61 protein-coding genes, 4 pseudogenes and 1 riboswitch (1 of these 66 running past the window's edge) are annotated in these 57,671 nt (G+C 42.7%); of the genes and pseudogenes, 18 read left to right on the top strand and 47 right to left on the bottom strand.

The genetic code is table 11. From position 1 onward, the window contains the following. Window positions 1–138: 138 nt before the first annotated feature. On the bottom strand, window positions 139–306 hold the full coding sequence (locus tag CVD19_RS24825) for a hypothetical protein (RefSeq protein ID WP_180953647.1): 168 nt from the start codon (window positions 304–306) through the stop codon (window positions 139–141). Between the two features lie 185 nt (window positions 307–491). On the opposite strand from CVD19_RS24825, the gene CVD19_RS15255 reads away from it, so the two are divergent. The 3 genes from CVD19_RS15255 (at window position 492) to CVD19_RS24830 (ending at window position 2,797) form a co-directional block, all read left to right on the top strand. Continuing rightward, window positions 492–1,448 carry a S8 family peptidase gene (locus CVD19_RS15255; RefSeq protein WP_101582895.1) on the top strand — a complete coding sequence of 319 codons (957 nt, stop codon included), beginning with the start codon at window positions 492–494 and terminating at the stop codon, window positions 1,446–1,448. Between the two features lie 383 nt (window positions 1,449–1,831). Then, window positions 1,832–2,371 carry a hypothetical protein gene (locus CVD19_RS15260; RefSeq protein ID WP_101582897.1) on the top strand — a complete coding sequence of 180 codons (540 nt, stop codon included), beginning with the start codon at window positions 1,832–1,834 and terminating at the stop codon, window positions 2,369–2,371. Window positions 2,372–2,623: 252 nt separating this feature from the next. Continuing rightward, on the top strand, window positions 2,624–2,797 hold the full coding sequence (locus CVD19_RS24830; protein ID WP_180953648.1) for a hypothetical protein: 174 nt from the start codon (window positions 2,624–2,626) through the stop codon (window positions 2,795–2,797). A 205-nt stretch (window positions 2,798–3,002) separates the two neighbouring features. On the opposite strand, the gene CVD19_RS15265 is transcribed toward CVD19_RS24830, so the two are convergent. After that, complete coding sequence (locus CVD19_RS15265; protein ID WP_101582900.1) at window positions 3,003–3,650, bottom strand: superoxide dismutase family protein; 648 nt, start codon at window positions 3,648–3,650, stop codon at window positions 3,003–3,005. 143 nt (window positions 3,651–3,793) lie between these two features. Beyond that, window positions 3,794–4,120 (bottom strand): four-helix bundle copper-binding protein, encoded by a 327-nt coding sequence (locus CVD19_RS15270; protein WP_101582902.1) that lies wholly within the window; start codon window positions 4,118–4,120, stop codon window positions 3,794–3,796. A 553-nt stretch (window positions 4,121–4,673) separates the two neighbouring features. On the opposite strand from CVD19_RS15270, the gene CVD19_RS15275 reads away from it, so the two are divergent. The 4 genes from CVD19_RS15275 (at window position 4,674) to CVD19_RS15290 (ending at window position 9,324) form a co-directional block, all read left to right on the top strand. Then, the gene (locus CVD19_RS15275) at window positions 4,674–5,975 is read left to right on the top strand and encodes an alkaline phosphatase family protein (RefSeq protein WP_101582905.1); all 1,302 of its coding nucleotides are present in this window, start codon (window positions 4,674–4,676) and stop codon (window positions 5,973–5,975) included. An 84-nt stretch (window positions 5,976–6,059) separates the two neighbouring features. Further along, window positions 6,060–7,340 carry an MFS transporter gene (locus CVD19_RS15280; protein ID WP_101582908.1) on the top strand — a complete coding sequence of 427 codons (1,281 nt, stop codon included), beginning with the start codon at window positions 6,060–6,062 and terminating at the stop codon, window positions 7,338–7,340. Window positions 7,341–7,564: 224 nt separating this feature from the next. Beyond that, window positions 7,565–7,927: a hypothetical protein gene (locus CVD19_RS15285; RefSeq protein WP_101582910.1), complete on the top strand. Its 363-nt coding sequence runs from the start codon at window positions 7,565–7,567 to the stop codon at window positions 7,925–7,927. Between the two features lie 131 nt (window positions 7,928–8,058). Next, a complete protein-coding gene (locus CVD19_RS15290) occupies window positions 8,059–9,324 on the top strand; it encodes a sensor histidine kinase (RefSeq protein ID WP_101582912.1) in 1,266 nt (421 codons plus the stop codon). Window positions 9,325–9,553: 229 nt separating this feature from the next. On the opposite strand, the gene CVD19_RS15300 is transcribed toward CVD19_RS15290, so the two are convergent. Then, complete coding sequence (locus CVD19_RS15300) at window positions 9,554–10,060, bottom strand: GNAT family N-acetyltransferase (protein ID WP_101582916.1); 507 nt, start codon at window positions 10,058–10,060, stop codon at window positions 9,554–9,556. 233 nt (window positions 10,061–10,293) lie between these two features. Here CVD19_RS15300 and CVD19_RS15305 point away from each other — a divergent pair, with 233 nt between their 5' ends. Further along, window positions 10,294–10,455: an ATP-binding protein gene (locus tag CVD19_RS15305; protein ID WP_374702898.1), complete on the top strand. Its 162-nt coding sequence runs from the start codon at window positions 10,294–10,296 to the stop codon at window positions 10,453–10,455. Between the two features lie 214 nt (window positions 10,456–10,669). Here CVD19_RS15305 and CVD19_RS15310 read toward each other — a convergent pair whose 3' ends face one another. The 4 genes from CVD19_RS15310 to CVD19_RS15315 all read right to left on the bottom strand — a co-directional run bounded on the left by CVD19_RS15310 (window position 10,670) and on the right by CVD19_RS15315 (window position 13,541). Then, a complete protein-coding gene (locus CVD19_RS15310; RefSeq protein ID WP_101582919.1) occupies window positions 10,670–12,307 on the bottom strand; it encodes a catalase in 1,638 nt (545 codons plus the stop codon). 217 nt (window positions 12,308–12,524) lie between these two features. Then, window positions 12,525–12,692 carry a hypothetical protein gene (locus CVD19_RS24835; RefSeq protein WP_180953649.1) on the bottom strand — a complete coding sequence of 56 codons (168 nt, stop codon included), beginning with the start codon at window positions 12,690–12,692 and terminating at the stop codon, window positions 12,525–12,527. An 88-nt stretch (window positions 12,693–12,780) separates the two neighbouring features. After that, window positions 12,781–12,942, bottom strand: a complete 162-nt coding sequence (locus CVD19_RS24840; RefSeq protein WP_180953661.1) for a hypothetical protein — start codon at window positions 12,940–12,942, stop codon at window positions 12,781–12,783. A gap of 179 nt (window positions 12,943–13,121) precedes the next feature. Next, window positions 13,122–13,541 carry a DUF1801 domain-containing protein gene (locus CVD19_RS15315; protein WP_101582921.1) on the bottom strand — a complete coding sequence of 140 codons (420 nt, stop codon included), beginning with the start codon at window positions 13,539–13,541 and terminating at the stop codon, window positions 13,122–13,124. 215 nt (window positions 13,542–13,756) lie between these two features. Between CVD19_RS15315 and CVD19_RS15320 the strand changes: the two genes are divergently transcribed. Then, a complete protein-coding gene (locus tag CVD19_RS15320; RefSeq protein ID WP_101582923.1) occupies window positions 13,757–14,596 on the top strand; it encodes an STAS domain-containing protein in 840 nt (279 codons plus the stop codon). 190 nt (window positions 14,597–14,786) lie between these two features. On the opposite strand, the gene CVD19_RS15325 is transcribed toward CVD19_RS15320, so the two are convergent. From CVD19_RS15325 to CVD19_RS15340, 4 genes are all read right to left on the bottom strand, one after another. Further along, window positions 14,787–15,293 carry a CBO0543 family protein gene (locus CVD19_RS15325; protein ID WP_101582925.1) on the bottom strand — a complete coding sequence of 169 codons (507 nt, stop codon included), beginning with the start codon at window positions 15,291–15,293 and terminating at the stop codon, window positions 14,787–14,789. Between the two features lie 163 nt (window positions 15,294–15,456). Further along, window positions 15,457–16,215 (bottom strand): type 1 glutamine amidotransferase, encoded by a 759-nt coding sequence (locus CVD19_RS15330; RefSeq protein WP_101582927.1) that lies wholly within the window; start codon window positions 16,213–16,215, stop codon window positions 15,457–15,459. Window positions 16,216–16,220: 5 nt separating this feature from the next. Then, a complete protein-coding gene (locus CVD19_RS15335; RefSeq protein WP_101582930.1) occupies window positions 16,221–17,549 on the bottom strand; it encodes a Mur ligase family protein in 1,329 nt (442 codons plus the stop codon). Between the two features lie 67 nt (window positions 17,550–17,616). Beyond that, complete coding sequence (locus CVD19_RS15340; protein WP_101582931.1) at window positions 17,617–17,889, bottom strand: hypothetical protein; 273 nt, start codon at window positions 17,887–17,889, stop codon at window positions 17,617–17,619. 208 nt (window positions 17,890–18,097) lie between these two features. Between CVD19_RS15340 and CVD19_RS15345 the strand changes: the two genes are divergently transcribed. Next, the gene (locus CVD19_RS15345) at window positions 18,098–18,682 is read left to right on the top strand and encodes a class I SAM-dependent methyltransferase (RefSeq protein WP_101582932.1); all 585 of its coding nucleotides are present in this window, start codon (window positions 18,098–18,100) and stop codon (window positions 18,680–18,682) included. Window positions 18,683–18,808: 126 nt separating this feature from the next. On the opposite strand, the gene CVD19_RS15350 is transcribed toward CVD19_RS15345, so the two are convergent. Beyond that, window positions 18,809–19,171 (bottom strand): hypothetical protein, encoded by a 363-nt coding sequence (locus tag CVD19_RS15350; protein ID WP_101582933.1) that lies wholly within the window; start codon window positions 19,169–19,171, stop codon window positions 18,809–18,811. A gap of 272 nt (window positions 19,172–19,443) precedes the next feature. Here CVD19_RS15350 and CVD19_RS24845 point away from each other — a divergent pair, with 272 nt between their 5' ends. Next, window positions 19,444–19,608 (top strand): hypothetical protein, encoded by a 165-nt coding sequence (locus CVD19_RS24845; RefSeq protein ID WP_180953650.1) that lies wholly within the window; start codon window positions 19,444–19,446, stop codon window positions 19,606–19,608. Between the two features lie 319 nt (window positions 19,609–19,927). Here CVD19_RS24845 and CVD19_RS15355 read toward each other — a convergent pair whose 3' ends face one another. From CVD19_RS15355 to CVD19_RS15365, 3 genes are all read right to left on the bottom strand, one after another. After that, entirely contained in the window at window positions 19,928–20,434 is a 507-nt protein-coding gene (locus CVD19_RS15355) for a GNAT family N-acetyltransferase (RefSeq protein WP_101582936.1), read from the bottom strand. A gap of 506 nt (window positions 20,435–20,940) precedes the next feature. Continuing rightward, window positions 20,941–21,141: a cold-shock protein gene (locus tag CVD19_RS15360; RefSeq protein WP_101582938.1), complete on the bottom strand. Its 201-nt coding sequence runs from the start codon at window positions 21,139–21,141 to the stop codon at window positions 20,941–20,943. A 109-nt stretch (window positions 21,142–21,250) separates the two neighbouring features. Then, window positions 21,251–22,492: a winged helix-turn-helix domain-containing protein gene (locus tag CVD19_RS15365; protein WP_101582940.1), complete on the bottom strand. Its 1,242-nt coding sequence runs from the start codon at window positions 22,490–22,492 to the stop codon at window positions 21,251–21,253. 203 nt (window positions 22,493–22,695) lie between these two features. Here CVD19_RS15365 and CVD19_RS15370 point away from each other — a divergent pair, with 203 nt between their 5' ends. The 4 genes from CVD19_RS15370 to CVD19_RS15385 all read left to right on the top strand — a co-directional run bounded on the left by CVD19_RS15370 (window position 22,696) and on the right by CVD19_RS15385 (window position 27,142). Beyond that, complete coding sequence (locus CVD19_RS15370) at window positions 22,696–23,487, top strand: DUF4878 domain-containing protein (protein ID WP_101582942.1); 792 nt, start codon at window positions 22,696–22,698, stop codon at window positions 23,485–23,487. Window positions 23,488–23,775: 288 nt separating this feature from the next. Beyond that, window positions 23,776–23,854: riboswitch (glycine riboswitch) on the top strand. Between the two features lie 86 nt (window positions 23,855–23,940). Next, window positions 23,941–24,216, top strand: a complete 276-nt coding sequence (locus CVD19_RS15375) for an ACT domain-containing protein (RefSeq protein WP_101582945.1) — start codon at window positions 23,941–23,943, stop codon at window positions 24,214–24,216. Between the two features lie 19 nt (window positions 24,217–24,235). After that, complete coding sequence (locus CVD19_RS15380; protein WP_101582947.1) at window positions 24,236–25,597, top strand: PFL family protein; 1,362 nt, start codon at window positions 24,236–24,238, stop codon at window positions 25,595–25,597. Between the two features lie 336 nt (window positions 25,598–25,933). After that, on the top strand, window positions 25,934–27,142 hold the full coding sequence (locus CVD19_RS15385; protein ID WP_101582949.1) for an MFS transporter: 1,209 nt from the start codon (window positions 25,934–25,936) through the stop codon (window positions 27,140–27,142). Between the two features lie 512 nt (window positions 27,143–27,654). On the opposite strand, the gene CVD19_RS24850 is transcribed toward CVD19_RS15385, so the two are convergent. Next, window positions 27,655–27,825 carry a hypothetical protein gene (locus CVD19_RS24850; RefSeq protein ID WP_180953651.1) on the bottom strand — a complete coding sequence of 57 codons (171 nt, stop codon included), beginning with the start codon at window positions 27,823–27,825 and terminating at the stop codon, window positions 27,655–27,657. Window positions 27,826–27,936: 111 nt separating this feature from the next. Then, on the bottom strand, window positions 27,937–29,340 hold the full coding sequence (gene pdxR / locus CVD19_RS15390) for a MocR-like pyridoxine biosynthesis transcription factor PdxR (RefSeq protein ID WP_101582951.1): 1,404 nt from the start codon (window positions 29,338–29,340) through the stop codon (window positions 27,937–27,939). Between the two features lie 111 nt (window positions 29,341–29,451). Here pdxR and CVD19_RS15395 point away from each other — a divergent pair, with 111 nt between their 5' ends. Next, on the top strand, window positions 29,452–29,886 hold the full coding sequence (locus CVD19_RS15395) for a GNAT family N-acetyltransferase (protein WP_101582954.1): 435 nt from the start codon (window positions 29,452–29,454) through the stop codon (window positions 29,884–29,886). Between the two features lie 59 nt (window positions 29,887–29,945). On the opposite strand, the gene CVD19_RS15400 is transcribed toward CVD19_RS15395, so the two are convergent. The 5 genes from CVD19_RS15400 to CVD19_RS15420 all read right to left on the bottom strand — a co-directional run bounded on the left by CVD19_RS15400 (window position 29,946) and on the right by CVD19_RS15420 (window position 32,914). After that, complete coding sequence (locus CVD19_RS15400; protein ID WP_101582956.1) at window positions 29,946–30,353, bottom strand: GNAT family N-acetyltransferase; 408 nt, start codon at window positions 30,351–30,353, stop codon at window positions 29,946–29,948. A gap of 119 nt (window positions 30,354–30,472) precedes the next feature. Further along, complete coding sequence (locus CVD19_RS15405) at window positions 30,473–31,018, bottom strand: short-chain dehydrogenase (RefSeq protein WP_101582958.1); 546 nt, start codon at window positions 31,016–31,018, stop codon at window positions 30,473–30,475. Between the two features lie 168 nt (window positions 31,019–31,186). Further along, window positions 31,187–31,642, bottom strand: coding sequence for a DUF523 domain-containing protein (locus CVD19_RS15410; RefSeq protein WP_101582960.1), 456 nt, complete (start codon window positions 31,640–31,642; stop codon window positions 31,187–31,189). Window positions 31,643–31,679: 37 nt separating this feature from the next. Beyond that, entirely contained in the window at window positions 31,680–32,090 is a 411-nt protein-coding gene (locus CVD19_RS15415; RefSeq protein ID WP_101582962.1) for a GNAT family acetyltransferase, read from the bottom strand. Window positions 32,091–32,179: 89 nt separating this feature from the next. Then, on the bottom strand, window positions 32,180–32,914 hold the full coding sequence (locus CVD19_RS15420) for an MOSC domain-containing protein (RefSeq protein ID WP_101582965.1): 735 nt from the start codon (window positions 32,912–32,914) through the stop codon (window positions 32,180–32,182). A 161-nt stretch (window positions 32,915–33,075) separates the two neighbouring features. Between CVD19_RS15420 and CVD19_RS15425 the strand changes: the two genes are divergently transcribed. Next, window positions 33,076–33,954 (top strand): DMT family transporter, encoded by an 879-nt coding sequence (locus tag CVD19_RS15425; protein ID WP_101582967.1) that lies wholly within the window; start codon window positions 33,076–33,078, stop codon window positions 33,952–33,954. 409 nt (window positions 33,955–34,363) lie between these two features. On the opposite strand, the gene CVD19_RS15430 is transcribed toward CVD19_RS15425, so the two are convergent. The 11 genes and pseudogenes from CVD19_RS15430 to CVD19_RS24855 form a co-directional block, all read right to left on the bottom strand. After that, window positions 34,364–34,990: an FMN-binding negative transcriptional regulator gene (locus tag CVD19_RS15430; RefSeq protein ID WP_101582969.1), complete on the bottom strand. Its 627-nt coding sequence runs from the start codon at window positions 34,988–34,990 to the stop codon at window positions 34,364–34,366. Between the two features lie 61 nt (window positions 34,991–35,051). Then, entirely contained in the window at window positions 35,052–35,687 is a 636-nt protein-coding gene (locus CVD19_RS15435) for an NUDIX hydrolase (RefSeq protein WP_101582971.1), read from the bottom strand. Window positions 35,688–36,028: 341 nt separating this feature from the next. After that, entirely contained in the window at window positions 36,029–37,105 is a 1,077-nt protein-coding gene (locus CVD19_RS15440) for an alpha/beta fold hydrolase (RefSeq protein WP_101582973.1), read from the bottom strand. Between the two features lie 523 nt (window positions 37,106–37,628). Continuing rightward, window positions 37,629–38,150: a ferritin gene (locus CVD19_RS15445; protein WP_101583185.1), complete on the bottom strand. Its 522-nt coding sequence runs from the start codon at window positions 38,148–38,150 to the stop codon at window positions 37,629–37,631. An 87-nt stretch (window positions 38,151–38,237) separates the two neighbouring features. After that, window positions 38,238–38,702 (bottom strand): hydrogenase maturation protease, encoded by a 465-nt coding sequence (locus CVD19_RS15450; protein ID WP_101582976.1) that lies wholly within the window; start codon window positions 38,700–38,702, stop codon window positions 38,238–38,240. A 58-nt stretch (window positions 38,703–38,760) separates the two neighbouring features. Continuing rightward, window positions 38,761–38,943: pseudogene (locus CVD19_RS25905) on the bottom strand (hydrogenase nickel incorporation protein HypB); the annotation flags it as partial. Next, complete coding sequence (locus CVD19_RS15460; protein ID WP_101582979.1) at window positions 38,933–39,298, bottom strand: hydrogenase maturation nickel metallochaperone HypA/HybF; 366 nt, start codon at window positions 39,296–39,298, stop codon at window positions 38,933–38,935. The gene CVD19_RS15460 and the pseudogene CVD19_RS25905, both read right to left, overlap by 11 nt. A 307-nt stretch (window positions 39,299–39,605) precedes the next feature. Continuing rightward, a complete protein-coding gene (locus tag CVD19_RS15465) occupies window positions 39,606–40,205 on the bottom strand; it encodes a peroxiredoxin (protein WP_257985165.1) in 600 nt (199 codons plus the stop codon). Between the two features lie 717 nt (window positions 40,206–40,922). Next, window positions 40,923–41,099 (bottom strand): Hsp20/alpha crystallin family protein, encoded by a 177-nt coding sequence (locus CVD19_RS25910; RefSeq protein ID WP_374702895.1) that lies wholly within the window; start codon window positions 41,097–41,099, stop codon window positions 40,923–40,925. A gap of 20 nt (window positions 41,100–41,119) precedes the next feature. Continuing rightward, complete coding sequence (locus CVD19_RS25915) at window positions 41,120–41,362, bottom strand: hypothetical protein (RefSeq protein WP_374702896.1); 243 nt, start codon at window positions 41,360–41,362, stop codon at window positions 41,120–41,122. Window positions 41,363–41,426: 64 nt separating this feature from the next. Continuing rightward, window positions 41,427–41,603, bottom strand: a complete 177-nt coding sequence (locus CVD19_RS24855; protein ID WP_180953652.1) for a hypothetical protein — start codon at window positions 41,601–41,603, stop codon at window positions 41,427–41,429. Window positions 41,604–42,097: 494 nt separating this feature from the next. On the opposite strand from CVD19_RS24855, the gene CVD19_RS15480 reads away from it, so the two are divergent. Further along, entirely contained in the window at window positions 42,098–43,360 is a 1,263-nt protein-coding gene (locus CVD19_RS15480) for a TolB family protein (protein ID WP_101582987.1), read from the top strand. A gap of 210 nt (window positions 43,361–43,570) precedes the next feature. Here CVD19_RS15480 and CVD19_RS15485 read toward each other — a convergent pair. The 13 genes and pseudogenes from CVD19_RS15485 to CVD19_RS15545 form a co-directional block, all read right to left on the bottom strand. After that, window positions 43,571–43,959: pseudogene (locus CVD19_RS15485) on the bottom strand (arsenate reductase/protein-tyrosine-phosphatase family protein). A 20-nt stretch (window positions 43,960–43,979) separates the two neighbouring features. Next, window positions 43,980–44,309: pseudogene (locus CVD19_RS15490) on the bottom strand (ArsB/NhaD family transporter); the annotation flags it as partial. Between the two features lie 18 nt (window positions 44,310–44,327). Continuing rightward, window positions 44,328–44,675 (bottom strand): ArsR/SmtB family transcription factor, encoded by a 348-nt coding sequence (locus tag CVD19_RS15495; protein WP_101582991.1) that lies wholly within the window; start codon window positions 44,673–44,675, stop codon window positions 44,328–44,330. Between the two features lie 165 nt (window positions 44,676–44,840). Then, complete coding sequence (locus tag CVD19_RS15500; protein ID WP_101582993.1) at window positions 44,841–45,359, bottom strand: YbaK/EbsC family protein; 519 nt, start codon at window positions 45,357–45,359, stop codon at window positions 44,841–44,843. A 189-nt stretch (window positions 45,360–45,548) separates the two neighbouring features. After that, window positions 45,549–46,659 (bottom strand): annotated as a pseudogene (menC, locus tag CVD19_RS15505) (o-succinylbenzoate synthase). Window positions 46,660–46,699: 40 nt separating this feature from the next. Then, window positions 46,700–47,527, bottom strand: a complete 828-nt coding sequence (locus CVD19_RS15510) for a GNAT family N-acetyltransferase (protein ID WP_257985158.1) — start codon at window positions 47,525–47,527, stop codon at window positions 46,700–46,702. 15 nt (window positions 47,528–47,542) lie between these two features. Then, complete coding sequence (locus CVD19_RS15515; RefSeq protein ID WP_142383538.1) at window positions 47,543–49,021, bottom strand: amino acid permease; 1,479 nt, start codon at window positions 49,019–49,021, stop codon at window positions 47,543–47,545. Window positions 49,022–49,058: 37 nt separating this feature from the next. Next, window positions 49,059–50,198: an amidohydrolase gene (locus CVD19_RS15520; RefSeq protein WP_308314876.1), complete on the bottom strand. Its 1,140-nt coding sequence runs from the start codon at window positions 50,196–50,198 to the stop codon at window positions 49,059–49,061. Window positions 50,199–50,216: 18 nt separating this feature from the next. Continuing rightward, window positions 50,217–51,071 (bottom strand): MurR/RpiR family transcriptional regulator, encoded by an 855-nt coding sequence (locus tag CVD19_RS15525; protein WP_101583001.1) that lies wholly within the window; start codon window positions 51,069–51,071, stop codon window positions 50,217–50,219. Window positions 51,072–51,369: 298 nt separating this feature from the next. Beyond that, on the bottom strand, window positions 51,370–53,505 hold the full coding sequence (locus CVD19_RS15530; RefSeq protein ID WP_101583003.1) for a heavy metal translocating P-type ATPase: 2,136 nt from the start codon (window positions 53,503–53,505) through the stop codon (window positions 51,370–51,372). Beyond that, the gene (locus CVD19_RS15535) at window positions 53,498–53,866 is read right to left on the bottom strand and encodes an ArsR/SmtB family transcription factor (RefSeq protein WP_101583005.1); all 369 of its coding nucleotides are present in this window, start codon (window positions 53,864–53,866) and stop codon (window positions 53,498–53,500) included. The genes CVD19_RS15530 and CVD19_RS15535 overlap by 8 nt, the downstream gene beginning before the upstream one ends. A gap of 174 nt (window positions 53,867–54,040) precedes the next feature. Next, window positions 54,041–56,803, bottom strand: coding sequence for a phosphoenolpyruvate carboxylase (ppc, locus tag CVD19_RS15540; RefSeq protein ID WP_101583008.1), 2,763 nt, complete (start codon window positions 56,801–56,803; stop codon window positions 54,041–54,043). Window positions 56,804–57,545: 742 nt separating this feature from the next. Then, on the bottom strand, window positions 57,546–57,671 hold the end of the coding sequence (locus tag CVD19_RS15545) for a hypothetical protein (RefSeq protein WP_101583010.1). It continues 339 nt past the right edge of the window; the window shows 126 of its 465 coding nt (coding positions 340–465); its start codon lies off the right edge, out of view — the gene reads right to left on this strand; the stop codon is at window positions 57,546–57,548.

Raw genomic sequence — 57,671 nt, forward strand, 5'->3', positions numbered from 1 at the left:
CAAGAATCCCACCCGTCAAACCGTAAGGTTTAGGGCTTGCGGCTTTAGCCGTGGGAGTCTCAACAACGTCCCTAAATAGATGTTATTGATGTCTTTTGCAATTTCCCAAGATGGAAAGTCCAGTGTAGTTATTACGTTTTACTGGCCATATTCAATGACTTCTTTTGTAACACGCTCAAAAATGGCGAACATTTTCGAAAGTAATTCCTTGTAATCCTCATTGATCGTGACTAAATGCATCATGTTTTGTGTGAACATGTGTGTGGTGTGCAAATTGGTAGCTTCAATCAGCATTCTTCTCGTCATTTCCTTGTTCTTCTCCCTTTTCCCAACAGTCCTCCTTCGTTACAAATCTTTCTACTATATCCCTACATTTAACACCTGTGCGCAAATCTCAAAATCCTCCCTTCGAATCTATTATTTTGGCCGCGTAATTGCTATGATTTTTATACAACGAGAGTTCGCTGAAGAAAAATTTGAGGAGGGTTAAAATGAAAAACTATGTTCATCTGATCCCGTACAAATTTATTAAGCAGCTGGAACGTGTGAACGAAATTCCAAAGGGTGTCGAAATTATCCAGGCACCTGATATTTGGGCGCAGACGAAAGGGAAAGGCATCAAGGTTGCTGTGCTGGACACTGGCTGTGATGCTGATCATCCGGATTTGAAGGACCGAATCGTCGGCGGCCACAATTTTACAGAGGACGGACAACGCGAACAATTCCATGATGACAATGGCCATGGCACCCATGTTGCAGGCACGATCTCGGCAAGCCTGAACAACACGGGTGTGGCGGGAGTAGCTCCTGAGGCTGACCTTTTAATCTTGAAAGTCCTCGATAAAAACGGATCTGGGCAATATGACTGGATCATCAATGCCATCCATTATGCGATCGAACAGAAGGCAGATATCATTTCATTGTCCTTGGGTGGCCCGGCGGATGTTAAGGAGCTTCATGATGCCATTAAAGAAGCAGTAAAGCAGAATATATTGGTCGTTTGTGCAGCAGGCAATGAAGGTGATGGACTGGATACAACTGATGAACTCGCCTACCCTGGCTGCTACAACGAAGTCATCAGTGTCGGTGCTGTTGACCTGGACAGGAATTCGTCTGGCTTCACCAATTCGAACAACCAGGTCGACTTAGTCGCACCAGGTGAGGAAATCACTTCCACCTACCTTAATGGAACTTATGCCACATTGAGCGGAACATCAATGGCAACGCCCCATGTGACAGGTGCGCTTGCCCTTCTAAAAAATTTAAGCAATTCTGCTTTCGATAGGAACCTGAGTGAACCAGAGCTTTACGCCCAGCTCATAAAAAGAACCGTCCCGCTTGGCAACTCGCCAAAAATTGAAGGAAACGGCCTCCTCTACTTGACCCTGCTCGACCACGTAGAAAAGGTATTTGACCAGCAAGTAGTAAGGGCTTTGATTAATATATGAAGATTTAAACGTCGCTTCATTCAGGATCGGCAGTTCAGTTGGGATCAATTTCGTTTGTAGCTTTTCATAGCTAATTTCACAAGAAAGGCAGCCTGTCGCTGCCTTTTTTCATTGAAATCTTTTTCTAAAACCGTGGCTGAGTGCCTCTTGTTGGCAAATGAATCCAAACAAAAGGAGCTGGATTAGATAGCACGGCTCCTTTTGTCGTTTCTGTAGTATGATGTCTTTCTATTTAGCTGTCCTGTACTTTTTTACTTCTTATCCAGCATTCTACTTATGCTGAAATATTTTCTAGTTACCCTCCTCTATATACGGGGTACAACATAAAGTCCTTCAATCAGACAACAATAAACAACACAGAACATACAAGGAGAGGGTGATCCATGTTTGGATTTGCGGACATTTTAAAATTCCTGGTATCTTTTTTCCTTATCCTTCCAATCGTTACTCTGATCCATTTAAGCGGGCATATTTTTTTTGTGACAATTTTCGGGGGAAAAGAGAAAAAAGTCGTTCTCGGATGCGGGAATAAGCTATTTTCCTTTTGGAATATCGAAGTAAGAAAATACTACTTCTGGAATGGCGCCTGCGAATTTAAATCGTTAAGGCATGATAACCGTGTCACGAACGCATTTATATACCTTGGCGGCTCGTTATTTAACCTGGCGGGAATTTTTCTTCTTTACACCCTGGTCACTCAAGGAATTCTTGAGGAGTCAGTTTTTTGGTATCAGTTTATCTATTTTTCATTCTATATTGCGTTCTTCTCATTGTTTCCCATGTATTTTTCGGACGGCTCGCCAAGTGACGGAAAAGCGGCAGTTCTTACACTGAAGAACCAGCATGAAAAAAGAATAAGTGATGACATTCAATTCAGGCAAAATGAAGAGCAAAATGAACCCGAAGAATCATCCAGGGATTGAGAATCTTATAATCTGCCATTTTTAAACCATATTCTAACAGAAGCGGGACTGCGTCCATCGCATTGAGTCGTTTGCAAAAGCAGGTTTTTAGATTGCTATAAATGGGTAATAAATAGATAATGAATCGCCGTCCCTAAGATTTGGTCCTTTATGCAGGTTACCTGTAACATACCCTGACCCGGCAATGCTGGGAAATGTTATGGTTAAGGAACCAGCCAGCAGGTAAAAATCCAAACGGAAGGAGAATTCAATATGGCAACTAAACTCATGAAGATGCTCGGAGGATCTTTCCTGGCAGCCATGCTTCTAGCAGGTTGCGCGAATGACACTCAGGATCCCCCGCCGGAAGAAGATACTGAAATAGAAGATCCAGCAAAAGATGATGGCACAATACAGGATAGCATTAAAGACGATGATATGAATTAACAATAATGACAGAGTTTAAATGCGGTCGAAGGATCAAGCGTTTTAGTAATAAAACAGCGTGAAGGAGCAGGAATAGCAGCCTGCTCTTTTTTTGATTCAATGAACAGCCTTTGAACTACGATTAAACATCTGTCCAACTAAAAAAGCACCAATGTTCAGGTGCTGATTCATCACTTAAAGCAGTTTTCCTTTGTGTTTATTTAGATCACTTCCGGCTGTCCTTTTTTGCTTTTACTGTTATGACACCACATGCCTGCCTCTTGCCTGCATCACCGGTTTTCATCGTTTCCTGGTCCGGCCCGGCTTGTCCAGCTGCCTGGTAACGGTCAGGGATATTTCCGAAGTTATCAGGTTTTTCATGAATCATCACCGCCAGTTCCTGCTCTTTCAAATGGTCCATTATCAGACGATCAAATGAAAATGATATTTTAGCTTTGCCATCTTCATTGACATAAATTGACGGCATGTCTCCCGCATGTCCGGAATGTGTTGCCCCAGCTGGATTAAAGTGTCCACCTGCAGTTGTAAATGGACCTGCCTGTGCATCAGGTTCACAAATACCTTTTTCATGGATATGAAAGCCGTGGTGGCCAGGCGTCAGGCCTTTAAGATTCGCTTCAACAAAAAGATGGGTGCCGTGTTCAGAAAAACTGACCGTGCCAACTTTATTGCCATTCACATCTTTCATTTCTGCCTTCGCCCGCTGCCCTTTCTTCTGACCTGATCCCGATTCCGCAAACGCTATATTTTCTTGTGTAGTTTTTGCGCCCTGCGGGCCATCACTTGCTGCACACCCAGTCAAGAGCATTACCGCGAACATTGCCGACAGGGGTTTTACTGAATTATTATTCATGATTCGCTCCTCCTACTGTTTGTGTCAATTTATATAAACTGATATTCGTCCCTGATTTCAGGAAAAGTAAAACGAAAAAGGGCAGGATAAAAAGTCACAAAATGGAAAAATGATTATCCATACCCCTTTCATATACAATTTCCCTATGCCAGAATCCTGCATGCATCTGCGCACTTAAAGCATGCCTCAGCGCATTTTTTGCAATGTTCATGTACATGCTTGTTACATTCGTTACCACATGCCTCACAAATCTTTGCACATACTGCGGCCAATTCCGCGGCAAATGGCGTACCACGTACCAGGGCCTGTTCCAAAAAGGCACAAATGTCGGCGCATTCCCGGTCCAGGCGAATACAATTGGCCATCATTTTTACATCCTCTTCTTCCAGGCATGCATTGTAACAGTGATTGCAGGCAACCATGCACTCATGTAATGCTTCAATAACAGCGCAATATTTTTCATGGGCCATGTCAGGTTACACCTCCCTCCCTTTGTCTTTCTCTATTGCTTTAACCTTTCAAACAGGAGATAAACATCTGTTTGGATAGATTAACATAATCAGCCGCGTTAATTTTTCATTGCAAAAAGAGGCAGTGCCCTTATAGCGACGGCCTCTTGTAGAAAAAATGAAATATTTAACTACTGGCAATGCACTTGCTTCATGAAATGACCATCCAGAAACACGGGTATTTTTGTCAAGCTGGTTCGGGCATTTATGGTAAACTTAGACATCCAAAAACCAGTCTTTTGCATTAACTTTTTGGACGTGTGAACACCCGTTGTTCAACACGGAACTTCTCTAATGCATTGCGGTTGATTTCAAACCCAATACCAGGGAAAGCAGCTTTTCTTCCATGTTTTGCAGCAACTTGATAAAGATTGTTATTTCATCCTGACGGCAGTGAATTTTCTGTTTTTTCTTTATTTATAGCCATAGTCCCCTTTTTACCGTCTATTCATTGTAAATTGCTATCTGTTATACTTTTCATAGAACTATTTACCATTATTTATTGGAGGTCGTTATGACTAGTCTTACAGACCATTTGATTGTGATTTCATTTGATTGCCTTTCTGCGTTAGATTTCCCCCTGCTGAAGGAGTTCCCCCACTTTCAGGAACTTTTTGCAAATGGATCCTATTGCAATCAAGTGGAAACCATCTATCCTTCTGTTACATATCCATGCCATGCGACGATTGTAACAGGAAAATTCCCGAAACGGCACGGTGTCATAAACAATACATTCCTGCAACCGGGCTCGCCTTCCCCTGACTGGTACTGGCACCGCCGCCACATCAAAGGACCGACATTATATGATGAAGCGAAAAAAGCCGGAATGACAACGGCAGCTTTGTTATGGCCCGTAACCGCTCAGGCGAATATTGACTATAATATGCCCGAGATTTTTGCAAACCGGCCGTGGCACAATCAAATCGCCGTGTCGTTACGGAATGGGTCACCAGGCTACCAACTGGACATGAACCGGCGTTTTGGGCATATCCGAAAAGGTCTCAGCCAGCCGGAGCTAGATGATTTTGTCCTGGAGTCGGCGGTCCAAACGATTAAAGCAAAAAAACCGAACTTGCTTCTTGTGCATTTCACTGACCTTGACACCCAGCGGCATTACCATGGCTTTTCATCAGAAGAAGCAATGGCAGCCCTGCGCCGCCATGACGTACGCCTAGGGAGGATTATCAGTGCGTTGAAGGAGACCGGAATTTACGAAAACTCCACCATCGTCGCGCTCGGTGACCACAGTGCACTGGATGAATCAAAAGCAGTAAAGCTGAATGTTTTGCTTAAGGAACACAGGCTTATTGAGGTGAATCACCGCGGCAAAGTAACTGGCTGGAAAGCTTATTGTAAAAGCTGTGACGGTTCTGCATATGTTTATGTAAAAGACACAACAGAAACATACGAAAAAGTAAGAGAGTTGCTGCATACTCTGCAGCAACATCCCAGCAATGGCATAGAACGGGTGCTTACGAAGGAAGAAGCAGCCGCCATGGGCGCTGACGACCGCGCTGCCTTTATGGTGGAAGCGCGCCGGGGGTTTTATTTTACCGAGGCTCTGGACGGGGAATTCATTGATACAGTGACAGATGAAGATGTTAAGGCAAAACGGTATACATACGCATCCCATGGGTATTCACCTAAAAAAGACAATTACCAAACCGTTCTCATCGCTTCCGGGAAAGGAGTCCGCCAAAACACCGTTATTCCTGCCATGCATCTTGTTGATGAAGGGCCCACTTTCGCCCGTTTGCTGGGCCTTGACCTTGGAGACACAGATGGCCGGGTGATGGAAGAAATGTTAACAGTGTAAAGGTAATGTTAAATTTCTGGAGTCTCAAATTTCTAAAATACTTTATTTGTATAATGAAAGATATAGATACTGGGAGGCTGACCAATGAAGCGTTTCACAAAGGAAGAGAATAGCTGGATGTTTTACGACTGGGGGAATTCAGCTTATTCAATCATCATTTCGACAGCTGTGTTTCCACTGTTTTATAAGGCGTCCGCCACCAATGCGGGTGTCAGTCCGGCCAACTCTACTGCATATTTAGGCTACACAATTGCCATCGCAACATTTATTTTAGCAATGATCGGGCCAATTTTAGGCACAATTGCCGATTATCAAGGAAATAAGAAACGCTTTTTCAAATTTTTCGTCGGGTTAGGTGTTCTCTCCACAACCTTGCTTGCATTCATTCCGAGTGAGCAATGGCTGCTCTTGCTGGTTGCTTATACTTTCATTGTCATAGGATCTTCCGGTTCGAACATTTTTTACGATGCATTCCTTGTCGACGTAACAACAGATGAACGTATGGACCGGGTTTCGTCCCGAGGGTATAGTTTGGGGTATATCGGGAGCACGATTCCATTTATCATCAGCATTGCGATCATTATTTTAGCGCAAAGCAAGACGATACCTGTTTCCGCAACAACAGCAAGCCAAATCGCTTTCCTTATCACGGCTGTTTGGTGGGCCACTTTCTCCCTCCCAATGTTTAAAAATGTGCAACAGCGCTTTTATGTTGAACCGGAACCAAACCCGGTCGCAAACAGTTTTAAGCGCCTCGGCAAAACATTCAAGGAAATTAAAAAATATCGGGCATTGTTCTTGTTCTTATTGGCTTATTTCTTCTATATCGACGGGGTTGGCACGATTATCACAATGTCGACAGCCTATGGTACCGACCTTGGCATCAGCTCTACCAATCTGCTGATCATCCTGTTCGCAACCCAGGTGGTGGCAGCACCATTTGCGATTTTATACGGACGTCTGGCTGATAAATTCACCGGAAAAAAGATGCTCTACGTTGGCATAATCGTCTATACAATCGTTTGTATTTATGCGTATTTCCTGGAAACGACAATGGACTTCTGGATACTGGCCATGCTCGTCGCTTCCTCACAGGGCGGCATCCAGGCATTGAGCCGTTCCTATTTTGCCAAGCTTGTGCCAAAAGAGAACGCAAATGAGTTTTTTGGCTTTTATAACATTTTCGGGAAATTTGCTTCCATCATGGGACCGCTCCTCGTTGGAGCCACAGCGCAGATTACTGGGAGCTCGAGCAGTGGCGTGTTTAGCCTGATCATCCTTTTCATCATCGGCCTTGTCATCCTCGCACGAGTACCGGAGCCAAAAGTTGACGCGGCTGTGATAGACACCCAGCAAACTATATGATACCGAAGCAAAGCCTGGCGGATGATTGCCAGGCTTTTTTAAGCATGAAGGGTCAAAGTTTTATCCAAGGGAGCAGAGTAGTAAAACATGGGTTTCTGATTAGCATATTTTCGAAAGTAATGAGCGATTTTCCAAAAGCAGTATGTATATTGGTAATCAATCACCAATATTACAATCTTTCAAAATAGTCAAAAAAATGGTAGTATAGATTTAAGGGGGTACTTATGGAGGTGGATATTTTGGGTTGGGACTGCTATGTGGAAACGAACCAAAATGGAAAAACCTACTTTAACTTACTTGTCACACCAAAGGGCCAATACCAGGTTGATTTAATGGTAAATGCCGAAACGGATGCCACTCCGTACAGTGTTTACCTTCCAACCGTTGGGGTTTGGTCACCTGAAGAAAAAGCTGAATTGCTATCAAGAATTAAACAAAAAGTGAAAGAAGTAGACAGATCGGCAAAGACAGAGTATGTTGGCAGACTGAGCGTGTTCGTTATCAGGCTGGATGAACCGGACACTGCAAAAGAAGTGATGTTAGAGGTAAAGCAAGTTGTAGAAGATTTTGCCACTGTAAAAGTATAAGACCCAATGGGGTCGTTTTTTTTTGCTAAAATCTTCTTCATATGGGAGTCAAATACCTTTAAAATAGAAGAAGCTGTGCTTTTTTAATTCGTATTAAATAATAAACTGCTCTCTCATAAGGGGTAACCACAATGGGTTTTCAATTTGATAATATCCTTCTCCAAATGTTAATGGTGCTATTCCCGATTATTCTTTATCTGGCTCTGACAAATGACAGGCAGACTGATAAACATCAAAGTGCCTACTGGGGCTATATTTGTGCAATTACAATGGGTTTATCGATGGCATTCGCAATTATTATTGATAAAGGAATTTTTCTTGATTTAAGGATGGTCCCGTGGTTTCTATCATTTGTTTACGGAGGAACTCCTGTAGGAATTTGTGTTACGGTTTTTTTCTTTGTCATCCGTTTTCTGCTGGGCGGTACCGGAATGATTCCCGCCTTCATCGTCATGATCCTGTCGAGCTTTGTAATTTCAGGATTTCAGGCTAATTTTAAAATGTGGGGACGCAGAAAGAAGATATTGCTATCCATAGTGTTCCTTGTTGTTTCATCTGCTTCAATCCCCTTTATTGGAACAATCCTTCTTCAACAGCCTCTCACCACGGTCCGATTCATCAGTTACGTCTGTTTTGTGTTTGTAAATGGCGTAACGGTATGGCTAGCCGTTCACCTGATGGAATCACACAGGGAGAAAAAGGAGCTGCTAAGAGAAATACGAAAAAATGAGAAATTACATGTTGTAGGCCAGATGGCTGCAAGCGTGGCCCATGAGATCAGGAATCCTATGACAAGCGTACGAGGTTTTATTCAACTGTTGTCTGGATCCAAGAATATTTCGGCTACAGAGAAGGACTTCCTTAACGTGTGCTTGGAAGAATTGGACAGGGCGAATGAAATCATTTCGGACTACCTTGCATTTGGGAAAAGCAATGAAATTGATTATCTGTCCCAGGTAGATATTTCAAATGAAGCGGCTAAATCAGTAAAATCTTTGTCCTCTTATTCGGTCCTGCATGGTGTAAACTTATCACTGGATATTTGTGACCATGCCATTGTCATGGGCAACCCGGACAGGCTGCAGCAAATGTTTGTGAATCTCATAAAAAATGCCATCGAAGCTGCAAGTCCTCAAGGGCATGTTAAGATGAAACTATGTACCCGTGACCGTCAGGTGGAAATCTCGATAGAAGATGACGGCGAAGGTATGGCCCCTCAACAAATTGAGAATCTGGGTCTTCCCTATTATTCCACAAAGGAAAAAGGAACCGGGCTGGGCTTAATGGTAACATTGCATATCATTCGGGAGATGGGTGGTAAATGGAATGTCACAAGCGAAAAAAATAAAGGAACCATCTTTAACATATCCATACCATTGGCTGAGGTTGCTGGCTAATCATTTACCCTGAGCCAGCACCTTTATTAATTCATTCAACTTTTCATTTCTTTCCCGGTCTAATATTGTTTTCTCGTTAAGGAACTTAATTACTTTCACAAATAAACGCCCAGGCCAGTAAGTATTAGATAAATGATGATTGAAAAAAACTAAACAATATAAATAACCCGTCTGAGGCAAACAAAGTTCCACCAGTATTCATCTGAATCCTCATAGTGATTATATGATATCAAAATTGTCTGCAATACCTGCAAGACATGTAATTTTCCTCTGGTTTATTGCCAAAACTGGTTTGCTCCCTGACAAATTTGAACCCTCGGGCTTCATAAAACGGTATTCCTTTATGGTTTCCTTTGGCGACAGAAACCCATTGCTCTTTTGCGCCTTTACTTTTTTGCACCTCGCTCAGCGCATTCAGCAGGAGGGTGCCGACTCCTTCTCCCCTGCGGTCAGGATCCAAATAAAGCACGAAAACTTCACCCTTGTCTTTGTCAATCATTCCTCCCCCGATTGCGCCCAAAACCGTTTCATTTTCCAATGCAACGAACCATCCATCCCAGCCCTCACCAGAGTAAATGACCTCTTCACGAATTCTTTCACGGTTATAAAACTCGCTGATGACTCTTTCTATGTATTCTTCCGAATGAGTGTCTCTGTATGTATCTCTGTACCCATCCGTGCAAACCCTTGAAATTCCTGCAATGTGCTGAGAGCCCGCCCGTTGAACAGTAATCAAAATACCACCCCTTCAAAATATATATGTATATTGATATAATCTAATAATTCTACTAAAACATTCCAATTCCTGCTTACTCAAGTTTCATTCACTTTTAAACATCTTTCCCGGAGGAGTATAATGATAAGGAATCCATTTGCTTAGGAATTTCGAATGTCTTTGAAAAGACAAATTTCCGAAGGGCCTTCCTTGTTTTATCCAAGTAAAAACTCAGCCAGATCTCTATAAAAACCATTGGCACCGGTCTCGGCCTCATGGTTGCTTTCAGCATCATTCGCGCATCTAAGGGAACAGTACAGGTGAATAGTGGGCCAGGGAAAGGCACTGAGTTTGTAGTCACCTTTCCTGAGGCAAATAAGGATAGCGCCCAAACAAACGAAAAAAGGACAGGTTGAGTTGTCCGTGCCGGAAAGCTCTATCGGACTTTACACATGAATTCCTGTTTCTTGTCCAATATGGACACTCTATCAGACATTAGACAGGGGAATTCCTTTTTTTTATCCAGTTGAATGCCCCAAATTACATTTATCACCAACAATCAACCAACTTTATATAAAATAGCCGTAAATAAGGCCCTCAATTTGGTGTAAAATTGAGGGCTAAATGATATTAATATGGATCTGCTTCATGTCCCATGTTTCTCGCCTGCTGTGTTGCCTGGTCAGCATCAGCGGTACTGGTATGTTCCTGTGCCCTGGTTTGGTTCGCCAGTGCCAAACCTTCAGCGACGTGGCGGCCGTAATCAGGATCCGCATCCGTAAAATGCTGGATCATGGTGTTTTGAATTTCAAGCGTACATACTTTAAGCGCATCGACAAGATTACTAATCAGCTCAGTCTTTTCCCATTCCTCAAAAGCTCTGTAAGTATCTCCTGCCTGACCAAAATTATTGGGCTTGTCGAGCCCTTCGCGCACCAGCCTCCCGCGATGGAACGGTTCATGGATTTTCCCGATTTGTTCCGCTTCCTCCAGGCCGCCAAGCGTGGAAGGCTCGTAATCCACATGGGGGTTTTGGCCCGGTGCACGGTCGACACGGTAAAGCATCTTTCCGCCCCAAAGGTTGGTCGAAAACCGTTTTTTTGGAGCGTTGATCGGCAGCTGCAGATAGTTTGTCCCGACACGGTACCGTTGTGTGTCCGAGTAAGAGAATGTCCTCCCCTGGAGAAGCTTGTCATCTGAGAAATCCAGCCCGTCCACCAGTACCCCTGTCCCAAATGCTGCCTGTTCAACTTCCGCATGATAGTTTTCCGGATTTTTATTAAGGACCATCTTTCCTACCGGCAAAAACGGAAATTTTTCAGGCGGCCATAACTTTGTCGGGTCGAGTGGGTCGAAGTCAAGCTCCGGGTGCTCACCATCACTCATGATTTGGACCTGCATTTCCCATTCCGGGTATTCCCCTCTTTCAATGGCCTCGTAAAGGTCTTGAGTGGCATGGTTCGTTGTTTTGGACTGAATCTGTTCAGCTTCTTTTTGAGTCAGGTTCTTGATCGGAAGCTTTAATGGCTCCCAGTGATATTTGACCAACACTGCTTCACCATCCTGATTGACCCATTTATATGTATTGACACCTGATCCTTGCATCTGGCGGTAATTCGCCGGAATGCCCCACGGTGAAAACACGAATGTGATCATATGTGTCGCTTCAGGTGATTGTGACACAAAGTCAAACATCCGCTGCGGATCTGGGAGGCTTGAAACAGGGTCAGGCTTAAACGCATGGATCATATCCGGGAATTTCATTGGGTCACGGATAAAAAAAATCTTTAAATTATTCCCGACAAGGTCCCAGTTGCCATCCTCAGTGTAAAATTTTACGGCAAATCCCCTTGGATCCCGGGCCGTTTCAGAGGATTCCCGCGCCCCTACCACAGTCGAGAATCGAACGAATACGGGAGTCCGCTTCCCTTCTTCATGGAAGACCTTTGCGCGCGTGTATTTGGAAACAGGTTCTGACCCCACTTTTCCATATGTTTCAAAATAACCATGCGCTCCCGCTCCCCTGGCATGCACAACCCTTTCAGGGATACGCTCTCTGTCAAAATGAGTGATCTTTTCGAAAAAATCATAGTTCTCCAGTGTTGTCGGACCCCGGTTTCCAACTGTCCTCACATTCTGGTTATCTGTTATTGGATGACCCTGCCTGTTGGTCAGCGTATTCTTATCCTCACCTTTTCCAAGCCTTTCATCGTCCGGGCCTCCAACCCCTTCAACATTGGTGCCATAAACTCCGTCCTTGTCGTCCATTTAAATCCTCCCTTGTCATTAACTTTGAAGCTTCGCTGAAAGATAGCAATTAGCAACCAGTTTAAAGTATGTATATTTTTCCCAAATTTTATGCGCGGCATTGGTTCTTTTTAGCTAAAATTGTGGATCTTTGATGTTTACTGGCACGACAAAAACCCAATAAGGCAGCACTTAAACAGTGCCACCTTATTGGGGAGGTGATTGACACCCTTTCTTTCTATTTCACCGATCTTGTTGCACCATCCTGCATATCATCACCGGACCTGTTGTTGTTTAAAGTGGTGCGGTCATCCATCCCTGCAAGCTCCGGTGATGTTTTGATTACTTTTTCTGCACCTTTTATCCCTGGTGTAGTTGCTGCTTTTTGTTCATGTTGTCCGCTCATTTGGCTGCCTCCTTGGATTCGGTATTGTTAGTTGTTTTACGGTAAAAATATCATTCGCATTGAACCATCAGACCGTTTTATTTTTGACTCAGACCGTTTTATTTTTGACTGTTGCTTTTTGGTTGCTGGTTTTTTGCGCCGGTGGCCGACTGGGGGGAACTTCCATTTCCCCCCCCCCGCTTTGTGACCCAAAAATTTGATTATCCTGCGTTACTTTTGCACCACGTAAAAAATCATCCTTTGTTTTCATCCAAGTTTCACCTCCTGTTTTATTTTGTTCCAATTTCCTGCTATTATGAAAAACAGTTTTTTCAAGAGGGAAAGCGTACGTTTAAAAGAAAAAAATCGACAGTCGTTTCGCTGTCGACTTCATTCATTATCGGTGTTCCATTATTACCGTTTGATTCATCCCAGGTGTACTTTTTTAAATTATCCGGGATAGGTTTCTTTCAGGAATTTTACCGATTGGTTTATTAACACTTTTAAAACATCCAGATCGATATCAGCAACTTTATTGATGTAGACACACGCTTTTCCAGTTGTATGTTTTCCAAAGTCCTTTAATAATTCCTCCCGTTTTGTATCTCCTGTAGCAAAATACAAACTGATTTTCGCTTTTCGGGGAGAAAAACCAACCAGTGGAGCATCACCTTCGTGGCCTGACTGATATTTATAATGATATGAACCAAACCCAATAATGCTTGGCCCCCACATTTTCCCTTCATATCCTGTAGTTTCAGTAAATACGTATAATAATTTATAGGCGTCTTCACGCTTTTTGGGGTTTTCGACACCTTCTATAAACTCAATGACACTTCTGTCGGTTTCTTTTGTTTTTTGTTCGTACATAATGAGAATCCCTCCTGTTCCTTTATTTTTATATTAATTTATACGCTCAACACATATATTTCTACGTTGGGTGACTTTAATCCTACCCTCCTCTGATAATTCACAATGACTAATTTTATGATGCAGGGCTACTGAAGAAGGAATAATCATAGCAATAAAGAATAAGTAATTATGCCAAATTTGTGACAACCGATTGAAAGAAGGGAGAACTTTAAATGCAAGGTAATATTAACCACAGAGAGGGATTTACAGATTTTATTACCCAAAATAGATTAAATTTTGACGAGAAACTATTAAAAGAGGCATCCCAGGTTGCGTCCAAAATTAATGACATTTTAGAAACTGGCAATATTGACCTTTTGAAAAATGCCGAAAAATTGGTCCTTTATGTTGTCAAGATGAAAAAAGACGAACTCATAGCTTTTGCCGAGCAGGAAGGAGTAGCCTGGGCGCAGCATTCATTGACTCTGGCGTTCAAACTGGAATGGGTTCAGGCCATTCGACGGACGGTATGGCATTTTCTTTATCAATATGACCGATTAAAGGGGAATTCCGGTGGGATAGATGACTTTTATTCGTTAGAGAAGAGGATTAATGATCAAATAGATCAGTTTCTTAACAGTTTTTTTCTCAGCTATTCAAATTACAAGGATGAGTTAATTAACGCTCAAAGAAAATTGGTTGAACATCTCTCGGTTCCAATCATACCAATTAGCGAAACTGTAGCTGTATTGCCGCTGATTGGAGCGATTGACTCGTTCCGCATGCAAACAATCGAGGAAAAAGCACTGATTGAAATCGCAAATTTAAGGATCCAGACATTGATAATCGACCTTTCCGGGATAGGGGTGATGGAGATAGATGTCATCGACCATTTTCAAAAGGTGTTAAGTGGCATCTCGATGATGGGATGTAAAGCTGTCATTACCGGTTTGCGCCCTGAACTGGTCAGAAAAATGATCCATTCAGGAATTTCCTTTGAACGCAAGACAGAAACAAAGGGCACGTTACAGCAAACATTAGCAGAATATTTAGTCGTTGAACCACGTTTGTAACTTTATATTTACATAATCATATATTATGGTAATTGATGAAGAACCCCGCTTGGCAGCCAAGGGGGTTCTTCTGTGTTATAAATGATAATTTTTTGTAAAAAACTCCACATCTCAAACTCGGATATATGTGGTCACACTAAAACACCCTTTTATGACAAACCGGAGTTATATTAATAATATCGGCTTCGGATTATTTAGCAAATTTGAAAGGCACTTGGAAGTGTGAAATCATGAAAACAATGATGAATAAGGATAATATATATGCCAGTAATGGGTAATGCTGGTGAACGGCAATTACTGTGAACATGACAAGATCAAATAAAAAAGAATACCAAAATTTCCATCCATTTTGGTAAGAAATCCTGCCGAATATTAATAAAATCCATTCGGTGGCAATATACATTCCAGACCAAAACAATATGTAGATAAACCGATGAAACCATTTTTCGGGAAAATGGGAAAGAAATAAAAATATACTGATAGGCATGGTAATGATCGCATAAACGAGCACAGTCATTTCATGGCCATAAAGAAAATCAGGATGGAACTTCCATAAGGTATCTTCTTTTACAATATATTCGTAAAGCAAACCCCCCGTGGCAATAAAAAACATAGTGGCATGGTATTCCCTCCAGTTTTTCCAATTACCCCACTTCAAAGACGCTGCAATGGTTAGAATGGCGATAGCAACATGCATACTCACTACCCTTTCGAGCATTTCTTAACTAGAGTTTGCCCCGTTTACGATTCCTTATGTGTCTGCTATTCCATAAGCAATGCCATATGTTCATATTTCAATTGTTCTCTTTGTTTTTGCTGTTGTACCGATTAATTTTCGTTCGATTTTGCACACTCCGCAGTCACCCATTCTGCACTGTTTGCCAAACCTGCTTTCTGGCTAGATCCTCCAGGTAATCATCCAATTGGGTCATCCAGCTTGAGGCGGTTTCTGTGCCGTACCGGTTCTCGATCGCCTTTATGATTAAATAGTCGGCGATGGCAGGGTTTTTCGGCAGGATGGGGCCATGTAAATAGGTTCCAATGAGGTTTTTATATAGTAAACCTTCCTGTCCGCTGTCATCGTTGTTCCCATTACCTTTCTGCACTTTTCCCAGGGTTGGATATGAATGGTAGGTTCTTCCCGCATGGTTTTCAAAGCCGACAATTTCACCAAAAAGCTCTGAACGAATCAAAACATTTCCGGTGAGCCTCGGTTGTTTGGCAACTGTATAAAAGTCAAGGATTCCGAGGCAATGCAATTGTTTTCCATTTGAATCAATGTACCGGTTACCTAAAAATTGATAACCGCCACAAATCGTCAGGCCTGGAACGCCGCTATCGATTTTATCTTTTAATTGGCTTTTTATTTTTAGGAGTTCACCAGTGGCCATGCTTTGTTCCCTGTCGCTGCCGCCGCCAATAAAAAATAAATCCATACCCTCCAGTGTCAAGCTTTCTGTGGTTCTTATTTCTTGTATGTCTAAATGAATACCACGCCATTCGCATCGTTTGGCCAGGCTGGTGATATTGCCCCGGTCACCATAAAGATTCAGCTTGTCCGGGAAGAAGTGGTACAATGTCAGCGTTTTGACTGGTAAGAACGATCCTTTCCTTTGCAAAGCTATCACCCTTTAACATTTTTAAGCCGGTTAACGAGCGCTTTCCTTGTCGGTTGCAGGGCCGAATAATTTGTAACGACAAAGCTGCTCAACTGTTTTTTTAATAATTCATCCACGGCCTTATCGACATTTCGGACGATTTCAATCTTCTCTTGGGGTATTCCAGCATATTTTAAACGCACTGCCATATCCTCTGCCCTAATGCCGCTGCATATTATCCGGTCAGTAAGACAATGATTGATCTTTTCGTAATCAGCGTCCCAAATCCAGGAAATATCCCGACCGTCATCCCCCATGTCGTTTAACGGAAGTAAATACTGTTTTCGCTCCTTGCTGACGTTCGATTCAGACAGTGTGACGTTCACACCGGCAGGGTTTTTTGCAAGGTTTAACACTACTGGTTTATCCTTATTTTGAAACCGTTCCATACGTCCGTTTTCAACCCGGAATGTCGACATGGCATTTTGGATATTTTCAGGGCTAAGGCCGCTTTCTAGACAGATGCTAATGGCTGCCAGTGCATTGATTGCGTTATAAGAGCCGAAAATAGGGATTAAAAAGTCACCAATATTGGTCCTTAAATTTAAGCCGTCATTCAATTCTAGCTGATTGATTTCATATTTGGGAGATTTGCGGCCAAAACCGCATTGGCAGCTATAGTGGCCCAACTGCCCATAATGGACATGCGTGTATTGGAGAGGGTCGCCGCATTGAGGACAAAACGTGGATTCAATCATATTATGCTGCTCAAAAGCATAAGCGTTTTGGCCTAAACCAAAATATTCGGCTTGCAGTCCAATTTGGCCCAACCTGCTGACAAGTGGGTCATCTGTGTTTAGAAGCAGTTTCACGGCGGAATTTTTCAATGCGCTGGCAATTTTATTAACCAGAATGTCAATTTCCCCAAACCGGTCGAGCTGGTCCCTGAAAAAGTTCGTAAATACCATCAAGCCCGGCTGGATTTCTTTCGAAACTTTTTCGATTGAACCTTCATCAATCTCTATTACTGCGATATCGGCCTTTTTCCTGCCAATGATCCCTTCGTTTTTAATGAAGGCGGTTGTAATGCCGGTGATCATATTAGAACCTTCAGCATTATGTATTAAACGGTATCCGTTTTCTTTGAAGATGTGCCCGACGATTTGTGAGGTGGTCGTCTTGCCGTTCGTCCCGCTGATAAAAATGATTTTTTCTGTCTTTGTTGCCAGTTTTTTCAAGATGTTTTTTTCAATCTTCCGGGCTACCAAACCGGGCAGATTGCTTCCTCTCTTGTTTAATAACCGGCTCGCCTTCTGGGCCATCTTCGCGGCTACTATGGCTGTTTTGACTGGCATTTCATTCCCTCTCAATCAACAGAAGTGTTTTCTCCTAGGCATCGGTGCCAGCTGAATCATTAGCGGCCTACGCGTTTCGGTTGGACTCCCAATAGCTGCCATCGCCGAAGAACTCTGTTAATACCCCGTTCAATGATTGAAGCCTTTCAATAAAATCGTCTAAGTCACAAGTATGGAAAGTGTCCTTAAGCTCACGGTTTTCTTCGGTAATGGAATAAACGTGGATTTCCATGCAGCCGTCCCACCTTGCGTTTACATCCCATCTGCCGTCTTCGCTTTCAAGCTCAAGCGCTGCTGTTCCTCCGTTGTCCCGCTCATGTTTCGTTTTTATAACCCACATTCAAAAAACACTCCTCTGTGCCTGGAACGATTTTTCAACTTACAATACCTCATTAAATTGTCCATCTGGGCTTAGTTTTATTACGGTAAGATATTTTCCGGGTAAAGGCATCTGTGAACCAATACCCTGTAATTCATTATTTTTCTAAACATAGTTTATTTCCACGCGCTGGATACTAAATGAGACCGAATAAAGGAGTGTACCCACATTGGAGCTTTCGCCATTTCTTTACCACGGAATCATCCGGCCTAAATGGATTACAAGCCAATACATCCACAAAAAAATCAGGAATTTCATCGATCTTGATGACCAGCGAATTCTCGATTTTGGAGCGGGGACAGGGGCAAATTGCCTGCTAGGCAAACCCGGGAAATATGTAGGAGTTGATCCGGACGAGAAAAGGATAAACTTTGCCAAACGGGTGTATCCTGATTATGATTTTGAGATATTGGAAGGTGAAAAGCTGCCCTTTCCGGATGTATCGGTAGATATCATATTAATTATTGCCGTTTTACATCATATCCCACCGGATGAGATAAAAATATATATGAAGGAATTCCGAAGAGTGTTGCAAGAAGCAAGCGGAAAAATCCTGGTGATTGAGCCATGTTTCTTTGAAAAAACCCGGTTAAACAATTGGTTCATGAAAAAAAATGATAACGGTGCGTATATCCAGGACGAGCATGGATATTTCAAATATTTTCAGGAAGCAGGCTTCAATTGCACCCCAATTAAAAAATATCGCAAATGTTTTTTTTACAACGAATTGTTCTTTCTCGCTACGATTAGGTAGAACTAATGAAACACCGTTTGATTGCGAACTGTGCAGCCGCTTAAGTGACGGAAATCTGAATAAAAAAAGGCCGGTTTCAATAGTCACCGATGTAACTGTCGATTCCGGCTTTTTGCCTGTATTCCTTTATAAAGGCAAGTCCCTATTCTTAAAAGTTACTACAGACAAGCCAAATAATAGAAGGGCTCCCATTAACAGGCCCGTGCTGATTGGGAGTAACGCGGCTGCCCCCCGTATGATCGCCTGAGGGTTAAAGAGTGAAAATAGAGTGATATTTTCTATCCAGCTCAGATCCTCACTCAGTTTTGACACCAAGTTTAATCCAAAGAATATGACCGTGAGACCAGCTGCTGCCCCAAGTGCCCTTTTCTCATCATTGATTGCACATGAAAAAAGAAACGAGTAGCCGCCAATCACTAAAAATAATAAGAACCCAATCAAATTCAATTCGGTAAAAGACTGCTGATTAAAGACAGGATTTTCTATCAACAGGGAAATCCCGGCGAGCCCGCCTACTGTAGTGAATCCACAAATGACAACCAGCCCGGTGACAAGCAAAGATAATTGGGGGAGTACAATCTTAGTTGGACATAAAAGTCCATCCTGATAAGTTAAATTTTGGTTGGCGAACCTAAATTTATTCTATCACTCAGATGGGCTTTTTTTATACAACGCTGAAAGCTTTCCTTAACCCTACGCCAAGCGTATAATTTTCATTTTCACAAATAAAACCAGCTTCCTTGTGAGCTGGTTTTGCTATTTTGAATCTGGACGGACACGTCTCAACCAATCCGCATCATTATTTTCCTGATGAGAACGAAGAAGAAAAAGCCCCCAAAGCAGATAAAGGCTCCTATAGCCATTCCAATCAAAAAATTGAAGATATGCCACCAAGCACTAAAATCCAATATGATCGCCACCCTTAACCTGTTTATAAATATTATTTTCATTAAGCCTTAGTGCTATTAGATGTTAATATAATTTCCGTGTTCCTTCTGCGATTCTGTACAAAGACCAGCTGCGAATACAGCTGGTCTTTGTGTACAGGGGCTAGAAAACTTTTTTTATTTATATGCGCTTGTCCGGTTCGTTCAGTACTGCTGATTCATAAGATATTATTGTATTCAGGTAATTGGATACTACATTTCCTCCTTTTGAAGCGCCAGCTCCTGGCGCTTCTTTATTGGTCTCAAGTGGATATGGCGGACATAAAACCGCCCTATCTCACGGAGACTTATTTTTCATTCACTTGTGAATAATATAATCCACCGTATTTTCATTTACGTTTACAGCGGTCATTCCCAGCTTTTCTACAATCTTTATTGAGGAAATATTATTGTTAAGAATGTTAGTTGCTGTTATCCCTTTGACATCTGGCTGCTTGAAAGCCCATTCCTTTAGCGCCAGAGCCATTTCAGTTGCATAACCTTTTCCTTGAAACAGTCTGTGGATTCCGTAGCCTATCTCAACTAACCCATTTTCGTCAGGAGCTGTTTTAAAACCCATCATCCCAATCAGTGTACTAGTCTCTTTCTCTGTGACAAATCCATACCACTTAGATAACTCCGGGTTTCTTTTCAGTTTTTCTAAACGGATTGGAAAGACACGTTCTGTATGTATTGGCTCAATGAATCCGTCGACCATTTTCAGCCCAAGAAATTTTTCTAATTGTTTTTCACCTGCTAATACTGCTTCTATCGCTTCCTTTGTCATAGGGACAAATCCGAGTCTGCCCGTTTCAATCATGTACATTTCGATTCCCCCTTGCAATCAGATAAAACCGCAATCTGTTTTCACTTTGCCGGCCATAGTGGCTTTATATCGATTCACAGACTGGCCGAAAGATATATGCTTGTTTTATAAACAAAGCTAATATATATATTATCTAATTTTAAGGGGGCAATATAGAATTATCTGCTATTTTTGTATTTGATCAGACAAACGGCAAAACCAATCATGGCTACAACCAGTGAAATAACCGATTTTATTTTTTTCATGGCAATGTCTCCTTGTAATTTTTTATCCTATCTTTATCGTACTTTGCTTACCTTAAACTAGGCTTAAATTCAGGTTATTTTTACTTAAACTATAGGTATGAAAAAATAGGGAGAGTGCATTCCCGGTGCATGTATGTAATTTCAGGTTTAGCCTAATAATAGGTTTAAACCATTTTACCTTTTCCTCCCTGTTCATTTGAGCAGGGAACTTTTATTGCAAAATAAAAAACAGACTCCGTGAGTCTGTTCATTAGCCTTAGGTCAAACTTTCTGTACATTTGTCGCTTGCGGTCCACGCTGGCCTTGTTCAACTTCAAATGTAACTTCCTGGCCCTCATCTAAAGTTTTAAAACCTTCGCTTTGAATCGCTGAGAAATGTACAAATACGTCATCTCCATCTTCACGCTCAATGAATCCAAAGCCTTTTTCACCATTAAACCATTTTACTCTACCACGTTCCATTTTGTTGCCTCCTGCATTTGAAAATGTCAAAATTACAATTTAATCTTGCGTAATTATTATTACCAAAAATTTTTTATATAAACCTGTAAATAAAATAATAGTATCAAATTTATTTCCTGAGCTGTTCAAGAAGATATTCGGGTTGCGTTTTTTCTATAACAATCTTCACTGCGTTATGGAAATCAGCGAATATCTTCAATCCATCCTTCAGCTGCCCAATCAGTTCCGCATCAATCTTAACCTGTTCCTCAATCTGAAGGTATTTAACCAACAATGTTCTTTCCTTGCGCAATAACTGTGGATTCATCCTGCCGATTAAGGAATCTCCGTATAAAATGGGCATGACGTAATAACCATATTGCCGTTTCGGTTGCGGGATGTATATTTCCCATTTGTAACTGAAGTCGAACAGGTCCTCAAGGCGGGTTCTCCTCCATAGCAGGTTATCCAATGGCGGCAAAAATTTCGCAGGATGGTAGTTGGAAACATTGGACTGTTCCCGGCCTATCCTTTCCAAACGCTCCTCGTCTTGGGCCAGGATAAAATACTGTGTTTGCACTCCATCAATTTGCAGCGGAATGATTTCCTGATTTTCAAGCAGGCTGTCCCGGAAAGTTTTACGGTCTGCAGCGGTGGTCTTAAACCAACCGAAACGCGGATCTCCAAAATCGAATACCCGGTATGCACGCATATACTTATATAGCAATAAATGCTTTGCTGTCTGTTCATCTATTTCCTGTGAATCATGGATTAATTTTGCAGGAATGTGCATTCCTACAGGTGCAAAATATTTTTCACCGCCAATCCTCCCGGCAACCGTAATCAGGCCTGTGTCAAATAAAAGAGTCAATGCCAAGCTTGTATCTTTCGTCTTTGCAACTGTATTATCCCAGTACCCTTTTACACGTGCAGCCGATTTGAACGCGCGGGATGGCAACGGTCCTTCTGTATTTAATCTTTTTATTATGTCTTTTATCACCGGTTCAAGAGTTTCAATCGAATTTTCTAATTTGAGCCCAAAGTAATCCCGGATTGGTTTGAACATCGCAAAATCCTCCATTGGAATAATGCACGCGGCGTTCGCGATATATTCAAACAACATTCCGTTTGAAATCAGTTCTTCCAGCTGAGTCGTTGTATAATTGCCATACCTTGCATGCAGCACCAGATGATGATTTCGCTCGACTGCGGCAACAGGATCTAATTGGATACACTCTAAATGCCGGATGATCGACAATGGAATATCTGTATCGTGTTTTGATAGATAAACTGGCTGATTCCATAATAACTGCGTCTCCAGCAGAAATCTCCTGACAGTTCTTTTATCTACGGCAAATTGGCGGATGTCCATAAGTCGTCTCCCTAAAAAGCGATATTATGTACTTAATATTTTTATTGTCAATGAACTCATTCGGATAATCAATCTTTTACATTAATTATCTTAGGATCATGACATGACCATTGTTGACCTGACTTATTTGCCTATGCATGGATAATTATGTACATTTCCTCAAATGATAACCTTGGACTATACCACGGAAAGGGATTTTGCAAATGAGTAAATTATTTGACCGGTTTATTAAAGCCATCCTTTCATTAGCATCTATCTTAGTATTCAATCTTATAAGCAATCAATCGAGTGTGGATGCTGCAGCTAAAGATGACGCCTTAGCAGGTGTGGTTAAATTCCTTGATGCTGAAAAGAAATGTGATGTCGATGGTATGCTGAACCACTCGCTCTATTTTCATAACATTTCTAATCTGGATGAATTGTACTCAAGGTTCTGCAAGGAACACACACTTCAGCGTGCTAAAATTACTGACATTACCATCATAAATGATACCTCAGCCATGGTATCCATTGAGGCCACATACAAAGACAGGATAACAATCGGCACTGCACCTGTTGTTAAGAAAGATGGAAAATGGAAGATATTAAAGGGGATCCCAACGTCAGGACATGTGGAAACGGCAGCAAAAATGAACAGGGACCAGAATCAAGCGGCAGTGGAGCAGGCCATCAAAAATTATGCAAATGGAATTAAAGCGCATGATATAGTCCAAATGAAAAAGTATATAAAAACACTGCCTGATACCGATACAGAAAAGTTGGATATGCATCTGAAGGCAGTAAGCGAAGGACCTGTTCCCGAAGTTACTGTCTTTGGCATCAACATGATTTCCGATACTTTAGCGATAGCACAAATTGAAACCAAATATCCATATGTAAGCTTTACCGAACATCGTGCTGTATGTATCGAAACTGGCCAATGGAAGATTGTGTTTGACCGCATGCTGACAAACTCGGTCATACCTGCAAATAGTAACCCGATAGAAGTAAATTAGAGACGGCCCACCTCCTTGCAAGATGGTCTTTTAGCTACTCTATTTTATTCCTGCCCTGAAAAAGTTACGTTACAGGCAGATAACGAATTCCCGTCAGGATCGAGGAAACCGAATCCGCCTGAGCCCGGCATGCCGGGGTTATAGTTTATGTCTGTAACAGTAACACCTTTATTTGAATCCAGTTATTATTTTTTATTTTTATTCATTGACCGGCATGACTGTAATCTGATATTATCAGGTTCATAACTGGATATTGCGGCGATGAATGTCATGGATAAAACTATGGCAGGAGCAGCTTCTGGAGAGACCGCATTCCATGCGGCGCCGAAGGATTCATAATCTCAGGCAAAAGGACAGAAGAGTTTCATGTGCAATGCTGCACACTCTTCTAGACACTTGACACTTGAGATTGGATGATATCCAATCTTTTTTTATTTTCGAGGGGTGAGCTTAATGGAGAAAAAACGGGCAGTTGTCAGTGTCATTGGAAAGGACATGGTTGGCATCATTGCCAAGGTAACTACAATACTCGCGGAGAACAAAATCAATATTTACGACATCAGCCAGACAATCCTGCAGGAATTTTTTACAATGATGATGATTGTAGATGTTTCCGGGATTGATGACTTAACCGGATTGAGGGAACAGCTGGATGGCCTTGGCGAGGAAATGGGTTTGAAAATCAACGTCCAGCTACAAGAAATTTTCCAGGCAATGCACAGGATTTAATAACCAGGGAGAGATACATATGAATATTGCATTGGACGAAATGATACAAACGATCCGGATGGTGCAAATGGAGAATCTGGATATTCGGACCGTAACAATGGGAATCAGCCTGCGCGACTGTGCTGATGCTGATTTCCAGAAAATGAATGACCGGGTATTTGAGAAAATTACCGCATATGCCCGTGATTTAAGGCAGACTGCCGAAGAAGTCGAAAAAGAGTTTGGAATTCCAATCATAAATAAGCGGATTTCTGTCACCCCAATTGCTGAAATACTTGGTAACGCCACAGCAGGACAGGCTGTTGAACTGGCAAAAACACTTGACCGGGCTGCCTCTGAGCTGGGTGTCGATTTTATCGGTGGCTTTTCCGCGCTTGTGCATAAAGGGTTTTCAAAAGGCGACCAAACCCTGCTCGACAGCCTGCCAGAAGCGTTAAGTGTGACGGAACGGGTTTGCGCTTCAGTTTCCGTTGCGACGACCAGGACGGGCATCAATATGGACGCCGTCCGCATGATGGGCCATATCATCAAGGATGCCGCGGAAAGGACTAAGGATAAGAATGGGATTGCCTGTGCCAAGCTTGTTGTGTTCTGCAACCCAGTTGAGGATAACCCATTCATGGCAGGAGCGTTCCATGGCGCCGGTGAAGGAGAAGCGGTGATCAACGTGGGTGTCAGCGGGCCCGGCGTTGTATTAAGCGCCTTGAAAAAAAAGCCTGATGCGGACCTGGGTGAAGTGGCGGATGTCATTAAGAGAACTGCATTTAAAATTACCCGTGCCGGCGAGCTGATTGGCCGTGTAGTCGCCAAACGGCTCGGCGTCCCTTTCGGCATCATGGACCTTTCCCTTGCGCCGACCAATGCCATGAACGACAGTGTTGCGGAAATCCTGGAAGAAATCGGCCTTGAACGTGTCGGGACACATGGGACGATCGCTGCACTCGCCCTTATGAATGACGCGGTGAAAAAAGGCGGGGCCATGGCAAGCTCATATGTCGGCGGCTTGAGCGGTGCCTTTATCCCGGTCAGTGAGGATAACGGAATGATACGCGGCATCAGCGAGGGTGCGCTTACTTTATCGAAGCTCGAAGCAATGACTTGCGTCTGTTCTGTTGGGCTGGACATGATTGCACTCACCGGGGACGCCTCCCCTGCCACCCTGTCAGCAATCATTGCGGACGAAGCCGCAATCGGCATGATCAACAAAAAAACAACGGCGGTTAGAGTCATTCCCGTTCCAGGAAAACAAGAAGGAGAACTGGTCGAGTTCGGAGGCCTTCTCGGACGCGCACCAGTAATAGGCGTCAACCCGTTCAGTTCAGAAAAACTCATCCAGCGCGGCGGAAGGATCCCTGCCCCGCTGCAGGCGCTGATTAATTAACATAGATGTTTGAACAGCGGCTTTGCTTCTTTTGCAGGGCCGCGATTTATTTCAGTTATTTTTTTACGTTTTGTATAACGCATTTTCACGAAGACAACTTCATCACCTCTGATTTCTATGCTCAAATAGAGCACTAAGGCTTTTCTCCTAACACTTAAATCACCTCCATTAAATGTAAGTCTAATTATTTCTTGAGTGTGTAGTTACGATTTACCTGACCCCCATGGCAGCCCAGAAATGAATAATCCCTCCTAAAATACCTTTTACTGGATATCATTTGTTAGTATGTTATAATATTTAGGTAAACGAAATATTTACGAAAGAAGTGTTCACCCTATGTTCCAACAGCATGCAGGGAAACGAAACTTGTCAATTATGTGGTTCGGGAATTTTTTTGTTTCCGGGAGCATGACAATGGTGCTTCCATTTATCTCGTTATATATTGATAGCTTTGGGAATTTTACTGAGGAGTATGTACAGCACTGGTCAGGGATCACGTTTGGCGTGACCTTTGTGACTGCGTTCATCTTTTCTCCTATCATTGGTAGATTAGGAGATCGTTACGGCAGAAAGAAAATCCTTACATTTATGGCGTTTGGCATGGGACTGTCAATGTTCCTGCTTGGATATGCGAGCACGGTATGGGAACTGTTTCTGTTGCGCATGTTCATGGGTTTTTTTTCGGGCTTTATCCCAGTGTCGCAGGCCATGATCTCAACCCAGACACCAAAAGAATGTGCAGGTAGGATTCTTGGTACTCTACAGACCGGGACTATTACAGGTTCACTGTTTGGGCCGCTGCTTGGCGGTGCCCTTGCGGATGCTTTTGGATATGCTGCTACTTTCCAATCCACGTCTGTACTCATTATCCTCTCGGGCATACTGGTGTTATTCGTAAAAGAATACCGAATTGACATAAAGCAAGGAGCGAAGATCGCCTACACACGGAAAGAAGTGCTGCTCCACATGCTGAGAAACCCTGTGCTGATGAATGTGCTGATGATTTCAATGCTTGTTCAGGTCGCACATTTCAGCATACAGCCCATTCTGTCATTGTACGTAGGTGAACTCCACGGAATGGACAATATTGCATTTTACTCGGGAATTGCGTTTTCTGCAGCCGGCCTGGGGAATTTGCTTATGGCCAGGAAATGGGGTGAAATAGCCGACAGAGCAGGCTACATTAAAATTCTTGTCGTCCTATTAATAATCTCAGCAATCGTATATTTACCGGGAGCTTTTGTGACAAATGTGTGGCAGCTTGTAATCATCCGCTTCGCCCTCGGTATGACGCTCGGCGGGATCATCCCTGTTCGGATCGCCTATATCAGGCATGAAGCACCAGTGGCCATGCAGGGTGAGGTTCTGGGCTACAATACCAGCCTGCGGTTTCTCGGGAATATAATTGGACCCGTTCTGGGCGGTTTTTTATCCGGCTGGTTCGGCTTTGGTTCAGTATTTTTTGCGACAAGCGCCCTTCTGCTTGTGAGCGGCATTATTTTATTCATGTCCATGCACCGGCATCCACAGCTGGCGGGGAATTAATATTAAGCTCTCGAGTCCGCCGTGAGGCCTATTCGGACAGGGATTGGCGAATGCAAGGCGTACCAAGTCCTAAATGTATTGGGACAGGTACGGTGAAAACTAGCATTATCGAATCCGAACTTGGGGTGACTTGAGACAGGTTTGATGATTGTAGGCTGAATAGAGTAACTTGGGGTTACTTGAGACAGGTTTGATGATTGCAGGCTCAATAGAGTCCGAACTTGGGGTAACTTCGGGAAGGTTTGTTATTACTGCACAATAAAACAGGCAAATCGTTCATTATATTTGCTTTTTGGTCCTATATTTTTTGTCTTGTTCTTTGGAAGATAAACCAACCACTAAGGGGCCATAATCCTCATTCTTTTTTATAACTGGTTTTGATCGATTTTAAGAAGCGTCCAAGTGAGGAAGATTCACTGTGGGCCATAATGGTCTGCCAGCCTTCTAAAAATTTAAGGTGGCCGTGCTATATAGCAGGGCCAGCTTTTTGTTATTCTGGAAAATTCGGCTTGTTATCTTGCGGTGTGTAGCTTGTTTCCATCCTTATTCTTAACCAAAGTCTGTTCAGTCGTTTCTTTTCTTTTAGAATTTGAATCTTTCTGAGTTTGTGGGTCCCTCTTCAATACATCAAGATCAGCTAAAAAGGGACTTGGTATATAGGGATACGTATCATCCTTTGTCACTATTTCACCTCCACCTTCAGTTTCTTCAAATTGGTTGAAAATTATTTGCACTGATGAAATAGGGCGCCAGGAAACTAATACTGACTATTCTTAAACACTGGGTGCTCCACTTCAAATATCCCAAGCTTCTTTTAATAACCGAATCCCCTTCTCCATCTCCGCTTCCGATAGACCACCGAAGCCAAGCAGCACTCGCGGTTCCTGGTAATCCTGGCTGCCGTCGTAATAAATCGATAAGGGATAAACTCGAACTCCCCTCTTTAATGCAGCATTAATTAATTCTTCCTCCTTCATTCGGATTTTTACTTTCAAGACGATATGCAGCCCGGATTTTTCACCAATCACCTCAACCCGGCCGCCCATGTACTGCTTTATAGCGTGCGTTAATGCTGCCTGCTTTTTGCGGTAAAGTGTCCTCATTTTATTTAGGTGACTATGCCAATGGCCTCCGTGCATGAAATGGAACAGCGTAACCTGGTGGAGGCGCGAGGCCGTCTGCTTATAAACCATGAAGCGGCCTTTGTATATCTCCAACAGAGACGGCGGCAAAACGAGGTAACTGATCCGGATGGATGGAATCAAAGATTTCGAGAAAGTCCCTAAGTACACAACCCTTCCTTGTGAATCAAGGCCCTGTAAGGATGGGATCGGTTTTCCTTTATATCGGTATTCACCATCGTAATCATCCTCAATGATGTAGCCGTCCTTTTCCTCGGCCCATTTCAACAGTTGTATCCTGCGGGAGATTGGCATCACCATTCCAAGAGGGAATTGGTGGGAGGGCGTAACGTATACAACATTGGCGCCGCTGCTTTTTAATTGGTGGACATCAATCCCGTCTGTATCAAGCGGGATTGGCACCGTACTGACTCCCTGATCCTGGAGGACAATCCTCGTCCGGTGGAAACCAGGACTCTCGAGTGCGTATGTATTTTCTTTGCCAATCACCATGCAAAGCAATCCAAACAGTACCTGGGTGCCGGCGCCAATCACGATTTGCCCGGGAGAACACTTGACTCCCCTCGATGCAAACAGATATTTTGAAATTTCGTTCCGAAGCGATAACTCCCCTTGTGCATCCCCGTTATAGAAAAAATCTCCCTCATCTTCATATAGGGACTGAATGGTTAATTTTCTCCAGGCAGAGTATGGGAAGTTTGCTAAATCGACCTTCCCTGAATTAAAGTCAATATCGAAGTTTGCTTTTTGTTCGCCCTGGTATGTATCCATGTTCTGCGGATATTTTAGTCCGGAAAACATGTCATCCTCCAGCCTGGTGACAAATAGACCCTGGCGCGCTTTGCTTTCTGCATATCCTTCTGCACATAACTGGTCATAGGCAGCCTGGATCGTATTCAGGCTCACCCCAAGATGATTAGATAATTTACGTTTCGAAGGCAATTTTTCACTTTGCCTTATCCTTCCCGTGAATATTTCTTGTTTTATGTAGTTTGATAGCTGAATATACAATGGTTCATTGCTTTTATTTTCAAAAACTGGTGTTAGTTCAATCAAGATAAGCTCCCCCTGTTCTCTCTGGCACCATTAACTTTATCAAATCTGGCACTTTCGATTATACCAGTTTGTGATTAAATAAAGGTTATAAGAAATCAAGGAGGATGCAAAATGACGATTAAAATTACGGAATTGAAAAGCGAAACAGAGTTGCGGGAAGCATTCCCGGTGATGAGGCAGCTGCGTACCCATCTCAATGAACAAAGTTACCTGGAGTTAGTCAAAGAGGCCACAGAGAAAGAAGGATATAAGATGGCTGCTTTGTACGAGCAAGGAAAAATTGTCGCTGTAACAGGCTTTATGCCTATGATCACCTTATACCACGGAAGTTATATCTGGGTCTGTGATTTAGTTACGGTTGCAGGGGCACGTTCGAAAGGATACGGTGCAGCGCTGCTCACCTATGTACAAAACTGGGCAAAAGACAATGGCTACACACTTGTGTCACTATCATCAGGATTGCAGCGTGTAGACGCCCACCGTTTTTATGAAGATAAGATGCACTATGAAAAAACAAGCTTTGTTTATAAAAAGGTTTTAAACTGATGCTAAAGAAGGAAAAGACCTTCCATCTGGAGGTCTTTGTCCCCATGGCAGCCTTACAATTACAAAAATAAAGACATGCCCGGCGCGTCAGGTTCTCGTTCCATGAAGCCTAGTTTGCTGTAAAAACATTGCTTTCCTTTTGCGCAAAATAACTGTACCCATTTGATTCCTTTTTCGCTGCACTTATCAATTATATTTTGAACAATTTTGGTGCCAATTCCTTGATTCTGGTAGTCAGGATGTACCATTACATCACATATGAGTGTCTGGTAAATCCCGTCAGATATCACCCGGCCGAACCCTATCAGATTCCCGTCATGATAAACCGACACACTGTACCAGCTGCTGCAAATGGCCCGATATAGCTCATCATTGGTATAGAGGCCTTTTGCATTCCAGCCTGTTGTCCGATGCAATTTGATAAAATCGTCTTTTATTGGATATACTTCGCTAAACTCAATCTCCATAATTATCTCCCTCACCATGTTATCTATGTATAATTATTTATAATTTATAATAATTATACATCAATGTGAATACCTTACCCATATATTGCTGATTAAAATTCTGTTGGAATAACTTTTTATCAAGGCCGTTTTTTCCATGGGTCAACTGTGCCAACAATATTTAATTGTTTGTCGCTTTTTATAGAATCAATGACGCCATTTGCTATTTCCTCATGTGTCAGCCACCTTGAGAGGCCGTTTTCCTCAATGTTAAACCCCAACTGTACCTGGTGGTATTGACAGCCATCAGGTATATTTATTTTGGTTTTCATTTCTTTCAAGTTTGCACTGCTGCCTAACACGTGGATTAATTTGAAATTTTGGTTGGAGATTGCTTGTATAACCGTATGCAGGGCATATTCGGCATTGGAATGAATCCAGGCAACGACTAAATCTGGCTGGCCATTGTTTTGGATGGCGAATCGCAGTTTTTCGCTCAACTGATTATCATCACGATAATCTACCAATAAAGGCGTTATTAGTGACTGGTCTATTGCCCTGCTTATCATACGGTCCATTTTTCCGGGATTGCGGCCGACCACTGATATATGATATTTTTTGGAGGCTAACCATAATGATACATTAGTCAACATTCCGGTTCCCCCGATAACTAAAGCATGGTTCATATGCACTCACCTCAAAAACTTATATTGGAGTTTATTATACTAGCCTCAATTCTTATTATTGATCAACATAAGAGATATATCGTTCGGGAGGGCTTGACTTTAAAAATAGATAATTAGGAAAAAGCCGAGCATCAGTGGGCATCGGCTTTTCCCAGTTATGGCACAATGCTAATCAAATTTTACTGAGTCTTTCTCAGACATCACATTAAACCCTTCTCGTTTGAGCAATGCGGCTGTCACCCCTTCTCCTGCAACTTTCTTGTTCCCAAAGCTGCCATCATAGATCATTTTCGTTCCGCAGGAAGGGCTGAATTCTTTTAGTATGATTGCGGATGCCTTCATCTTTTTTGCTATTTCTAATGTTTGATAGGCACCTTTTATGTAAAGGTCTGTTACATCTTTGCCCGACTTTTCGACCACTCTCGCTGTTCCTTCCAAAACTTCTGATCCGGTACCGCCAATGATCTCTGCAGGCTCCCTCGGAGTTGTAAACCCGCCTAACATCTCCGGGCATAACATCACGGCTTTATCCTGATCAACTAATTCCTCTATTTTTTTCTCGAGGCACGCGGTCGCGTTATAACGGCAACGCATTCCTGCAAGGCAGGAACTGACAAGAATCATATTGGTTCACCTCCTTGTGTGTATCGAAAAAGGCTTATCAAACAATCCATTTCTCCATAAAAATCAACTCGTCCCTGTTGTAGCCGAGTGTTTCGTAAAACTTCTGGATGTTTGAATTATCCATCTCTATCAGGAGATTTACTTTCTCACAACCTATTGCTCTTAATCTTGATTCAAAATTTTCAAGCAGCATCGACCCAATTTTCCTGCCCTGAAAATCAGGATCGACCGCCAAGTGATGGACCCATCCCCGCCTGCCGTCATAGCTGCCCATCACTACGCCGATAATCTGATTGCTTTCTTCAGCGACAATAAAAAGTTCAGCATCCCGTTGAAGTTTGTGTTGCAGCTTGTCCAGCGAGTCAGACTTGGATAATTGTATCCCGGCCTTTTCCCATAAATGGATGACAGCATCATAGTCGACAATAGTAAACTCCCTGATTTGCATGATGATCACCAATCATTCTAATTTTCTTTGAAATATGTATAAGGCATGCCCTGGCATTGCCGCGTTGGATTAATGCGACAGTCTAATCCCTAGTTGCCATCTTCTAGAAATACATTGTCGCCAACCTTCACTTGCCCAGTTTTTATGACGGACGCATAAACTCCAAAATGATTATCTCTTTCGCGCACAACGGTTTTTAGCAGGGTATTGTCTTTTTCATGGCTTACGGGGTCAATATTGATGATCATGCACCGTTCGCAATGTCTTTTTATCTCTAACTCTATATCGCCGATTATCATTCGTTTTCCAAACCAAAATTCTTCAGCGAAGGGGGCACCTTCACCCATCGCAATCACCAGGTTTGGCCTGAATCTGAGAAAATCAAGCTGCTTTCCCCACATTTGTTCCATTTTAGTGAGAGATGAATCCGTAACAATCAGGATATGCTCTTCTTCGATTGCACCAATTGGCACATGTTTCGGCGTATATTTTACTGGATATACATCTCCCGCAATTTGTTGGATCTCTTTATGAAATGGCTCGTCATCCCAATAAAATTGTTTCCCTTGCGGAGTTGTGATTCTTACCTGAGGATATTTCTCACTGCTTTCTTGTCCCTCAAATTGCGCCTCATATTTCAATAATTCAGGGAAATGGGTCGCCATTACATATTTTCTAGGCTTTGTTTCATCAATGAACACGTGGCTCCTGTCACCGTATAGTCCATAGGCCTCAATTGTGCTTTGCTGAACTTTTTCACCCTGAAAAGATTTAACTGGGTATCGGATAATATTTTGTATTTCACCAATCAACTGTCTGGCCATTCGATCAACTCCATTAAATAATGTTTCGCTTCTGCTAATCTGTGAATTTTTACTTTTACAAATAATTATACAATAACACATTTATATATGATGAAACCTGTACTATAATTCAATTAGAGTGTGGCAGCACGGCCATTTATGTAAGAACAGGGGGATCAAGCATGGCGCTTGGTTATTTTTTAATTTTTTTGTCGGCAACAGGCTTTGGGCTGTTGCCCATTTTCGCGCTCTATTCATATGAACATGGGGTCGATTCGACAACCCTCCTGTTCTTGCGTTTTGCATTCGCAGCAGTATTTTTCTTTTCATATATATTTTTAAAGAAAAAGCACTGGAAGATTACGAGAAAGCAGCTGCTGTCGCTGATTTTTATGGGGGGTGTTCTTTACACATTCCAATCCTTTTTTTACTTTTCGGCAATTCAATATATCCCTGCTTCTTTGGCAGCGTTGCTATTATATCTGTATCCGGTATTTGTCACGATTCTTTCCTTCTTTGTAAATAAAGAAAGGATTTCCAACAAATTATTGCTTTCTATCTTTATTTCCCTGATAGGCATGATTTTTGTACTAGGTTCTCCAGGACAAAGTATGAACGTAATTGGTATCCTGTTGGCTATGGGGGCTGCTATTGTTTATTCCATTTACATTGTTTATGGGAACCGAATCACCGTGCAGGTTCCACCAGTCGCTACAAGTGCTTTTATTGCCTTGTTCGCTTCCGTGTCTTTTTTCTTCGGCGGTCTATACACAGGTGGGCTCGATTTTAAGTTTGAACCGCCCGGCTGGCTCGGGGTCGCAGGCATTTCCCTATTTTCGAGTGTTATAGCGATGCTCACGTTCTTTTCAGGAATGAAACTGGTCGGCCCTTCGCGAGCATCCATTTTGAGCATGATTGAGCCAGTAGTCACAATCCTGTTTTCCACACTGCTGTTCAATGAAAAAATGACCTTTCTGCAAATGGCTGGTGGCCTGATTGTATTGGGTGGCGCGGTCATGGTTGTGTTGTTGAGGGAGAAAAACGAATTGACCAGCCATTGAGACATCGAATGACAAAGCCTATTTTCCTATGCTGATGGAAAAAACGGCTTTCTCTATGGCTAAAGGTTGAGTGATTTAAATTTACAATTATACTTTCGGTTTTAATTTTGGCCAAATATACATAAGGTCTATTAAACCAAGTATGAGTGCAATGATAAACCTACCAATATATTACCTGAAATAACCGTCAGGCCACCAAGTGTAATCGAACCAAATAAACGTATATTTTCGATTAAGTTTCTGTGCTTTTCCATATTGTAAGACTCCATATTACAGCTCCTTTTCACTCTTGCATGTAAATTCCCTTTTCCCACTCATAAAAAATTTCGTCATATAGTATTCATCCACAAATTCTCCATTAATCAAATGAGAAGCCCTTCTTAGCACGATTTATCTTTATAAAGAAACATTACTTTTTAAAGGAAAGATTCTCTGCCATCAGATTGGCGATTTCAACCGAATTTTCGTCCGTCTGTGTTCGCAGCCCGATTACCGCATTTTGCTGCCGCTCTGCTGAATGGTTCTGGTTTAGCTTCCATTTCCCCTCGAACCTCATGATGTCAATTTCAAAGCAGGCGATGCCATTCATCAACCCGTCTGTAAATCGATCATCAAAGTCGGCTTTCCACGGGTTGGGCATGGAAGATTCGTAGTAATCGCCGGTTTTATCGATAATCTCAATCATTTCCTGTTTATTTTCTATTAACTTAAAATCCCCATATATATGTACTGCGACATAATTCCAGGTGGGGACAGTATTCGACTCTTTATACCAGGTTGGTGATATGTATGCATGAGGGCCTTGGAAAACTGCCAGAACCTCCTGGCCATTGAGGTTTTTCCAATGTGGATTTGCTTTTGCCATATGTCCAAGCAAGATCCCGTTTTCTCCTCTGCTTTCATCCACAAGTAATGGCAAATGTGTCGCAAAGGGATGACCCTCTAATTGGGAAAATAAAATCGCAAAACTGTTTCGCCTGACAAAATCAAAAATTTTTTCTTTATCGGTAACCTCAAAAGACTTTGGTATGTACATAGCCATTCCCCCATTACGATTAACCAATTGCTATTGAAACAAGCCATTATGAATTAACTGTTTAATCAACAATCACATTTTTCTGTGGATTTTCCAGGAATTCAAAAGCCATATGAATTTGTGATTCTGTATTCCTTTCAACCGAAAGCACAGGAAGATTGTTTTGAGGGAAAAAATTCACTTGCTTGGTCTCAATCCCCGTCTCGGCTTTTCCTCCGACTATCCCGCATTGGATAAACATTTTATATACATGATACGGTGATGGCGGGTGGGGATGGCATTTTTTATCTAACACAGCCAGCAGCCTCAAGGGAACCACCTCAAAACCGGCCTCCTCTTTTACCTCCTTTACGGCAACTTCAGATGGAGTAAGCCCAATGTCCGCCCAGCCTCCGGGCAATGACCATTTGCCATCCAGCTGTTCCTGGACCAGCAAAATCCTGTCCTGATTAAAAACAACCGCCCTGACATCCACTTTAGGTGTTTGGTACCCGGTTTCATTTGCGAACAGTTTTGTTATCGTTTCAACCTTTAAATCGGTATATTCAGCCAATATCTCGACACTGAGTTCTCTTAATTGCTGGAATCGTTCAATATCATATATATCCTTGGAATAAGTCAAGCCAGCCTGGGATATGGCCTGTATTTGTTTCGCCCATTCCAGCCATTTAACCTGTCCGTTTCCCTGTTCGCGCATGGATTTTGCCCCTTTTCTATACGAAAACTTTTCCAGTGTGTTTTATAAATATATACTATCATAACTTGAGTCTTGCAAAAAACTTGTCGTAAAGATTGTCTAGTTTTGTCATACCTTGAAAACTTCATAAAAATAAGAATGACATCCCTTTAATCACTGGAAATGGAAGTAACTGGCACGAAAAGATGTAAATTCACCCTGTTGCTCATTAGTTGCAGGGAATTCTGTCGGCTACCCTGGTCAATCGTTCTTGTAAAATGCATGATAATCTAACCGATCGAGAAAAAATAAAACTTGCCGACTTTGGCAAGTTTTATCAGGAAATCCCTTGTGCCTTAGGTTCAGGTAAGTTTGGTTACGGTTTTTGCAACGTTTATGGCTAATAGCTCGTTAAGATGCTTATCAATTTGATCATGATAATCCTTTCCCTCAACACCGAATAAACCGAAGTGTCCAGCAATGCTATTGATCATTCTTAGTTCACTATTTGGAATCATTTTTTGTTCTTCTATGCAGTCCCTTGGCGGGAAAAATATATCTTCGTCAATTGGCATAACGAACACTTTGGCTTTTATTCTGCCGAGTGCTTCCTGGAGATTTCCATTTGTCAGTCTACTAACATCTCCTCGTTGCCATTTCCAAGCCATTGAAAGCAAGGCATTAGGATCCATCATTCCAAACAATGGTTGAAGAAAGCCAGAAATAAAATCGTCTAATGTATGAACACCAAATAATGTCCATTTTTCCTGTTTATAAAATTCCGTGCTCAATCCCATGATCGCCCAAATGTTCGCATGCCTTTTCAATCCATCGGCCACTTCTGTGCAAGATTGGTAGTTTCCACCATTCCAGCCTGGATCAGATGTAATCGCTTCCATTAAAGTGGTTGTAAATAAAAAGTCATGTGGTGTGTTTTTAGCAGTCCCGGCAATAGGAGCAGCCCGCTTAACCATATCAGGATATCTCACCGCCCATTCGTAAGTTTGCTGCGCTCCCATTGAACCACCAACAACAAGAGCAATTTCTTTGATGCCCCATTTTTCGGTTATTAACTGGTACTGAGCTCGTACATCATCTCCAATTCTGACATTCGGAAAATTAGCCATATTGACAGGAGCTGGGCTGTTATGCGGAGAACTGGACAGTCCATTTCCGATTTGATTAATGATGATAATAAAATATTCGTTTGGGTTCAGGGCTCGATCAGTTCCAATATACGCTTCCATATCTTTGTTTGTTCCCGAAAACCATGTGGGAATAATAATGACATTGTCTTTCGCTTCGTTCAACTCTCCGAATGTTGCATATGCCAATTTACAGTTGGGGATGCTGCCGCCTTCTTCTAATTCAAAATCGCCCAGGTTGTAAATTTTGTATGGTCCATGATTCTCTTGGGTGTAATATGTATTTTCAAACATAAACAAACCACCCTCCGTAAATTTTTATAATATTCATAATTATTATAATATGAGAGTTTTAAAGTAGGCAATTTTAAAACCAGACAGATAATAACCTTAAACAAATCAGCTGCGCAACAGCCCCCATTCATATGGAGCGGCTGACCTATGCTTTAGCAGACGTTAGGCAAATAAATAAGCCATCTGCAATTTCACCCTTGCTGATGGCTTTATCTATTTGTTTCTATACTTATGAATCAACATTTCCGGCTGCACGTTCTAGGATCTACATAATCGGGATGGTCTTTTATAATGGCATCTACTTCCATATCAATGAGAATATCTGCTGCCCGCGGTGCACGATATTATCAATCTGCCTTAATTGCCTGTAAATTCTTCCGCATGTGCCTGTTGTACTGGAAATGACAGTAAAAATGATGCCGCCAGAAAGAATGCTCATTTCAAACGAAATAATGTACAAGGGGAGTTAGCATAAGTCAAATATATGGGATAAAGACACTGTTTCAACGAACATAAACAAGTGTTATCCAGGGGGAACGGTTGTGCCAACGGCAGCAGCAGGCTGTCTTTGCCCTAATTCCTGATCTAAAATCAAGATAGCAGCAGGGTTATTTTGAGCGAGCCTTAAACGATCTACAATTGTTTGACTCTGAGCTTCTTCTTCAACTTGTTCTCTTAAGAAATCTTGTATGATAACCAAAGTTTGTTGATCATTAGCTTGCAAGACATAATTGTAGGCTTGACGATATGAATTTGTTACAAATTGTTCATGCTCCAATACTCTTTGAAATGCTTCCAAAGGTGTCCCAAAACCAATTGGTTGTGCTGGCAAAGACCTTAGTTCGACAGTTCCGCCGCGATCAACCAGGTAATCCATAAGCGTTAACATGTGAGTTCGTTCTTCCTCCGATTGTAACCTCAGCCATGTTCCCATCCCTCTAAGATTTATTTTATTCATATAGTTTGACATGGCTAGATACAATGCGGATGAAACGTGTTCAAGTTGAATTAAATTGTTCACCAAATTTTGTATTTGTTCATTAATCATCTTTCACCCTCCTGCATTTTATAAGTGACATCCTTGTAATGTTAACTTCTAGTTCAAGCACTCTTTGTTCTAGAAAAGAAAATATTAATCTTCCTTCTTTTTCGTAATGATATTTTTAATGGCTACTTTTACATTATCGATAAGCAAATCCCATTTTTGATGCAGCGTTTGACTTAGTCCAATATGAAACCTTATTTCATAAGGTTCCACTCCTATCAGAAAACCTTTTATTTTATCTTTCTCATTAGCCAATACGTGAAATAAGTGCAGGTTATGTGGTGATATATCTAATCTTTCATGTTGATGTAAATTTGCAAGAGGGTAGTTGGATATATCCCCTGGTTCCTTTCCTGAGATTACAGCATCAAGTATGATCACAAAGCTTGCTCCTTCAATCTGTTCAATGCAATAATCGATATCCGACTCCCCAACCAAGTAACTAATGTTCGAGGTGCATTCACGCTTCTTAAGTTCCTCAACAAGATAGATGCCGATACCATCATCCATCATTAATTGATTCCCAATTCCCAATACCATTATTTTTTCCATTAAAACACCTTTATCGTTTTTACGTGTTTTCCCGGACGATATACATGGGTGGCGCATTGACAGCGATGCTAAAGTCATTTGCCAAAGCTTTTAAAGTTCTTCAAGTAATGTCGTTTTCCCGGCGCCAGGAGAGCTCATTAGATTAATAACAAGGGTTTTATTATTTTGGAAGGTTTTCTCTATTAAATTTGGCAGCTAAGTTGTGGTCTTATGGAACATCGGCTTGAAGCTCAACTTTCATCTTTATCACTTCCTTCATAAGATTCCACTCTAAATGTTTCACCTGAGATGAGCAAACTGTTTGGAAGATGACATTTAGGACACACTGCTATGCGATAGTCCGGTATAAATTCTTGCTGGCAAGTTTGACATTTGGCTTTCGCCACTTCACGTATAATATGTAAATGAGTATTGTCATCAATTAATCCTAAACCTTGTTTTCTCATAAAGAGAAAGGCTAACTCCAGGGCATCGGGCAAGACATTAGATAAATCGCCTACAATAACTTCTATTTTGTTGACATGATTAATATTTCTCTGGATCGCATCTTCGCATACCAGGTTTATTACCTCCACCATAAGTGACATTTCATGCATTATCACACCTTCTCTAATTATCCTTCTTTAAAGTTATGCAAACTAATTGAAATAAAGACCTTTCTGATAATGCCGGTACCGAAAGAATTTTCACTAAAGAGCTAAGTATATTCTAAATTCGAATAAGCTGGTACTGTTCGCTCGTTAGCCCTTTTATCTCTGTAAAATACTTATATAGACGATATCTAGTTATTGAACTCCCTCAATAAGAAAAGCGATCCCATTAAGAATCGCCTGAATGAACAAATGTTTCTTTGATTTTATAATTTGTAATCAAATAAAACACACTAAAAATTTCGAGCAGTCCTTAAATTCTCCCAATGTACTTTGGATCCCTAATAATTCCTGGTTGCCCTGGCACCCAATTAGCAGGGAGCACTTCTCCTGTCCTTCTACTATATTGTATGCCTTGAATTACCCTTAAAATCTCGTAAACATTTCTACCAACTTCTAAAGGGTTAAAGAATTTGGTAACAATCGTGCCTTCAGGATCTATAATGATAGTTGCTCTGAGTGTAGCTCCAGTTTTCTCATTTAGTACTCTGTATGCTTTACTCATTTTATGTGTTCGGTCACTTAAAAGTGGAAACCTTACCTTTGACGCAGATGGAGACACCTCAGTAAAAACTTTATGGGAATATACACTATCGGTACTTATAGCAAGTACTTCTGTATTTAGAAACTTCAGTTGTTCATAAATAGCAGCGACCGCTGCCAACTCTGTTGGTCAAACAAAAGTGAAATCACTTGCATAAAAAAATAAGATAACCCATTTTCCACGATAACTGTCCAGACGAACCTCTTTTATTTTCTTTTCAACATTGTCGTAAGCTTCTGCCACAAAAAGGGGTGCTAAATCATTTGTTTGAGCACAAAATGGAAGTGCACAGTCTTCTAAAACGCCCATAGGCCTTATAAATTCCATTTTTCACCTCAATTCATTTCACCTGAATGATTAGGCTTTAAATTGTATTTCAATACATTTGTATGTATGTTTGTTTGTCCAATTGAGCCTATTTTGGGTAAGTCTACAATTGATCACTTTACAATTTAAAAACAGAATTTTAGTGATATCTTCATGAATGCTAAAAGGGGTACTAAGTCATCTCACTTAGCATCCCTTTATCATACTAGGTTTTAAATTGAGCATCAATTAAGGAAGCAGAATCTGGCTTATCTTATAAGAAACATTATCTAATATTAGCACCAGCTTCTTTCGCTAACAGAGAAGCCTAAAAAAGAAAAAAGGTCCTTTGTCAAACTTTTATCAACAAGCGGCAAGTCGCTTTAGCTATTAAAATAATTTATTAACTTGAGTCATGCAAAAAAGCTGTCGTAAAAAATGTCGCTTTTTAGCTTGTTTTGAAATATGCATTAAAATAAGAATGACATCCCTTTAATAGTGGAAATTGTAGGTTACCACACCAATAGGGAAAATTCCTGAAAAAAGGAGATATATTTGTACGGACTCACGAACAATATTGTGGACCTTATTTCTACAAACCGCGCCAAAATCCAAATAAGCAAAGGAAAAATTAATGGTTTACAACCGGTATCCCACCTGACAGTTCGGCTAAAAGACAAAAACCCGGAAAGTTCCCTTTCCCGGAGCCGTCATGGATAATCATTGAAACTTAACGTCAATTTTTTTCTTATTTCCTTGTTCGTCATTCAGTTTCGGCATGCGGATTTCAAGAACGCCATTCCTGTATGTTGCTTTCGCCTCTTCCTCTGTGGAAACACTGGCTGGCAAGCGGACCGATCGTTGGAAGCTTGCTGTAAACCGCTCTTGCTTATGCATATTTTCCTCTTTTATTTCGTTCATCCAGTTGACTGTTCCACTGATAGACAGAGATTATGATCATCGATGTGGTTCGTTACATCATCTTTCTTTTCTAATCCTGGGGTATCTGAAGTTGCAACTACTTCGGTTTCCGTTTCATATAAATCAATTCTGGGCATGCCGAAATTCTGGCTTAGACCGAATCCAGAATTAAAGAGTTGATTCAATCCCCACCTCATGTTATCAAGCTGGCGGAATGGTTCAAATGGTATTAGTGACACGTGAAATCGCCTCCTGATTCAATTTCAATCATTAGCAATCTCAATGGTGAATTTTCAATATCCCTTACATAGGATTGATTGATGTTTCTTGAAATTCCGGTTTTCTTATACCTTCAGGTTTTTTGTTAAGCATGAACGCAAAATTTGGCGGGCGTCCGGTCAGCTCTTTGCCAACCCGTTTAAACTCTTCTTTAAGGAAACGTTCAATCTTCCTGCGCCTGCGGCCTGCTTTTGTTGCCATTGTGCAGTCCTCCTTTAACGGTAGTTTTTAAACATTGCCCCTGAATTCCTGTAAATACTTGCTGGCATTGATCGGTGGTAATCGTAATCGTCTGTTTCATAGTAGCAAATCCCCAGGATAAGCCCCGCGCCTGATCGAATCCCTGCAGGCGTTGCAAGATGGGCTGTCTCGTTGCCAAGAATAGAGTTCTTGTCCGCAATAGATACAGAATTCTGCCATACTTACCCCTCCTCACAGAATGGATGATTACCTTTGCACCATAAATATATAAAATGAAAAAACTACTATCAACACTGATTTAAAGCGATTTCCCATAATTTTTTTTAATAATCCACCATTTTAAAAATTCACCTTATTATTTTTTATTTTTTCTTCTGGTTTCTTCGTTTTTCTCCGTCTCCCGAAAGAAATTTGGCTGCCCAGTTCACTATATCTGTTCATCAAAAACCGCCCAAATGGTAAACATAACAGTAAAAACCGGGAAGGTGAACAGAATGAATAAATTAGTTGGATGGTCACTTTTGCTATTGTTTTTGATGTTCCCTTGTATTGCCAACGCCGAAAAACCAGCGGATGAAGGTGTTAAAGTAGCATTTGAAAGGGACGGATATTTGTGGACCAAAATAGATGGGCGTGAACAAAGGATTACGGACAAACCATCCAAATATGCATATCCACCACAGTGGTCACATGATGGCAAATTGATCGCTTACTTAAAAGAAATGGTCGAGCCTAATGCCCACAGCCAGGATCAATATGATATATGGGTCTATAATACCGAAACGAAAAAGCGCGATAAAATTTTCAGTGGTGGCAGCAATCCGAAATGGTCACCAACACAAAATGTCTTGGCCTTTAAGAGCGGCGGTGTCTTAAATGTTTCGGATTTAAATCAATTTAATAACGTTGCTTTAGGCGTCGATGATTATAACTGGTTTCCTGACGGGAAAAGCTTCATTGCATCGGGTGCAGCGTCCCTTATGCCAGATGGATGGACTAATCCGATTTTATATAGAATTACCCTTCCGGAAGACCTGAAAAATATAAAAAGCTTAACTGATAATGTTAAAAGATTATTTGTAATTCCTGGCGAGGTTGCAAAAGGATCGGTGAGTGTCCCTGCGATTAACGCATCAAACTTTGAGTTCTCAACCGATGGTAACTGGATTTCTTTCATTGTATGTCCCACCGCCTCATGGTCGATGGACAGCAATATGATTTGTGCGATATCTGCTGATGGAGAACAATTTGAAGTGATTGACGAGATGATATTTGAAATCGGAAACCCACAATGGGCACCAAGCAAAAACTTGCTTGCATACATTGCTGGGGGCGGCAGGATCGTGATGGGCTTTAAGAATAAGGATTTAAAAATAACGGAATTTCCAGCTTTTAAATCACTCACCCTCACCCCACCAGGTTTTGCCGAAATGGGTTTCACCTGGATCGATGACCGGTCGTTCATCGTCTCCCGGGTAAAGGAAACTGAATGGTCCAACGATCCGGCACAGCACCCGAAAAAATCATTGTATTATACCTCGCTTGATAAGATGCAAAAAAGGCTGACTGATCCCCCCGGTTTTGCCGATGATGTTGATCCGGAATATATTCCGTCGATCAAAAAGGTAGCATGGATCCGTCGTACTGGCGGGAAAACTGATCTATGGCGCTCTGAAATCGATGGAAGAAAGGCTGAAATCTGGATCAGGAACATTGGTGTGTACTCGTTTTTTCCTGAAAAGTGTGGCAGGGATTAGCTCCCTGCCTTTGTTTTGTTTGCTGTCGAATAATAAACATTTGTTTAGCGGGTGGGAACAAGGTAAAATCCAGGAGGTGCGGGACGTAACGGAGCAAAACTCTGGCGAAAGCAAGGGATGCTGCGAGATCAAGGTCGAAACGGACCACATCTGCTGCAGCCTAGACAAAAGCAAGCACCCCCTTCGCTGCATCTAAGGGGGTTCTTCGCATCATTCTCCAGTTGCGGCAAAACGTTTGATCCTGTCACCAATCTCATCCCGGACGCGCTGGAAAAAAGCCCATTTTTCTGCGTCTGTTCCCGCTTTACATGCGGAGGGGTCGTTGGGCAATGTTCATCGGCATGTCCGCACAACGTCACTACCAAATCCGCTTTGTTGAGGATTTGTGGATCGATGACATCCGATGTTTCGTTTGAGATGTCTACACCTGCTTCAGCCATTGCTTTTACAGCATTGGGATTCAAGCCATGCGCTTCCAACCCTGCGCTTTTTACGCCCCATTCATTCCCCAGGTATTTTTTTGCCCAGCCCTCAGCCATCTGGCTTCGGCATGATTTACATTCACCTTTTTGAGTGATTATGAAACGATCAGCAGCCATATGTACAGACCGGCCAAAGTTACAAAAAGTGTGGGGATCGTGAGTATAATTCCCGTTTTAAAATAGGTCCCCCATGGTATTTCTGCCCGGGCCATATGTAAAGCCGACCACTCAAAAAACCCGATGTCATCCAATATTAAAGAAATAATAATGATTGCTATGAATGCCAATGTCGCATTCCATACGATGTGCGTTACCTGTATGACATCATTAAGGTCAACGACGCCAAGCAGCAGCACCAGGGTTGCTCCCCCGCAAGCTGACCACCCGATCGATAGGTTTCTTGGCTGCCAGATGACGAGAGTCAATGTCAATAAAAAGATGATAATGCTTAAAATAACCGAACCCACTGACGTTTTTCCTCCTAGTTAGTCACAACAGATCGCTCTTCGCGTGGATTCCAATTCATCCAACTTCAATTTTTGGCTTGGTAAATCGTTGATGACCGTTTGAATAAATGAATGATAAGGATAGTCATTATTTAAGGAATAATATATCCATTGGCCCCTTCGCGATTCCTTGACTATTCCAGCGTCTTTTAGTTTTCTCAAGTGCTGGCTGATGGCTGGCTGGCTCATTTCAAAAAGCTCGACAAATTCACAAACACAGCATTCCTGTTCCGCCACAATTTTCACGATAGCCAGACGCATACTATCGCCAGATAGTTTAAATATATTTGCAGCTGTGACTAATTCTATTTCTTTGCTGGTTTGCATTCTTAACCCTCCCCTTCAATGCTCTTTATAATTATATAACCATATGCTTATATATTAAACTACAAAAAAAGAAAAGACCTGCTGTGTGCCAGACCTTTTCAATCAAACTTACTATGAATATGATGGGTGCGGTATGCTCTTATGCACTGTCAATCAAGTTAGCGCTCACGCCTTGTGTGCAACATGCGGTGCTGTTTCTGCCACTGTTACGCCTTCCCAGCCCTTGCCGACATCCACCCATCCCTTTGCTGATGAATATTGAACTAGCTCATCGCATGTCAGTTCGATCGCTGAGTTTGTGCTGCCACAGGCAGGGAACACTGTTTCGAAACGCTTCATCGATATATCCAGATACACGTCCAAATCATTGGCCAGACCGAACGGGCATACACCGCCGACGACGTGGCCGGTTTGCTCGAGGACTTCGTCCGGGGAAAGCATGCGAGCCTTAAATTGAAAGGTTTGCCGAAATTTCTTGTTATCGATTTTTGCATCACCTGCGGTGACGACCAATATTGCTTTATCTCCCTCTCCCCGGAACGAAACCGTCTTTGCAATCCGCGCGGGCTGGACGCCAATCGTTTCAGCAGCCTGTTCAACAGTGGCGCTCGATGTTTTGAATTCCATTATGTCCGCTTCACGGCTCCATTGTTTAAAATGGGATTTCACGCTCTCCAATGACATCCTTATTCATCCTTTCCCTGTCGATATATGTAAGATGATACCATCCTTTAGCGCGGCAAAGCAACATAAATAGGACGCAGTGGTAGAGACACGACGCATGCCGGCGGTATTTATGAGCGCTAATAGCAGTACCGCTCAAAAACTGTACCAATCTAAGAGGCTGCCCGAAACGAGCAGCCCTCTGCAATTTCACCTGTATGATTTGCTGTACATCGTATACTTGCTGATCTTTTCCATGCTTGGTGCATAACCAATGCCTGGAGAATCTGGGACCGTAATTGTTCCTTTTTCCACAGTAACTTCAGGTTCAATGATGTCCTCTGCCCAATACAGGGAGGAAGCGGCGGTATCGCCTGGAAGGGAAAAGTTAGGCAATGAGGTAATCGCAATATTATGCGCCCTTCCTATTCCTGATTCAAGCATTCCGCCACACCACACCGCAAGCCCATGTTGTTGGCACAAATCGTGGATTTTCCTGGATTCGGTCAAGCCCCCCACGCGGCCTATTTTTATATTTATAATCTTGCAGCTTCCTAATTTAATCGCCTTTCTTGCATCCTCAAACGAGTGGATACTTTCGTCGAGGCACACTGGCGTATTTATCCGTGATTGCAGCTCGGCATGGTCGATGATATCATTATAGGCAAGCGGCTGTTCGATCATCATCAAGTTGTAATCGTCAAGTGCTGCGAGCGTATTGATATCCTGCAATGTATAGGCAGAGTTTGCATCAGCCATCAGCGGAATGTCCGGATATACTTTGCGTATCTCTTTAATCAATTCAACATCCCATCCAGGCTTGATCTTTAGTTTGAAACGTTTATACCCGTCTTGGAGGCGTTGCTCGATCACATGCAATGTTTCTTGAATGGAATCTTTGATCCCGATGCTTACCCCCGACATCTATTTTTCGTTTTGTTCCACCTAGCATGCTTGCGAGGGAAGCATTTTTCCCTTTGGAATACAGATCCCAAACCGCACCCTCCAGCGCCGCCTTTGCCATGTAATTCCCGCGGAGGTGGCTGAAATATTTTTCCGATAGTTCATCAGGATGGGCCACTTCATTTTTAAATAAAATGGGAATTAAGTAATCTTCGAGAATATGCCAGTTTGTTTTCACGGTTTCCTCATTATACAATGGGTCAAGCATTGCTACTGATTCTGCCCAGCCGGAAATCCCATCCTCACCGATCACTTCCACAAGAATGAATTCCCTGTCATATTCTGTCATGAAGCTTGTTGTAAAAGGATGGAGCAAATCGAGCTTCATATGACGTAAGATGACTTTGTTTATTTTCATAAACCCTTCTCCTTTGTTTGGACAGTGTCGACAGACGATGTTACTTTGTCAACACATAAAAATTCACTGGAATCCCTTGTACAGAATTCTTATGAAAACCGGTGACTTTCCACCCCTTCTGGAACATTCCTAAAAAAATGTCCCTGGTTACCATCCGCCATTTCAGGGCAGCTTCACTGTCAGCTTCTTTAATGGCTTGGAAAGCCTTCGGAATCGGGACATAGGCCGTCTCCTGCTGCTCTGACTGCAACACATTCGTGCGTGAAGGAATTGGCAGTCCTTCTTCATTGACTTCCCATTGAATGACAGATTTCTCCAGCAATACGTCAAGTTCCACTTCATGTGTGCTGGACGTTGCGCCACCCTCGCTGTTGATATGCCATTCAACAAGAAATCGGTCGGACGGCATTCCATTGTTCAGAAGATCATCCATTTCCCCATAACAGTTTTCTATATATGTCGAACAGACACCGCCAAGCTTTGCGATATTTAAATATCCATTTACGCTCTGCAGCGGATCATATGTCCAGGTGATGAGCGAATATCCAAGCTTGCGCGCTTCCTCACGCTGCGCAAGCTTCAATTTCTCGCCGATTTTTTTGTTCCGGAACTGTTCATCTGTTGCAAGGATATGTGAGCATAGATACACCGAGGTCCCGTTGAACCCTGGAAAACTGTATTGAAAGCCTATCAGCTCCTGGTTGATATACGCACCCAGCACCAATCCGCCGTTTTTCACTGCGGTGATCGTCTGGTGGGTCGGGACGGAATCATCTCCGCCCCAGATTTTGCTTTCCAGCTCCCTGACTTCCTCAAGCTCTTCAATTAAGTGAAGGGAACGGATCTCAATCTCTTCAGACTGCATCATGATCATCCCCCTATGTTATTCCCGGCTGAAATCAGCCTGTTTTAATGGAACAATTTTTGTCTTGTTGACGATTTTATACCCAAGAAACACTATTAAAAATAGAGGCAGTCCTATATAGGAGACAATCGCTCCATACCAATCGATCTCTGGGCCGAAAAACGCGCCGAAATTTTGTCCCAATATCGCAACCAAACATAGAACCGTCGCCAAAATCGGCCCGAATGGATACCATTTTGAAACGTAAGGAAGCTCGCTTAAATCTCTTCCCTGGGCGATGAAGGCTTTCCTGAACCGATAATGTGTAATGGAAATGCCCAGCCAGGAGATAAAGCCTGCAAGACCTGACGCGTTCAAGAGCCAAGTATATACTGTGCCTTCCCCGAAAAGAGATGTCAGGAAAGCCGCAGTGCCAATAAACGCTGAAACATACAAGGCATTAGCCGGGATGCCACGCTTATTTACCTTTTTCAAGAATGCCGGTGCCTTTCCTTCTTCCGCAAGCACCCACAGGACGCGGGAGGCAGCATACAGGGCAGAGTTGCCGGCTGATAAAATGGCTGTAAGGATTACTGCATTCATAACGGCTGCAGCAAAAGCGAGCCCCGCATGTTCAAAGACAAGCGTGAACGGGCTTACCGCTATGTTATCAAGATCGGCATCCAGCAATTGGGGGTCGTTATAGCTGATCAGACAGCCAATGACAAAGATGGCAAGCACATAGAATAAAAGAAGACGCCAAAAGATCTGTTTAACTGCCTTGGGCATGTTTTTCTCGGGATTTTCACTTTCACCAGCGGCAATTCCGACAAGTTCAGTTCCCTGGAAGGCGAAGCCCACAATCATAAATACACTGATGATAGACAAGAAACCGCCTGTGAATGGTGCCTCGCCTTTTGTGAAATTCTCAAATCCGCCCGCGTTTCCGTTCATGATTCCAAAAATCATCAACAAACCGACAACGATGAATATGATGATTGTTGCCACCTTTATGATTGAAAACCAGAACTCTGACTCACCGTAGCCTTTAACAGATAAAATGTTAAAAGAAAAAATGAGGGCCAGGAACAATACGCTCCAAATGATGCCGGGAACATCAGGCAGCCAGTACTTCATAAGGAGCGCAGATGCTGACAGTTCAAGGGCAACGATGATGGCGTTGTTATACCAATAATTCCAGCCGATGGCAAACCCCAGGGCAGGGTCGACAAACCTTGATGTGTAAGTGCTGAAAGAACCGGTAACCGGAATGAATGCCGCCATCTCACCTAGGCTCATCATTAAAAAATAAACCATGATCCCGGCAATGATGTATGCAGCGAGCGCTCCTCCCGGCCCGGCGGTCGCGATCGTTGTGCCGCTCGCCAAAAACAGGCCCGTCCCAATCGTCCCGCCGATTGCGATCATCGTCAAATGCCTTGTCTTCAGCTTTCTTTCCAAGTGTTCATGTGTCCCGGGCTGGGTGAACAATTTAGGTTTCACTTTTGTGTCTTCCATATTACACCTCTTCATTTATTTTTATTGTTTATATCTTCTATGTTTCTGATGCAAGCCATACCGTTTCGGTTAATATCTTCGCTCCGTACACCAGTGCTTCGAGGTTAAAATTCATTTGCGGATGGTGCAGGCCTGGAGACAGGCCACAACCCAATCCAATCATCGTCGCCTGCAATGATGGATTTTTGGCTGTGTAGAAATGAAAATCCTCACCGCCTTGGGATAAGCAGACTGGAATGACATTTTCTTTACCGATAATCTTTGCGATTGCCGATTCAGCCAGTTCCATCGCATTTTGATTCAAGGAGGCTGCCGGTACATATTCATCCAATGTCCAGTACAGACTTGCCCCGGTCTTTTCCTCTGCTATTTTGAAGGCTGCCTCTGCGCACTGGATAATCCGCTCCATTACTTCATTTGACTGGGCCCTCGCATCAATCGCGAAACGCGCTGTTTCGGGGATTACATTGGCTGCTTCGTTTTCTGTCTGGAGCTTTGTCATCTTGATCGAATAAGGAACCTCCGTATCGAGCTGGATCTGCTTCAGATCATGGACAAGCACCGCGGCTGCTTCAATGACGTTAATGCCCTCGTGTGGCCGGGCGGCGTGCGCCTGCCGGCCTTTGATGCTGCCGTTGATGGTTAATGCCGCACCATGCACGATGACAGGTGATGCCTTCATATAAGGCACTTCCGACTCGGGGCGGAGATGGACGCCAAATAAATAGGCAACATCCTTCAATGCTCCTTCAACCATCATTCGCAGGGCCCCTTCCCCCTTTTCCTCGGCAGGCTGAAAAATAAAACGGAGAGTGTGCCTCGGCGACATCCCGCTTGCGGCAATCGCAAGTGCCGTGTGCAGAACCATCGTGCTGTGGGCATCATGCCCGCATGAATGGTTTGGTTTTACCTTTCCATTGACTTCCTGGACGAGGGCATCCATATCTGCCCTTAATGCGACGACTTGATTCGTCTGTCCTGGTATTTCCGCAATGAGGCCGTAATGTCCGTGAAAGGTGTGTACGGTTAATCCGGCCCGTTGCAGGCAGCCCTTTATGTATTCGGACGTCTTCGCTTCCTCCCAGCTGGGCTCCGCAAGGGTGTGGAGGTTGTGGTAAGTCTTCATTAATGATTCTCTATGCTGGTCGAAGTAGTCTATTGGATTCAATAATCTCACCTCTTATTCTCTTAACCGCTACTCAACAAACACTTCATAGTTCGAATATAGCTTTTCTAATTTTTGCTGGTGAACCTGGGCCCTTTTGTGGTCTTTTTCAAGAATGCCCTCAATGATCAATTCTAGTAAGCTTATAACGGAAGCGATTGAATTCGTTCCTGTTTGTGCATTTTCTTCAGTCGCAAGAGTAATATATGCGAGCTGGCCAACCGGGGAAAGCAGGCGGTCTGTGATCGAAATGAGCCTGACTTTATGTTCTTTCGCACACTCTGCAATTTTCAGCGTTTCAGGTGCATACCTTGGAAAGGAAAAAACGACGACAACAGATTTGCTTGTCAGATTGGAGAATTTCTCATAGAAATCACCCGCGGTTGAGCATAAGCTCACATTTCCCCTGAGGGAGCTCAGAATATACGAGAACCAGTAGGCTGCCGCATGGGAAATCCGGTAACCTGCAATCAAAACCTGGTCCGCCTGTATGAGGGAATCGACAGTTTTCCAAATATCCTCTATGTTTGTAGGGTTCAACATTTGGCGGAGTATATGAATTTCGTTTTCAATCACTTTTGCAAACGGGTCGTTTGTGGCATTTGCCTGTTGCTTGCCTGTCCCCGGCACTTTATCCGTCTTGTTTTGTTTAAGCAGGTGATCTTGAATGTTAGACTGCATTTCACTAAAACTATCAAATCCCAATGCATAGGAAAGCCTGATGACAGTCGTCTCACTGACCTTCGCCTCTTTCCCAATCTGAAAAGCAGTTTTAAAAGCGGCTTCCTCAAGATTACGTATCAGATAAGCGGCCACTTTTTTCTGGCCAGCCGATAAATGTGCAAACTTTTGTTTCACCAATGTCTTAAAAGGAAGCTTTTCCATATGTCCGCTCCTTCCATTTGAATGAAGGAAATCCTTCACCCATGATGATATGAAGAAGTTATTTCTTCGAATAACTATACATTATCATAAATAAACAATCAATAAAAAGACTTTTTTGATTATTATATAAACTCAATCTGGCCTAGGAATATTGAAAAAGGCTTCCAGAGACATAAGTCCTGAAGCCTTTTTTGTGAATGGCTAAATATACGTGTCATATCCATTTTTCTTTACGTTGTTTTCGCTTGTTGTTCACCCTGAAATAATTAAGGCTCCCCAAATTAGGAAGCCCCCTTCATTATTTGTCTAGTATTCTAAGAAGCCGCAAACCATTAAGTGTGACAATCAGTGTCGCACCCATATCCGCGAATATCGCAATCCAAAGAGTGAGCCAGCCAGGAATCACTAATAAAAGAGCGAACAGCTTGATCCCGAGTGAGAAAGCGATGTTTTGTTTAATGATGCCTAATGTTTTTCTGCTGAGTTTTAGCGTAAAAGGTAATTTCCCAAGGTCATCAGCCATTAAAGCGATATCAGCTGTCTCTAGCGCTGTATCTGTTCCCGCCCCGCCCATTGCAATTCCGACTGTTGAGGCAGCCAGCGCAGGGGCATCATTCACACCATCCCCCACCATGGCTACCTTATTGTGCTTTTCTTTTAACTCTTTAATGAAAGCCAGTTTACCATGTGGGAGGAGTTCGGCCTTGATGTCGGAAACGCCGGCCTGTTCACCAATGGCATGGGCTGTTCCTGTATTATCTCCCGTCAGCATGATCGTCTTTTGAATTCCAAGGGCATGCAGCCTCTTGATAACATCTTTGCTGTTTGCCCTAAGTTCATCCGCAACCGCCACCAAGGCCAACACTTCATTTTCCGTACCTGCCACCATAACCGTTTTCCCCTCGTTTTGCAGCGTGGCTACCGTTTGTTTTAAATATGAAGGGATGCCAGTAGTGATCAGCTCTTCAAACAAATTTGGGCTCCCTATATGGTAGGTTATATCCCCCACTTGCCCTTTGATCCCTTTGCCTGTAATCGAGGCAAATCCTTCAACGGCCATGCTCTGGTATGGCAGGTTTTCTTTTTCGGCTTTTCTTATGAACGCCGAAGCCAGTGGATGCTGTGATCCATATTCCAGAGCGGCAATAATAGTAAGCAGATCATTGGCATCATAGTTTCCTTGTGGAAGGTAGTCCGTCACGACAGGAACACCTTTGGTCAAGGTGCCGGTTTTGTCGAAGGCTATAGCCTTAACGGCTCCCATTTGTTCCAGATGGATTCCGCCTTTAATTAATACGCCATTTCGGGCAGCATTTCCGATCGCTGTCACAATGGCAACAGGCGTCGATATGACAAGAGCACAAGGGCAACCGACTACGAGTACGGCCAGGCCTTGGTAAATCCACTTATCCCAATCCCCTCCAAAGAATAACGGAGGCAGTATCGCAACACCGAAAGCAACGAGTATGATCACAGGGGTATAGTATTTGGCAAACCGGTCCACAAATGCCTGGGAAGGTGCCCGTTCTGCCTGGGCCTCTTCGACCAAATGAATGATTTTGGCAATCGTCGTATCGTCAACACGTCTGGTCACACGTATTTCAATGAGACCCTCTTCATTTAAGGTCCCAGCAAAAACTTCATCCCCTAACGCTTTGAAGACAGGCACCGACTCCCCAGTGATGGCCGCCTGATTAATGGAAGATGATCCTTTAACCACGATTCCGTCCATGGCGATTTTTTGTCCTGGTTTCACAATCATGATATCGCCCACTTGAATTTGGTCGACGCCCACAGTGACTTCCAGATTCCCACTCCGGATTAAAGCTTCTTTTGGAGCGATATCCATCAAGGAGCGAATCGATTGCCGAGCCTTATCCATCGAGTACGTTTCAAGAGCCTCACTAATCGCGAACAGGATGACAACTGCCGCCCCTTCTCCCCATTCCCCAATGAATGCCGCCCCGATCACAGCTATGGTCATGAGGGTTTTCATGTCAAACTCAAATCGGATTAAATTTTTAAACCCTGTAGTAAACAGGCGATAACCGCCTATTATAATAGCTGCTGCGTATGATATAACAGCCGTGGTGCTTGCCTCTCCGTTAAAATGGCCTGATAACCATCCAATGACTAGCAAAACTAAAGAGGCGATTACAGTTGAATGCTTTTTTAAAAATGGCTCTTTCATGTCTTCAAACCGCTGGTTTTCATGAATTACTTTTAAATTTTCAAAGGCACCTGCTTTTTCCAGATCTTTGATGGTTGTTTCACCATAAACCGTCAGTTTAGAGGCACCAAAATTTACACTTGCATCAGAAACACCATCCAGGTGTTTTACGTTCGTTTCGAACTTTGCCGCACAGCCAGCTCAGCTGAAACCCTGTATCCTGTATACCGTCTTTTCTGCTGAACTTTCCAACGCCTTATCCAATTGTCCTGGCCTCCCTTTGATGCGCAAAGGCGATTTCTATCAATTGTTTAACATGATCGTCATCCAAAGCGTAAAAAACTAATTTTCCTTCTTTCCGGTATTTTGCCAGTCCTTGATTCCTGAGCAGCCGTAAATGATGGGAAGCAGTAGCAGTCGTGCAGCCCACGATATTGGCGACATCACACACACAGAGCTCCTCTTCCCTGCTTAGTGCATAAGCAATTTTGATTCTTGTATCGTCAGACAGGGCTTTAAAAATCTGGACAACCGCCATAGTATTTTGATTCGAAATCGAATCCTTAACCCGGCTTACTTTTTCCTCATCCACACAAGTCACTTCGCAATTGTCATCATGCTTCAATTGTCTTCACCTCGGATTAGTCAAACATTCATTTGAATATTAGTATATGCCATATTATGCTAACGGTCAAATAAATGTTTGAATATTTATTCAAAAATATAATTTTTCTAATATAAAAAGAGCAACAACCAAAATGATTGTTGCTCTGCCCATCTACTATTCTTTCCTCAGCTATCAACCTGTATTGCGCATCCCGGCCGATACGCCGCTGATGGTCAACAGAACCTGGGTTAACAGCTCGTCATCCGGTTCTTCCTGGCTGCGAAGCTCTTTGATCAGTTCCACCTGAATGAAGTTCAGCGGGTCAACATACGGGTTGCGACGGTAAACGGAATCCTTTATGTTCGGCGTGTGGTCAAGCAGTTCTTCATCGCAGGTAATTTTCAGGAGAATGTCTTTCGTTTTGCTGTACTCCTCGACGATATTGTTAAAAATCCGCTCACCAATTGTTTTGTCCTCCACGAGTGACGTATATTCTTTCGCAGTGGTGATGTCAGCTTTCATAAGGGCCATCTGCAGATTGTCAATCGTGGACCTGAAGAATGGCCATTCCTTGTACATTTCCTGCAAGATTTTTAAATTTGCTGCACTCTTAGAGGCGAAGCTTTCCAAGCCTGAACCTGCGGCATACCATGCCGGGAACAGCTGGCGGCTCTGTGTCCATGCAAACACCCATGGAATGGCCCTGAGATTTTCAAACTTGCTGCTGTTCTTTCGGCTCATTGGGCGCGAACCGATATGCAGCTCGCCAAGTTCTTTTAATGGCGTAGCCTGGTTGAAATAGGTGATGAAATCTGGGTCTGCAAATACGAGCGACTGGTATTTCCGTAAGGCAACGTCAGAGATTTCTTCGATTGCATCGACCCACCTGGGATCCCTGATGTGCCCCTGCTCAGATTCCTTTGAAACATGGGCAGCTGTTTGCAGCAAGGTTGATGTCGCCTGTTCCAGGCTTCGGTACGCAATGTCCTCGAGCAGGTACCTTGAGGAGAGAACTTCCCCCTGCTCAGTGATCTTTACCCCATCCCCGAGGGTTTCAGCCGGCTGCGACAACAGGCTCCTGTTTAAAGGGCCGCCGCCGCGCCCGAGCGAACCGCCTCTCCCATGGAAAAATTTAAGGCTAATATGATATTTTTTCGCCATTTCATGAATTTCAAGCTGGGCCTTGTATAGTTTCCAGTTTGCAGTCATCGTACCGCCATCCTTGCTGCCGTCTGAATAGCCGAGCATGATTTCCTGCTGGTCGCCCATATGGCGTAAATGGTTGCGGTAAACAGGCATCCGGAACAGTGTTTCCATGATTTTCGGGCCTGCCGTCAAATCATCGATCGTTTCCAGCAGCGGCGCCACATTCAAGTCAGACTCAACCGTTCCATCGGCATGGAGGCGGTAAATGCCTGCCTCTTTCGCAAGCAGAAGAACCTCCAGTAAATCACTCACCGATTCAGTCATGCTGACCAGGTAAACTGTGATCGACCGTTTTCCAAATTCAATATGGGCCTTGTTGATCAATTTAAATACTTCAATCATCTGCTGTGTTTCCTTGGAATAGTCTTCATGCAGCAGCAATAACGGCCGCGGATCCTGGAGTAGGTTTTGCAAAAGATTGACCTTTTCATCTTCCGTAAGCGATGCATAATCCTCTGCTATTTTAACTTTTCGCAATATTTCAGAGATGGCTGCCTCATGTTCACCGCTATGATTGCGGATATCCAGGGTGGCGAGGTGGAAACCAAATAACTGCACCTGCCTGATCAGCTTTTGAAGCATTTTCAGGTTGTGATTATCAGGATGATGCTGATAAATGCTCCGTTTAATCTGGAGTAGATCCTCCAGCATTTCATCTGATGTGCGATATCCCACCCCTGATTGTCCCGCTTGTTTCAGGCGTTCAAGGATAATCGCATATTTTCGGCGGTAAACTTCCGCTTCCACCGGCCACTTTTTGTCGTCTTTTAAGTATTTGTCCTCCCCTTCAAGCACTGACTGAATCAGTTCTTCACTAACTTTTACCCTGGTGGTCGAATGGCTAGATCTCTTCATCAATTCAACAAGCACGGCTTTGTATTTTTTTAACACAAGCCGACGCTGCTTCTGAAGAGTTTCCCACGTCACTTCAGGGGTTACATTCGGATTTCCATCCCGGTCGCCGCCTATCCATGATCCGAAACGGAGAAAATGCGGCACATCCCACTTCTGTTCCGGATAATGCTCTGAAAGGCAATCCTCGACTTCCTGATGGATATCCGGAAGGACATCGAACAAAGTCTGGTCAAAGTAATATAAACCGTTGCGCACCTCATCAATGACAGTTGGCTTGCGATGACGCAGCTCATCTGTTTGCCAGAGGACGGTCACCTCATTGAACAGGCTTTCCTGCAGCTTTTTGCGCTCTTTTTTTGCGAGCAGAGGATTGTCGAGGTTTTGCAGGATGGTGGCAAGCCTTTTTTGGATTTCAAGAATAGAACGTTTTGTTGCCTCCGTCGGATGGGCTGTTATCACCAGCTCAAGCGACAAGCTTTTTAGCACATTTTGAATAATTTCCGCAGTGATCTGATTGTCCTTCAATGACAGGATCGCGCTTTCGATCGACCAAGGCTGGACATTTACATCTGACTGAAGCTGGTACTCCCTGCGGCGCCGAATCCTGTGATTTTGTTCAGCCGCATTGATTAGATGGAAATAAACTGAAAACGCGCGTATGATTTGTTTCCTCATCGGCGTCCCAAGATTGGCAATTTCTTGTTTCAGCATTGCATATGTTTCTTTTTTATAATCATTTCGAAGCGTTTTGCACATTAGCCGGATCTTTTCCACTTTGTTTAACAGCTCAGTCCCGCCATGAAACACAAGAATTTCCCCAAGAATGTTCCCTAGCATTTTTACATCCCGCCTGAGCGGAAGACTGCTGTCATTAATCTGCAATTCTGTTGCCATTGTGTCTCCTTCCCTTGTAAAACCGTTTCGAGAATTTTTTAAATATTAATATAACATACCTTCATGAATTATGTCCTTACTAACTTACTTGCTAATCAGTAAAAATTATATATTTTATGATAACATGCAGGCAAATTAGAAGACGAGAGAACCCTTTTCCCTTTTTTGAGGGATTCGAAACTGATTGCATTAATTATAACGAATAACGCTATATTCAAAAAACAGGACTTTGTTTCCTTTTAGGTTATGCCAATGAATGGAAAGGGCAAAGCTAACTGTATCATTATGAACACGAAAGGATAAACCATGAAATCCCATCTTCCATATGTCAATAAACTGATTTACTTCATTCAAACTAAACTAAGCTGTGAGTTGCCGGATGACATATTAAACGACATCAACTGCGCACTTCATGATTTTGGCAGGGAATGCTGCGCCGTGGCTGAGAGGGAGAAATCGTATTGGAGGGACATGGCTTTAAGCCAATTATCTGGTCGAATAGATCGGTTCTAATCGACTTTTTGCACAGGGAATCCGTCTGTTTTGTCCAATAGAGCGATTCTAACCGATTTAGGCTGCCGAATTCCTCGATAATGACCAATGGAAAGATACTAGCAGGTTAAACACAGTTCAGTCGCTTCATTACGTTGATTAGAAAGGTTCTACGATGTGCTCCATGCCACATCTATTAAATACAAGAAAACAAAAGCCCCCTGTGTACGCTACAGGAGGCTTTTGTCGTTCATGCCGATATTTCAATTTCGATCCATCTCATGATGCCATTAAACTGCTTTTTTTCCAAATAAACTGGTTTATAGGTATAAAATTCACTGAGCCGCAGATTTTCAAAGCCTTCAAGCTCATCGAC

Origin of the sequence: Bacillus sp. T33-2 (assembly GCF_002860205.1) — a bacterium.
Classification (GTDB): domain Bacteria; phylum Bacillota; class Bacilli; order Bacillales; family Cytobacillaceae; genus T33-2.

Bases quoted from the DNA above. Each gene is read 5' to 3' on its own strand.
- CVD19_RS24825 (WP_180953647.1), bottom strand. From the start codon at position 306: ATGACGAGAAGAATGCTGATTGAAGCTACCAATTTGCACACCACACAC.
- CVD19_RS15255 (WP_101582895.1), top strand. From the start codon at position 492: ATGAAAAACTATGTTCATCTGATCCCGTACAAATTTATTAAGCAGCTG.
- CVD19_RS15260 (WP_101582897.1), top strand. From the start codon at position 1,832: ATGTTTGGATTTGCGGACATTTTAAAATTCCTGGTATCTTTTTTCCTT.
- CVD19_RS24830 (WP_180953648.1), top strand. From the start codon at position 2,624: ATGGCAACTAAACTCATGAAGATGCTCGGAGGATCTTTCCTGGCAGCC.
- CVD19_RS15265 (WP_101582900.1), bottom strand. From the start codon at position 3,650: ATGAATAATAATTCAGTAAAACCCCTGTCGGCAATGTTCGCGGTAATG.
- CVD19_RS15270 (WP_101582902.1), bottom strand. From the start codon at position 4,120: ATGGCCCATGAAAAATATTGCGCTGTTATTGAAGCATTACATGAGTGC.
- CVD19_RS15275 (WP_101582905.1), top strand. From the start codon at position 4,674: ATGACTAGTCTTACAGACCATTTGATTGTGATTTCATTTGATTGCCTT.
- CVD19_RS15280 (WP_101582908.1), top strand. From the start codon at position 6,060: ATGAAGCGTTTCACAAAGGAAGAGAATAGCTGGATGTTTTACGACTGG.
- CVD19_RS15285 (WP_101582910.1), top strand. From the start codon at position 7,565: ATGGAGGTGGATATTTTGGGTTGGGACTGCTATGTGGAAACGAACCAA.
- CVD19_RS15290 (WP_101582912.1), top strand. From the start codon at position 8,059: ATGGGTTTTCAATTTGATAATATCCTTCTCCAAATGTTAATGGTGCTA.
- CVD19_RS15310 (WP_101582919.1), bottom strand. From the start codon at position 12,307: ATGGACGACAAGGACGGAGTTTATGGCACCAATGTTGAAGGGGTTGGA.
- CVD19_RS24835 (WP_180953649.1), bottom strand. From the start codon at position 12,692: ATGAGCGGACAACATGAACAAAAAGCAGCAACTACACCAGGGATAAAA.
- CVD19_RS24840 (WP_180953661.1), bottom strand. From the start codon at position 12,942: ATGAAAACAAAGGATGATTTTTTACGTGGTGCAAAAGTAACGCAGGAT.
- CVD19_RS15315 (WP_101582921.1), bottom strand. From the start codon at position 13,541: ATGTACGAACAAAAAACAAAAGAAACCGACAGAAGTGTCATTGAGTTT.
- CVD19_RS15320 (WP_101582923.1), top strand. From the start codon at position 13,757: ATGCAAGGTAATATTAACCACAGAGAGGGATTTACAGATTTTATTACC.
- CVD19_RS15325 (WP_101582925.1), bottom strand. From the start codon at position 15,293: ATGCATGTTGCTATCGCCATTCTAACCATTGCAGCGTCTTTGAAGTGG.
- CVD19_RS15335 (WP_101582930.1), bottom strand. From the start codon at position 17,549: ATGCCAGTCAAAACAGCCATAGTAGCCGCGAAGATGGCCCAGAAGGCG.
- CVD19_RS15340 (WP_101582931.1), bottom strand. From the start codon at position 17,889: ATGTGGGTTATAAAAACGAAACATGAGCGGGACAACGGAGGAACAGCA.
- CVD19_RS15355 (WP_101582936.1), bottom strand. From the start codon at position 20,434: ATGTACATGATTGAAACGGGCAGACTCGGATTTGTCCCTATGACAAAG.
- CVD19_RS15360 (WP_101582938.1), bottom strand. From the start codon at position 21,141: ATGGAACGTGGTAGAGTAAAATGGTTTAATGGTGAAAAAGGCTTTGGA.
- CVD19_RS15365 (WP_101582940.1), bottom strand. From the start codon at position 22,492: ATGGACATCCGCCAATTTGCCGTAGATAAAAGAACTGTCAGGAGATTT.
- CVD19_RS15370 (WP_101582942.1), top strand. From the start codon at position 22,696: ATGAGTAAATTATTTGACCGGTTTATTAAAGCCATCCTTTCATTAGCA.
- CVD19_RS15375 (WP_101582945.1), top strand. From the start codon at position 23,941: ATGGAGAAAAAACGGGCAGTTGTCAGTGTCATTGGAAAGGACATGGTT.
- CVD19_RS15380 (WP_101582947.1), top strand. From the start codon at position 24,236: ATGAATATTGCATTGGACGAAATGATACAAACGATCCGGATGGTGCAA.
- CVD19_RS15385 (WP_101582949.1), top strand. From the start codon at position 25,934: ATGTTCCAACAGCATGCAGGGAAACGAAACTTGTCAATTATGTGGTTC.
- CVD19_RS15395 (WP_101582954.1), top strand. From the start codon at position 29,452: ATGACGATTAAAATTACGGAATTGAAAAGCGAAACAGAGTTGCGGGAA.
- CVD19_RS15400 (WP_101582956.1), bottom strand. From the start codon at position 30,353: ATGGAGATTGAGTTTAGCGAAGTATATCCAATAAAAGACGATTTTATC.
- CVD19_RS15405 (WP_101582958.1), bottom strand. From the start codon at position 31,018: ATGAACCATGCTTTAGTTATCGGGGGAACCGGAATGTTGACTAATGTA.
- CVD19_RS15410 (WP_101582960.1), bottom strand. From the start codon at position 31,642: ATGATTCTTGTCAGTTCCTGCCTTGCAGGAATGCGTTGCCGTTATAAC.
- CVD19_RS15415 (WP_101582962.1), bottom strand. From the start codon at position 32,090: ATGCAAATCAGGGAGTTTACTATTGTCGACTATGATGCTGTCATCCAT.
- CVD19_RS15420 (WP_101582965.1), bottom strand. From the start codon at position 32,914: ATGGCCAGACAGTTGATTGGTGAAATACAAAATATTATCCGATACCCA.
- CVD19_RS15425 (WP_101582967.1), top strand. From the start codon at position 33,076: ATGGCGCTTGGTTATTTTTTAATTTTTTTGTCGGCAACAGGCTTTGGG.
- CVD19_RS15430 (WP_101582969.1), bottom strand. From the start codon at position 34,990: ATGTACATACCAAAGTCTTTTGAGGTTACCGATAAAGAAAAAATTTTT.
- CVD19_RS15435 (WP_101582971.1), bottom strand. From the start codon at position 35,687: ATGCGCGAACAGGGAAACGGACAGGTTAAATGGCTGGAATGGGCGAAA.
- CVD19_RS15440 (WP_101582973.1), bottom strand. From the start codon at position 37,105: ATGTTTGAAAATACATATTACACCCAAGAGAATCATGGACCATACAAA.
- CVD19_RS15450 (WP_101582976.1), bottom strand. From the start codon at position 38,702: ATGGAAAAAATAATGGTATTGGGAATTGGGAATCAATTAATGATGGAT.
- CVD19_RS15460 (WP_101582979.1), bottom strand. From the start codon at position 39,298: ATGCATGAAATGTCACTTATGGTGGAGGTAATAAACCTGGTATGCGAA.
- CVD19_RS25910 (WP_374702895.1), bottom strand. From the start codon at position 41,099: ATGCATAAGCAAGAGCGGTTTACAGCAAGCTTCCAACGATCGGTCCGC.
- CVD19_RS24855 (WP_180953652.1), bottom strand. From the start codon at position 41,603: ATGGCAACAAAAGCAGGCCGCAGGCGCAGGAAGATTGAACGTTTCCTT.
- CVD19_RS15480 (WP_101582987.1), top strand. From the start codon at position 42,098: ATGAATAAATTAGTTGGATGGTCACTTTTGCTATTGTTTTTGATGTTC.
- CVD19_RS15495 (WP_101582991.1), bottom strand. From the start codon at position 44,675: ATGCAAACCAGCAAAGAAATAGAATTAGTCACAGCTGCAAATATATTT.
- CVD19_RS15500 (WP_101582993.1), bottom strand. From the start codon at position 45,359: ATGTCATTGGAGAGCGTGAAATCCCATTTTAAACAATGGAGCCGTGAA.
- CVD19_RS15510 (WP_257985158.1), bottom strand. From the start codon at position 47,527: ATGATGCAGTCTGAAGAGATTGAGATCCGTTCCCTTCACTTAATTGAA.
- CVD19_RS15515 (WP_142383538.1), bottom strand. From the start codon at position 49,021: ATGGAAGACACAAAAGTGAAACCTAAATTGTTCACCCAGCCCGGGACA.
- CVD19_RS15525 (WP_101583001.1), bottom strand. From the start codon at position 51,071: ATGGAAAAGCTTCCTTTTAAGACATTGGTGAAACAAAAGTTTGCACAT.
- ppc (WP_101583008.1), bottom strand. From the start codon at position 56,803: ATGGCAACAGAATTGCAGATTAATGACAGCAGTCTTCCGCTCAGGCGG.